This window comes from Streptomyces sp. NPDC046261 (assembly GCF_040646235.1).
Lineage (GTDB): Bacteria > Actinomycetota > Actinomycetes > Streptomycetales > Streptomycetaceae > Streptomyces.
Genome location: NZ_JBEYZU010000021.1, coordinates 57,672 through 100,523 on the forward strand (window position 1 = coordinate 57,672; position 42,852 = coordinate 100,523).

Sequence of the window (42,852 nt, forward strand, 5' to 3'; positions counted from 1 at the left end):
GCCCGCCCACACGGTGGGCACCGGCTGGGGCTGCCAGACGAGGCCGTGGTTCTGGAAGTAGGCGTCATCGGGCAGGATCGGCAGGGCGGGACGCGAGAGTTCGGCGATGTCGGCCTGGGACAGGCGTACTTCGCGGATGCTGGCGGCGGTGGTGGCGACCTTGTCGTGGTTGCGCATGCAGCCGAGGATCAGCACATGGGCGCGGCCCGGGTGGAAGGCGTCCTCGGTGTGCGGGCTGAGCAGCACGGTGCTGCTGGCCCCGGTCTGCGCCTGCTCGTGGCCGGGCGAGGGGACGATGTTGTGGACGAACCGCCCGTCCTGTTGTCCTTCCCAGCCGATGGGGTTGCCCATGAGGGTGGCCAGCAGCAGGAGGGCGATGTCGTGGACCGCGGCACTGTCGCCCGCCGTGGCCCAAGTGGCCGGCGTGGGGCCGATCCCGGCGTCGTCGACTTCGAGTCCGCTCAGGACGAACAGCCCCTCGGCGGTGTCGACGGGGCGGCAGTGGTGGCGGACGCCCTCGCTGAGGCCCGCGGCGGCCCGGGCCACGTGGCGGAGGACTTCGGGCGAGGCGGTGGAGGTTCCCGCGGCGGTGAGGATCTCTTCGGCGGTCCGGCGCAGTTCACCGGATGCGGTGGGGTCGAGCTGGCGGAGGGGGGCGGCTCCCGTGGACATGGCGAAGTCATCCGTTTCGTTGAGGGGCGTAACGGGTGTCTTGCGGGCGGTACGGGTTCCGGGGCGGCGTGCGCTTGCTGACTGAGCGCCAGGTGGGCTCAGGTGAGCGTCGAAGCGTGCACGGCCCGAAGCGCGAGAGGTGGAGAAGGCCGGAGGGGCAAAGGGGCTCGTGGGGCTGCATGGTTGAGCCCTGAGCCGACAGTGCAAGGGGGCACTCGGCCGACATGGGCCGCTGGCCAATAAGCTACCACCGGAATTAGGTAAGGCAAACCTTACCGACTGGTCATCCGTTACTTCCGATTCGCCAACTCCGCCCGGCTGATGCTGTTTTGTATTGCGCGTATATGCGTACATCCTGTCCGAATGCTTGCGGAGGTGAGCGTAACCAGGGTAGGCAAACCTAAGTGACCTCACTTCGGCGTGGAACGAGGAATGACGTGAAACTGACCAGGCGGCAGACAATGCGGGCCGGTGCCGGGATCGGCGCGGCAGCGCTGCTCGCCGCCTGCGGAACCGGAAACGACAAGGCAACCTCCCCGGCGGCCCCGGACGGCAAGCCGGAAAAGGGCGGCACCCTGCGCATCGGCGCTCTTGGCCGGACTTCGGCCATCACCCGTGACCCGCACGGGGTCCAGGGCAACGAGAGCGACTACCTGATCATCGCGCTCGTCTACGACACCCTCACCGCACCGGGCCTCAAGGACAACACCGTCGGCCGCCTCGCGTCCGGCTGGAAGTCCTCCGCCGACCTCACCACCTGGCGCTTCACGATCGCCAAGGGCGCCACCTTCCACGACGGTTCGCCGGTCACCGCCGACGACGTGGCGTGGTCGCTGCGCAGACTGCGCAACACCCCCGCCGGCGCGGGCCGGTTGCCGGGAATCAAGGCGGACAGCATCACCGCCGACGGCAGGGACACCGTCGTCCTGGTCTCCGACGCCCCCAACGCCGCCCTGCCCCTGCTCACCCGCCTGGCGACGTTCGTCCTCAAGAAGGACACCCCCGAGAAGGAGGTGGCCAAGGCCCCGGGCACGGGCCCGTTCAAGCTCGACTGGTACCGGGGAGGCAACGCGCGCCTGGTGCGCAACGACAAGTGGCACGGCGGACCGGTCCACCTCGACGCCATCGAAGTGACCATGTTCGAAAGCCCCCAGGCCATGGCCAACGCCCTGCTGGGCGGTCAGATCGACCTCGCCTCCAACGTGGGCGCCGTCGCGGCCCGTACCGCCGCCTCGCGCAAGGACATCCAGCTCGTCCGCCGCCCCAACGACATGGCGATGCCCATCGTCATGCGCACCGCCGACGGCCCGTTCGCCGACGCCAGGGTCCGCGAGGCCATGAAGCTCCTCGTCGACCGGCAGGCCATGGTCAAACAGGTGCTCTCCGGCTACGGCACCGTCGCCAACGACATCCTCGGCACCGGCGACCCCGGCTACGCCAAGGACATCCCCCAGCGCGCCCGCGACCTCGCCAAGGCCAAGAAGCTCCTCACCGAGGCCAACTTCGACCTCTCCAAGACCTACGAGCTCATCACCACCGAGGACGTCCCGGGGCTGGCCGAGTCCGCGACGCTGTTCGCCACCCAGGCCCGCGAGGCCGGCGTCAAGATCAAGGTCGTCAAGCAGGAGTCCGGCGCCTTCTACGACAAGACCTGGCTCAAGGGCACGTTCTACACCAACTACTGGGGCACCAACGACTCCGTGGTGTTCTTCGCCTCCAAGACCATGACCACCGGCGCCGGACAGAACGAAGCCGGCTGGTCGGAGCCGCGGTTCGACGCCGCGTACCGCAAGGTCGTCGGCACCGCCGACGGCAAGGCCCGCACCACCGCCCTGCGTGAACTCCAGCAGATCCAGCACGAGAAATCCGGCTATCTGCTGTGGGGCATGGCCGACGGCATCGACCTCGCCGCGCCCAAGGTGCGCAACCTGCCCAAGCTACCCGGCTACGGACGCGTCCAGCTCGAGAACGTCTGGCTGTCGCGTTGAGCGGGCCCGCGCCGGAACGGGCCGAGGCCGTCACCCCCGCGGTGGCGGCCTCGGCCCCCCGCCGCGCCGCGCGGGCCGCCACCCGCGTCGGCGTGGTGCTCGCCAAGCGGGCCCTGATGCTGAGCGTGCTGCTCACCGTCGTGTTCGGCGCGATCGAAGTCCTGCCCGGCGACGCGGCGAGTGCCACCGCCGAGCGCGGCGAGAGCGCCGCGGACGTCGCGGCCCGCCGTCACCTGCTCGGCCTGGACCGGCCGCTGTGGGAGCGGTTCGGGGACTGGATGACCGCCCTGCCCTCCGGCGACCTGGGCACCTCCGCACGCGGCGAGCGCGTCACCGACCTGCTCGCGGCCCCCTTCCCCAACACCCTTCTCCTCGGCGGCACCGCCTTCGCCGTCACCCTCGCCGTGGCACTCGCCCTGGGCTGCTGGGCAGCGGCACGCCCGGGCGGCGCCGTGGACCGCGTCGTCGGATTCACCTCCGGCATCGCGCTCGCCCTGCCCGAATTCGTCGTCGCCGTCGGACTGTTGCTCATCCTGTCCCTGTGGGCCGGCTGGCTGCCCGCCGTCACGCTCACCACCCCCGACGGCGCACCCGCCTCCTGGACCATGCTGGTCATGCCCGTCCTGGCCCTCGTCATCCCCCAGGCCGGCTGGAACGCCCGCATCGTCCGCGGTGCCCTGGCCGACCAGGCCGCTGCCCCGCACGTGACGGCCGCCCGGCTCGACGGCCTGTCCCCCCGGCGCGTACTGCTGCGCCACGCACTGCCCGGCGCCTGGCCCGCCATCGCCACCGGAGCCGCCACCTCCACCGGCATGCTGCTGGGCGGCGCGGTCGTCGTGGAGACCCTCTTCAACTTCCCCGGCCTGGGCACCGTGCTGGCCGGTGCCGTCGCCGACCGCGACACCCCCCTCATCGCCGGGGTCGTGGCCTGCACCGGAGCCGTCATCAGCCTCGTCCTGCTCTGCGCCGACCTCATCCGCGCCCGGACCCTGGGAGCACGCCCGTGAGCTCCGTCGCCCTGAACCCGCCCCGTCCCCGGCGGCCCCCGACCCGCGTGCTCCTCGCGGTGGCACCCGGGCTCCTGCTGACGCTGCTCGCCCTGCTCGGCCCGCTGCTCGCCCCGCACCCCTTCGACCGGCCCGTCACCGCCCCCTACGCCCCACCCGGCGCGGACACCCCGCTGGGCGGCGACCAGCTCGGCCGTGACGTCCTGAGCCGGATGCTGCACGGCGGCGGCCCACTGATCGGCGGCGCCCTGGCCGTCGCCGTCGCCGTCACCGCCCTCGCCACCGTGCTGGGCTGCTTCGCCGTCCTCACCCCCACCCTGGGCCGGCTCGTCGAGCGCGGCGCGGACGTCGCCATCCTCCTGCCGCCGGTGCTGGGCATGATGCTGCTCGCCCTGGCCTGGCCCGGCGGCGGACGCCTCGCGGTCATGGCCGCCGCCACCGGGCTGGGCGTGCCGTACGCGGTGCGCGTCGTGGCGAGCGCGGCCGCCCCCGTCGCCGCCTGCGGGTTCATCGAGGCGGCCACCGCGAGCGGCGAACGCCTGTGGCACCTGGCGCTGCGCGAGATCCTGCCCAACCTGCGCGCCACGGTCCTGGCCCTGTTCGGCCTGCGCTTCGTCGCCGCCGTCTACGTCATCTCCATGGCCGGGTTCCTCCAGCTCGGACCCCAGCCGCCCGCCGCCGACTGGGCGCTGATGATCCGTGAGAACGCCCCCGGCGCCCTCCTCAACCCCTGGGCCGTCGTCGCGCCCAGCATCGCCATCGGCCTGCTGGCCGTAGGCGTCGGCCTCGCGGCCGACGCCCTCGCACCCACCGCACGCCGGGCGACGGCGGGCACCCGATGAACCCCGCCGACCCCGACCGACCGGCAGAGGAACCCCTCGCGGCCATGACCGACACCCCGACCGCGGTCAGCGTCACCGACCTCGGGATACGCATCCCCGACGGGCCCGTCCTGCTGGCCAGGACGAGCCTGACCCTCCGGCGCGGCCGTATCACCGCCCTCACCGGCCCCTCCGGCTCGGGCAAGTCCACGCTGCTGCGCGCCGTCATCGGCGACCTGCCCGCCGGCGCCCGCGTCACCTCGGGCACCGTCCACGTCCTCGGCCACGACGTCCTCGCCCTCCCCGCGGAGCGACTGCGCCTGCTGCGCCGCCACCACGTCGCCTACGTCGGCCAGGACCCCGCCTCCGCCCTCAACCCCCGCATGCGCGTACGCCGCCTCGTCGCCGAGACCGCCGCCGACCCCGCTCCCGGGGCCGTCCTGGACCTGCTCGCCGAGTGCCGGCTGCCGGTCGACGACGGGCTGCCCGACCGCCGCCCGGGCACCCTCTCCGGCGGGCAGCAGCGCAGAGTGGCACTGGCCAGGGCCCTCGCCCGCCACCCCGACGTCCTCCTGCTGGACGAACCCACCGCGGGGCTCGACACCGCCCTGCGCGACGAGATCGGCGACCTGCTGCGCCAGCTCACCACCACCCGCCGGATCGCGGTCGTCCTCGCCTGCCACGACCCGCACCTCGTCGCCCGCTGCGCCGACGACGTCGTCGACCTCGGCACGACGGCCCGCCGGCGGCCACGGCCGGCCGTCACAGCCGGGGCGAGCGCCGACCGGCCCCCCGGCGACGCGGCGGGCTCCGGCCTGGCCGCCCACCACCTCGATGTGACGTTCACCCAGCGGGGGCGCTCGTACCGGGCCCTGGCCGGCGTCGGCTTCTCGGCCGCTCCTGGCAGCGCCACCGGAATCGTCGGCCCCTCGGGTTCCGGCAAGACCACCTTGCTGCGCGTCCTCGCGGGCCTGCAGCGCCCCGACGCCGGCACCCTCACGCTGGACGGCCGGTCCCTGCCGGCCGTGGCCCGCCGCCGCAGCCGCACCCAGCAGCGCCGCATCCAACTGGTCCCCCAGAACCCGCTGGGTGCCCTCAACCCCGCCCGTACCGTCGGGGCCACCCTCGCGCGTCCGCTCCGCCTCCACCGGGCGGCGCCGAAGGGGGACGTCGCCGATCGGGTCGCCGAGCTCCTGGACGACGTCGGCCTGCCCGCCGGCTTCGCCCGTCGCTACCCCCACGAACTCTCCGGCGGGCAACGCCAACGGGTCTCCATCGCCCGGGCCCTGGCCCCCGGCCCCGACGTCCTGCTCTGCGACGAGGTCACCTCCGCGCTCGACGCCGACACGGCCGCGACCGTGATGGAACTCCTCACCCGGCTGAAGGCCGAACGCCGGCTGACACTCGTCCTCGTCAGCCACGAACTCCCCCTCGTCGGGGCGTACACCGACACGGTCCACATCCTCGAAGCCGGCCGGGTCACCGCGAGCGGACCCACCCGCCTCCTGATACCGGTGACGCGCTGATCCCGCGAGGGCCTCGAACTACCGTAAATCAGCCAATGGGCCTATGGATATGGGCGATTCGGCCAATCGCGAGGATTCGGTAGAAGTGGGTCATTGTCCCGGCCTAGTTTCGGGTGCCGAGTCGCGAAGTAGAGGGTATCGGTAGCTTCGCCCCGCACGATGCGACTCGCCGGAAGAGGTAGCTTTTCACACAATATGCTCGATTGGGGGAGACGTGTGAACATCGCCAGGGCGTGGAAGGACGCCGCCTACCGGGAATCCCTGACCGCCGAAGAACGTGCCGCACTCCCTGCCAACCCGGCCGGAGTCGTCGAGCTGGACGACCAGGACCTGATGGAACTCAGTGGAGGCACGACCGGAACGTTGTGTGTGACCGTGACCCTGGTCACCGTTTCGCAGTGCGCCACCAGCCACTTCGGCTGCGCGACCGTCAACAAGACGGTCTGCAACGGTACATGTGCCGTCGGCGGCACAAAGGGCTGTTGCCCTCAGTAGCGGGCGCAGAAAGGACAGTCGAAAGGACAGGGGCCATGGACGTCGTCCGCTTCTGGAAGGACCCCGAGTACCGGTCCTCACTCTCAGCCGATCAGACGAGCGCCCTGCCGGAGCACCCGTGCGGGCCCGTGGAGCTCACCGACGAAGCACTGGTCGGTGTGCTCGGTGCCAATACCGAACAGCTCAACAGCGCGGGGTGTTGTCCCGGAACGAGCAGCAACACCAACTGCGCCGGTCACAGCACCTGCTGCCAGATGACGCAGCCCTGTTACACCTGCAGCGGTGCAGCCTGCAAGTAAGTGAGCACGTCAGCAGGGTGGTGTTCGCGCCCCGAAAGGCTCGGACACCACCTCCGCGCGAACCGCTCGCGCACGCGGGCACACCGGTTCCTTGGGGGAGGACTCACTTTGACCAGCGACAGCGCGGTACGCCGCCACACTCCCGTCGACGTCGACGCACCGGCCTGGCACCTCGCCGCCTCGCTCAAGGAGCGGACCGGCCGCGACGGACACGAACCCGTCACCGACCGGGTACGGGGACGACGACGGCTGGACCAGTGGAAGGCGGAGAAGTACTTCACCTTCACGCCCGGCCAACTGGCCGGCTGGCTGGCCGCCTTCGGCCTGGACGAATCCGGCCTCGTGGAGATCCTCGGTGAGCGCCCCGCCTCGGTCGCCGCCCGGTCCGGCCGGGCCCCGGACTACGTCCACGCCATCGAGCGCGCCTGGACGGCGGCCGACGCAGGCGAGGAGCCACCGCAAGACGACGGCTTCGCCGCGCTGGCCGCCCCTCTCGTCGAGGACGGACGCAGGAGAATCCGCGCCGGACTGGCGGACCTCCTCCAGCGGTTCCCGACCGGCCACGTGGCCTACGCGTCCATCGCGGAGCAGCTCTGCCGGCCGCCCGGCAACACGCTCCTGGGCATGCTGAGCCGCACCATGGTGCTCGAACTCAACGTGCTCCGGGTCCAGGGAGCGCTCCGGGGCGACTCACCGTGCGCGCGCTACCACGACTTCCTCAGGAAACTGAGGGACCCCGACTACGCGCTGGGCCTGCTGCGGGAATACCCGGTGCTGGCCCGCGACCTCGTGCGCGTCGTCGACAACTGGGTCACCGTGCGCCTGGAGTTCGCCCGGCGGCTGCTCGCCGACCTGCCCGACCTGCTCGCCCACTTCGACGACGCGCCCGCACTGGGCACGGTGAGCCGCGTCGCCTTCGACGCCGGCGACTCCCACCGCGGCGGCCGGTCCGTGGGCATCGTGGAGTTCTCCGACGGCCGCAAGGTCGTCTACAAGCCCCGCTCCCTCTCGGCCGACGTCCACTTCCAGGCGCTGCTGCGCTGGCTGAACGACCACGGCGTCGAACCCCGGCTGCGCCCCTTGTGGATCGTCGACCGCGCCGAGTACGGCTGGACGGAGTTCGTGACGGCGTCCGGCTGCGGCGACCGCGCGGAGGTCGCCCGCTTCTACCGGCGGCAGGGCGCCTACCTGGCGCTGCTGTACTGCCTCGCCGCGACGGACTTCCACTACGAGAACCTGATCGCGTCCGGCGAGCACCCCTTCCTGGTGGACCTGGAGGCGCTGTTCCACCCGCGCACCCCCGACCAGCAGATCCCCCCGCACGTGCCCGCGCACGCCGTCCGCGTCCTGAGCGAGTCCGTGCTGAGCGTGGGCCTGCTGCCCACACCGATCATCTCCTTCGAGGACGAACGGGCCGACGGCCTCGACATGAGCGGCCTGTCCAGCCCGTCCGGACAGCTCACCCCGACGCCGGTGCCCACCTGGAGCGACCACGGCACCGACCGCATGCACCTCGTCCGCCGCCGCCTGGAACTGAAGGGCGGGCAGAACGTGCCCACCCTCCCCGACGACGCGGTCACGGCCCTGGACTACCAGGACGAGATCATCACCGGGTTCCGGCAGACCTACCGGCTGCTGCTGACGCACCGCGAAGCCCTGCTGGCGCCCGGAGGCCCCGTCGACGCGTTCGCGACCGACCAGGTACGGGTCGTGCTCCGCGCCACCCGCATCTACGGACGCATCATGCAGGAGGGCCACCACCCCGATCTGCTGCGCGACGGGCTCGACCGGGACCGCTTCTACAGCCTGCTGTGGGGCGAGGAACACTCACCCGTACGCAACGCCGCCGTCTCGGCCGCGGAGCTGGCGCAGCTCAGCGCGGGCGACATCCCCATCTTCTCCGTGTCCGCCTCCTCCCGGGACCTCCTGGCGGGCAACGGAACGGTCATCCCCGACGTGCTGGAACAGAGCGGCATGGACCGCGCCCGGGCCCGGATCGAGGCCCTCTCCGAGGAACACCTGGCACGGCAGACCTGGTTCCTGCGGGCCTCGCTCACGGGGCTCGCTATGGGCACCACCGGTGCGCACTGGCCGGGCCACGCGGTGGCCGCCGCGACCGGGCCCGCGAGCGAGGACGCCTTCGTCGAGGCCGCGCGTCGCATCGGCGACCGCCTCCTGGAACTGGCAGTGGTGGACGAGGACAAGATCTGCTGGCTGGGCCTGACCCTGGTGCAGGAGACGGCCTGGCAGGTCGGCCCGGCGTCCATCGACCTGTACAACGGGATCTCCGGGATCTCCCTGTTCCTGGCCTACTTGACCGAGCACACCGGCGCGGCCACGTACCGCGCGGCCGCCGAGGCCGGCGCCCGGGTGCTGGCCGAGCAGTTCGCCCGGCTCCACGAGATGAACGAGAACACGCTCCGTCTGCTCGGCATGGGGGCGTACGCGGAACTCGGCGGGCCCGTGTACGCGCTGAGCCATCTCGGCGCGCTCTGGAACCGGCCCGACCTGCTGGACGCCGCCGCCCTGGCCCTTCCCCACCTGCGGTCCCTCGCCCCGGCCGACCGGGCGCTGGACATCGTCGCCGGCTCGGCCGGCGCCCTGCTGTCCGTCCTGACCCTGCACTCCGTGCGGCCCGGCCAGGAGACGCTCGAGGTGGCCGGCTGCCTCGCCGCACATCTGGTGCGGGCCGGCGAGAGGGTGGGCGACGGCATCGCGTGGCCCTGCTCGATCAATCCGGAGGGGCCGCTGACCGGCTTCTCCCACGGGGCGTCGGGAATCGCCGTCGCCCTGGCCCGGCTCGACCACGTGACCGGCCGGAACGACCACGTGGACGCGATCCGGGGCGCCCTCCGCTTCGAGCGGAGCACCTTCGATTCCGCCCGCGGGAGCTGGCCCGACCTGCGGAGCATCTCAGCGCCCGGCGAGCCGATGATCGCCTGGTGCCACGGCGCCGCCGGCATCGGCATGGCACGTGCCGCGCTGCTCCGGCACTTTCCCGGGGACGCGCGGCTCCGCGAGGACCTGGAGCATGCGGTGCGGGCGACGCTTCTCGCCGGATTCACCGGCGAGACGCTCACCGGCCGGGGAAATCACAGCATCTGCCACGGAGACCTCGGCAACCTCGAAACTCTGCTGGTGGCGGCACAGGAGACCGGTGACGCGTCACTCGCCCGGAAGGTGGACCTGCTTGCCGCCGGACTGCTGGCCGGCATCGCCCAGGACGGCCCGCTGTGCGGTGTTCCCCTGGGCGTGGAAACACCCGGCCTGATGGCCGGGCTGGCCGGTATCGGCTACAACCTGCTGCGGTTCGCCAGGCCCGCCGCGGTGCCCTCGGTGCTGTTGCTCGAAGGTCCGAAGCGGCCGTGAAGGAGAGCACGTCACGCGTGCGCTTCCGGGCGGAGGCCCTCTCGGCCCATGCCGGCGTCCGGCGGCGTCCGGTCGCGAGCGGGCCGCCCCGCGTCCCCCGCCTGCCCGTGCTCGCGCTGGCTGTTCTCACGCTGGCCGCGACGCTCGCCGCGGCCACGGTCCGGGTTCCCCACTACGTGAACGCGACCGTCGTGGCAGCGGACGCGCACACCCTCCGCGCTCTCGTGCCGGCCTCGGTACCGGCCCGGGACTTGCCCGGGCGCCCGGCCCGGTTCCTGCGGGGACACCGCACTGCCGGGAAGTCGTCGGTGACCAAGGCCGAGCGCGTCGACACCGTCGGGGCACTGATCGAGCGGGGCGTTCCGGCGGACACCCCGATCCCCGTACTGGTGATCGAGCTGGACCGCGGGACGGCACCCACGTCCGGCCCGGACCGTGGACGTTCCCCGGCCGGACGCGTGGCGATCGAGACGGCCCGCCCGCCCTTGCTGGCCGTACTGCTGAGTCGTGGGGAGTGATGTCGGTGCGGCTGTCCGGCCTGTGCCCGTCGAACAGAACGAAGGCCCGTGTCCGGGTGCCGGTCCTGCTCCAGATGAGTACGGCGGAATGCGGCGCCGCGTGCCTGGCGATGATCCTGAGCGCCCATGGCCGCCACACCAAGGTCGCCGAATGCCGGGACTCCCTGCACATCGGCCGGGACGGCGCGAACGCGCTGCAGCTCGTACGGCTCGCCCGTCGGCGGGGGATGCGGGTGCGCGCGCTCAGCGTCGACCTCGCGTCCCTGCGGGAGGTGCCCGGGCCGGCGATCATCCACTGGAACTTCAACCACTACCTCGTGCTCGAGCGCTGGGACGGCAAGAGGGCCGTGGTCGTCGACCCCGCCTCCGGGCGCCGGGTGATCGCGCGGGAGGAGTTCTCGGAGGGCTTCACCGGCGTCGTCCTCGCGTTCACCCCGGCCGAGGACTTCCGGCCGCGCCCGTCCCGCCGGCGCGTCGAGTCCTTCCGCTTCGCCCGCGGCCTGCTGTCGGTCTCCCGCGGCATGCTGGCCGCCATCCTGCTCGCGTCGCTCCTCCTGCAACTGCTGTTGCTCATCCCGTCGGCCGTCACCAAATTCCTGGTCGACGAGGTGCTCGGCTACGGTCAGGACGACCTGCTCGGCGCGGTCGTCGTGGGCGGCCTGCTGTTCCTGATGACGCACGCCATCGCCACCTACACGCGCGGGATTCTGCTCAACCACTTCGAGACCCGCATGGACGGCACGCTCATGCGGCGGTTCTTCGGCCACCTGCTGGACCTGCCCTACCGGTACTTCGTGCTGCGCGGCAGCGGTGACCTGCTGATGAGACTGTCCAGCAACGCCCTCATCCGCGAGGTCCTCACCGGGCAGACCGTCTCGTTCGTCCTGGACGGCGCGTTCGTGCTCGCGTACGTCATCCTGTTCCTGGTCGTCGCCCCGCTGTACGGCTGGGTGGTGCTCGGCCTCGGCTGCGCCCAGCTCCTGATCATGCTGGCGAACTTCCGCAGGCTGCGGAGCCTCGCGCAACGCGACATCGGCGCGCAGGCGGAGGCGCAGAGCTGCGCGGTCGAGGTCCTGGCCGGGGTGGAGACGGTCAAGGCCATGGGCGGGGAGCGGCAGGCGTACGCACGGTGGTCCGCCCTGTTCGAACGGCAGCTCCAGGCGTCCTTCCGGCGCCGGCGGCTGGACTGCGTCCTGGAAGCGACCATGGGAACCTTCCGGATCGGCGCGCCGATCCTCCTGCTGCTGATCGGGGTCCGGGAGGTCATGGCGGGGCGGCTGTCCGTCGGTTCGATGCTCGCCCTCAACGCGCTGACGAACTCCCTGCTCGGCCCGATGGCCACCCTGATCGGCGCCGCCCGCCAGCTGCAGTCCGTGGCCGTCACCGTCGACCGCCTCCGGGACGTCCTCGACGAGGAAACCGAACAGGACAGGACCGCGGTGCGCGCACCGGGACGGATCACGGGAAGCGTGGAGCTGTCGGGTGCCGGTCTCCGCTACGGGGGAGACGGCCCCTGGGCCGTCCGCGACGTGAACCTCAGCCTGCCGGCCGGGGCCAAGGTGGCACTCGTGGGACGCACGGGCTCGGGGAAGACCACCTTGGCCCGCCTGATCCTGGGGCTGCACGTGGCCACGGAGGGAGAGGTGCGCTTCGACGGCAAGCCGCTCGTCGGGCTCGACTACCGGGAACTGCGCCACCAGTGCGGCGTGGTCACCCAGGAACCCGCGCTGTTCGCCTGCTCCGTACGGGAGAACATCGCCTTCGGCCATGAGGACGCCTCGCTCGAAGACATCGTCCGGGCCGCCCGGCACGCCCAGATCCACGACGAGATCACGGCCATGCCCATGGGGTACGAAACGGTCCTGACGGAGGGCGGCGGCGGACTGTCGGGCGGCCAGCGGCAGCGCCTGGCCCTGGCCAGGGCGCTGGTACGGGAGCCCGCGCTGCTGGTCCTGGACGAGGCCACCAGCCATCTCGACGTCGTCACGGAACAGCGGGTCGACGACGTGCTGGCGCGGCTGGAGTGCACCCGGGTGGTCATCGCCCACCGCCTGAGCACCGTCATCGACGCGGACCTCATCGTGGTGCTCAAGGACGGGCGTGTCGTCGAGACGGGCACCCACGCTGAACTGCTGGACCGGCGCAGCGAGTACGCCGCGCTGGTCGCGGGACAGCTCAGCCCTCGTGGTTCGTCAGGACGCGGCCTTCTGTCAACTGGACGGGGCGTCCCGGCAGTTGAACACCGCCGCGATGATCGTCCGCCAGAATGAACGGGTAACCCCACTTCCAGGCACCCGCGTTCGCCACCGTTGACTGGCCCGTCAGTACTGTGCGATATTACGGACGATCGGCCAGTATAAGTGACGGCCCATGGGGGATTGATGCAGGCAGATCTCAAGGCCCGGTGTCCCGACCCGTTACGGGAGACCGAGGATCTGGAGGAGCTCTACCAGCTGGCGATACGGTTCCAGGTGCTGTGCGTGTCCCAGGCGGCCGAGAAGCTCCACTGGGACGACGCCCGGATGGCCCGGGCGGTCCGGCTGCTGGTGGAAGGGGAGCTGCTGCGGCCCCTGGCCGGCGACCCCAACGCGCTCGTGCCCGTCGCACCGCGCACGGCGGCCTCCCGCAGGCTGGCGCCGCTGCACTCGCAGATCGCCCGCATGGAGCGGCAATCGGAGGAGATCCGCGCGGAGTTGGCCGTCTTTCAGGAGCTGCACGAGCAGGCGCTGCGCGAGGCGCGCCTGGCGGAGCCGTTCCAGACGATCGCCGGCGCCGACGCCATCGCCGCCGTCATCGCGGCGGCCGCCGAGGAGTGCCGCTCCGAGGCGCTGATCGCGCGCCCCGGAGGTGGCCGCGGCGCCGCCGACGTCCTGCAGATAGCGTGGGAGCCGCCCGAGTCGGTGCTCGCCCGCCGGGCCCGGACGCGGACCCTGTATCAGCACGCCACCCGCTTCGACGGGCCCACGAGAAAGCACGTGGAGCGGATCGTGGCGGCCGGGGGAGAGGTGCGCACGCTCGGCGACCCCTTCGAGCAGATGATCATTTTCGACCGTGAGGTGGCCGTCATCCCGGCGGACGCCGACCGGGACGTGGCGGTGGTCATCCGTCAGCCCGGCGTCGTCGGCTTCCTGCTGGGAGTCTTCGAGCGGGCCTGGGTGAACGCCAGGCCGTTCGAAAGCCAGAACAGGGCCGCCGACGTCAGTGAGTTGATCTCCAGTGTCCGGATGTCGATCATCCAGCTCCTCGCCGAGGGGGAGACCGACGAGGCGATCGCCCGCCGCATCGGGGTGAGCGTGCGCACCTGCCGCAGCCATGTCGCCAAGATCTATCAGGAGCTCGGGGCGCGCAGCCGGTGCCAGCTGGGCGTCCTCATCGCGCAGTCCGGCCTCCTCGGGCCGGGGTAGTGGGCCCGCGTTGGTGGGGCGGGCACCAGCATCTAGGATGCCGTCATGGCTGACCCGGACCCCTCCACCGTTACCACTGTCTCGCGGGATCCGGAACTCGGTTTCCCGCCACCGGGCGAAGTGCTGCACCGGCTGCGGACGCACAAGGGCATGTCGCTGCGTCAGGTGGCGGCGGAGTGCGGGCTGTCCGTGTCCTTCCTGGCCGCCCTGGAGCGGGGTGAGACCGACATCGCCCTGGAGCGGCTCGGCCGCCTCGCCAAGGTGTTCGACCATGATGTCGGCTCGTTCCTGGGCTTCTCCCGGGGGCGGGCCACCCCCTCGCTCTTCCCCCGGGAAAAGCAGGAGATCCTCAACCGGGCCCCGGGCGTCGTCTACCGCGTGCTGCGCTCGCCGCAGCTCGGATATCAGGTGGTCACCGGGGACTTCGAGCCGCACTGCGGCCTCTCCGAGGACCTGCAGCACGAGGGCTCCGACCTCATCATGGTGACCCGGGGCACGCTGGTGGCCCGCTACAACGGGCTGGACCACGTGCTGCGCACCGGGGACTGCATCCAGTGGTCGGCCGGCCATCCGCACAGCTTCCGCAACGACACCGACGAGCCGGCCCAGCTGGTCGCCATCCTGTTCTCCTCCCTCTACTGACGGCCGCATCGGCTCCCGCCTCAACTGCCCCACGGACAACGGTCCGTGGGGCTTTTCGTTGTCCCCTCTCCTGAGGCCGGAACGCTCGCCGTGAGCGATATTTTGCTCTACAGTGCTTTTTATTGAACACGAAGGGGAGTGTCACCGGTGACGAGTCCGAACCCGCCCGTCAAGAGTTCCCAGCGGCCCGCGGCCCCCGGCGGCATGCCTGCCGCCGCCGCGCGGCCCGCGGGGCGCACGGCCGATCTGCCCGCCCGTGTGGCGCTCGTGGTGGTCTGGAGCTCGGGCTTCATCTCCGGCAAGCTCGGCCTGCGGCACGCGGCGCCGTACACCTTCGCGGCGTTACGCTTCGCCATCGCGGGACTGGTACTCCTGGCCATCGCGGCCCTGCGCCGCGAGCGGCTGCCCAGGGGGCGCCGGCTCGCGCATCTGGCCGTCGCCGGCGCTCTCGTCCAGGCGGTGCAGTTCTCCAGCATCTACGTGGGCATGGACCTCGGCGTGCCCTCCGGGCTCGCGGCCCTGATCATCGCCCTCTATCCGCTCACCGCGTCGCTGCTGGCCGTCCCGTTCCTGGGCGAACGGGTCACCGCGGGCCAGTACCTGGGCCTCGTCCTCGGCCTCGGCGGCGTGGCCCTGGCGGTCGCCGAGGGGATCCACCTGTCCGGCGGCTACCTGCTGGGCCTGGGCTTCCTCGCCCTGGGGCTGCTGGGCATCTCCGTCGGCACCGTCTACCAGAAACGGTTCTGCGGGCAGATGGAACCGGTGAGCGGCAATGCCGTCCAGCTCCTGGCCGCCTCGGGGGTGGTGCTCGTACCCGCCTTCCTCGCCGAGGGCTGGGACGTGGAGCTCACCGCCTCGTACTGGCCGGTGCTGCTGTGGAGCGCACTGATCAACTCCATCGTCGGGGTGGGCCTGCTCTACCACCTGTTGCAGCGTCACGGCACGAGCCAGGTCAGCAGCCTGTTTTATCTGGTGCCGATGAGCACGGCGGCGCTGGGCGCCCTGGTGCTGGGGCAGCACCTCGGCCCGCTCACCCTCGGCGGGCTCGTCCTGGCCACGGCCGGCACCCTCCTGGCCAACCGTGTCCGCCGCTGAACGGCGGGAGAGCCGGGCCTTCGGCCCGGCTCTCCCCTACCGTCGTCCCGACCGCGCTCAGCGTGGCGCGCCGCGCGGGGCGGTCCGCTCCTGGTGGTCGGCTATCAGGTCCTCGATGTCGTCGGCGCAGTCGCCGCAGCCGGTGTTCGCCTCGGTGGCCTCGCGAACGGACGGCAGGTCGAGCGCGCCGCGCTCGACGGCCGCGACCACCTCGCCCTCAGTGACCCGCGCGCACAGGCACAGCAGCGGGCCCGACTCCTCCGCGTGCTTCTCCATCACTGTCCCCTTCCCAGGTGTTCGGCAGCCTGTGGACCATGCCCGGCGTCTCCGGGCGGTCCCGGAGCTCGGCCCGGCGGATCTTGCCGGAGGGCGTCAGCGGCAGTTCGCCGACGAACTCCAGGACACGCACCCACTTCTCGCGCGGCAGCTCCTCGACCGCGCAGCGGAAGACGCCCTCGGCGCTCCGGGCGTCCGGCGCGTGGCCGTGGGCCGGCACGACGAACGCCTTCGGCTCCCACAGGCCCACCGGGTGCGGGACCGCCACGACCGCGGCGTCGGCCACCAACGGGCTGCGCAGCAGGGCGCGTTCGAGCTCGAGCGGCGAGATCCGGTGGTCGAACGACTTGAACATGTCGTCGGTGCGGCTGACGTAGCTGAAGCTGCCGTCGTCGTTGCGCACCACCAGGTCACCCGTGTGGTACACGCCGTTCTCGAAGGCCCGGGCGGTGCGCTCGGCGTCGCCCGAGTAGCCCGTCATCATGCCGGCGGGGCGCGGCGACAGCCGCACGCACAGCTCGCCGGGGGTGCCGTCGGGCACCTCCCGCCCGGTCTCCCGGTCGATCAGCACCAGGTCGTAGCCCGGCAGGGCCCACCCCATCCGCCCCGGCCCGCTCTCCCGGCCCGGGGGGTTGCCGATCTGGGCGGTCGTCTCGGTCTGCCCGAAGCCGTCCCGGACCGGCATGCCCCACGCCTCGCGCACGGCGTGGAACAGCGCCGGCTCCAGCGACTCGCCGACGGCGGCGGCCTCCCTCAGCCGCTCCGGCTTCTCGCCCAGTCCCTGTTGCACCATGCCGCGCCACACGGTCGGCGGCGCGCAGAGGGTGCTGATGCCCCTGGTCCGCAGGGCGTCCAGGACCGTGGCCGGGCCGGGGCGCGGGTCGGCCAGGGCCACCACCGTGGCCTCGGCGTTCCACGGCACGAAGAACGAGCTCCAGGCGTGCTTGGCCCAGCCCGGCGCGGAGACGTTCAGGTGGAGGTCGCCGGGGCGCACCCCGTTCCAGTACATCCCCGACAGGTGGCCGACCGGGTAGCTGAGGTGGGTGTGCGCCACCATCTTCGGCCGGGAGGTCGTGCCCGAGGTGAAGTAGCAGAACAGCGGGTCGTCGGCCAGGGACCACCCCTGCGGGGTGAACCGCACCGAGGCGGCGAGGGAGTCGGTGTACGGCACCCAGCCGGGCCGCTCCACGCCGACCGCGATGCGTGTGAAGTCACCGGCGATGCCCGCGAAGCGGTCCACCAGGTCGGCGGCGGCCACGACGTGCCGGATGCCCGCCCGCTCCACGCGGTCGGCCAGGTCGGCGGGAGTGGTCGTGGTGTAGGTCGGGACGATCACCGCTCCCAGCTTGATGGCGGCGAGCATCACCTCCCACAGCTCGACCCGGTTGTCCAGGAGCAGCAGCAGGGGGTCCTTGCGGCGTACCCCCAGCCCCTGGAGCCAGGAGGCCACCTGGTCGCTGCGGCGGGCCATGGCGTCGTAGGAGAAGTCCGTGTCGCCCTGGGGGCTCACGACCCGCAGCGCGGGCCGGGGGTTGCCGCGGGCCACCACGTCGAACCAGTCGAGCGCCCAGTTGAAGCGCTTCAGGCGCGGCCACCGGAAGGCGCGGCGCGCCGCGTCCAGGTCGTCGCGGTGGTGCAGCAGAACGTCGCGCGCCTGACGGAAAGCACGCGTGGCATCGGTGTCATGGACGGTCATCGCAGGTGGTGCCTTTCGTGGGGGAAACGGTGCGGTCTAGCCGTGCGAACGGGCGTCGTGGCCCACGAGGACGGCCTCCGCGGCGAGCGTGCGGCGCTCCCGGGGGTCCGGGCCCGCGGCGAGCGGGGCGACGAGTTCCCGGGCGACGGTGTCCGCCACCTTCATGAAGTCGGTGGCCACGCCCGGGCGGCCGTTGCCGATCTGGGTGAACCAGCGCACGTGCTCGGTGGGAATGCCCAGCGCGTACAGGCCCGGGTGCGCCCGGCCCGCGCCGTCACGGACCCGGAAGGAGCCCTGGACGATGTCGAGCCCGCCGGTGGCGTACGCGGTGCCGGACGCGGCGTCGGAGTTGACGAACTCGCGGATCACCTGGTCGGCCAGGAGCTGACGGGTCAGGGGAGAGCTGTCGCGCGGCAGCGCCGGAGTGGGGATGCGGGCGTCGATCAGCACCTCGGCGGTCCGCTCGGAGCCCGCCACCTGGGGGGAGTGGACCACGAAGCGGCCCCGCGCCGCGTCGGCGGCGAACCGGGTGTCCGGGCCCGCGATCTCCACCAGCCCCTGCTCCATGAGCGCGATCAGCTGCTCGGTGCGGACCATGGGCGGGCCTGCGGAGAGCAGGGCGTTGACGGGCGCGTAGTCGCGCAGGAACGCGTCGCGGTGGGACTCGGGCAGCAGGCCGCCGTAGTCGATGGCCGACCGCACCACGCCGCGCAGGTCCCGCAGCGCGTCCAGCGCGGCCTTCAGCGGACCGTCGAGCGTGCCCAGCACGGCCTCCTCGAGGTCGCGCCGCATGACGGCGAAGAGCCGCTCGTGCCAGGCCGCGTGGCTCGCGAACACCTCGCCCGTGAACGGTCGGGCCAGGGCCCACAGGTCCAGCGGGGGCACGTCCTCCAGGCCCGCCTCCTTCAGCAGGACGGAGGTGTCCTCGCCGCACGCCAGCTTCTCGGCGTGCAGGCGGGCGAACTCCTCGGCCGCCGCGGCCCCGGCCAGCGCCCGGACGTGGGTGGTGCGGTAGACGTGCTCGACCTCCTTGAGCAGCAGCGGAAGGATGTCCTCGGCGAAGTCGAGCAGCGCGCTGCCGGTGGCCGACAGGCGGCGGGCGCGGGCCGCCGCGACGGCCTCCTGGGTCAGGAACAGCGCGGGATGGACGTAGCCGGGGTCCTTCTGGTTGCGCCCGCGCGCCGGGATCGGCAGACCGCTGCGGGAACCGGCGACGATGCGGGGCTCGCGGCCGCCCGGGACGTAGCGCAGGCGGCCGTCGTCGCCGCGTACGAACGCGCCGCCGCGGCCGACGGTCAGCGACAGCAGCACGTCGTAGAACGACAGGCCCAGCCCGCGGATCGCGACGGTGGCCCCGGGGCGCACGGCACCCTCGAGGTCCATGTCGGCGGCGGAGTCGCCGCCCAGATAGCGCACCGCGGGCCGGCCTTCGGCGAAGCGCAGCATGGCCCGGTCGAAGTCGCCGGGCTCGTTGCGGGGGTGCCCGGTGGCCAGTACGACCTTGTGCGCCGCGAGGGTGCGGGAGTCGTCCAGGGTCACCTCGTAGTCGCCCAGCGGCCCCGGCCGGACCGCGGTGACCTGGGCCCGGACGGGGATCAGGCGGACGTGGGAGGGCAGTTCGTCGGTGATGGTGCGGTAGACGAACCGCAGATAGCGCCCGTAGTCGCGGCGCGAGGCGAAGTCGTCGGGGCCCAGCTCCGGCCGGCTCCCGTCGGCCGGAGCGTAGTGCTCCAGCCACTGGCCGAGCGAGGGGCCGGCGCCGGGCCGGGGGCGGCCGCCGTCGGGCTCGCCGGAGAACATGGTGACCTGGCCGATGACGGTGTTCATCGTGTACCAGTCGTCCTGGTCGGTCCGCCAGACCCGGCCGGCCCCGACCTCCACGGCGTCGATGGCGTAGATGTGCACCGGGTGCGGGTCGCCGCCGCTGTCGCGCAGGAGCACGGCCAGGCGCTCCAGCACGGAGATGCCCCGCGGCCCCGTGCCGACCACGGCGACGGTGTAGGGGATGCGCGGCTGTTCGGGGATGTTCACTGCGATTCTCCTTGTGCCACGTGCGATGAGGGAGACCTGAGAGAAGGCGAAGAGGAGGGAAAGAGGGCAAAGAGAGGGGGAGGGGGTGCGCGCACAGCCGCCTCAGGCGCAGGCGAGCGCGGCGCGGTCGAACGTCGACTGGACGTGCGAGAGCATGCCGAGGAGGTCGTCCGCGCGGAGCCGGGAGCTGCCGGGCGGGGCCGCGGCACGGATCGGCATCGAGCCCACCGAGAACCACCGCAGCCGCCCGTCGCCGTCGATGTAGCTGCGCGAGCGCTGGGCGTTGTCCGCGTGCAGGCAGTACGGCACATCCAGATAGCCGCGGGCGAAGGCCATGGTGAGCGCCCGCCCCACGTCCGGGTGGAGCTCGAGCACCGCCTCCACCAGCGTCCGCGCCTCCTCGTACACCCCGTCGTCGGGCGCGGTGCCCGGCGGTGCGTCGTCCCGCCGCGCGGCCAGGGCGGCCTCGCGCAGCGCCAGGACGTTGTCCTCGACGGTGGGGATGCGGTGGGCCTCCGCGGGGGTCTTGACGATGAGGCGCTCCACTTGGGTGCGGGCGGCCAGCGACGCGCTGTGCCGCAGCAGGGCCAGCGCGCCCTCCTCGGTCCGGGGGAAGACGCCCATGTAGGTGTAGAGGACGATGTGCCAGGAGGAGGTGGTCAGCAGCTCCCCGGCCAGCCGGCGCAGCGCCGCGACCGCCGCCACGTCCTGCTCGAAGTCGGTCTGCTGGGCGTAGCTGAGGGAGAGGTCGCGCAGCCCGTGCTGCTCGAAGAACATGCCTTCCAGCACGGTCATCGCCACCAGCAGGCCGGGTGGGCACAGCTGGCCGAGCAGACAGCCGCCGAAGCTCTCGAGGTGGGCGGACGGCGAGCGGGCGGCCAGCAGTTCGCAGCAGCGCGCCCAGGCGTCCACCGACCGCGCCAGCGGCGTACGGCTGTAGGGCAGGCAGTACGAGACCGGGCCGCCCTCGGTGGCGTCGAGCCCGGAGTCGAGCAGGACGCGGAAGATGTCCAGCGGCAGCGACGAGCCGTGCCGCACCTGGACCGCGAAGTGCCGTCCGCCCAGGTCCGCGGTCAGCTCCCGGTTGGCGTCGGGCCCGTGGGCGACGAGGGGGTAGCCGTTGAGGCTCTCCCCGTTGTCGAGCGCGCGCCGCGCCGAGCCGTGGTCGCCGACCCTGGTGTAGCTGTCCAGCGTGATGGTGCCGACGGTGCGCACGGGCACGTCCCGGACCGCCTCCAGACCGCGTCGCATGGCCGGCCGGGTGGGAAAGCCCATCCGGGGCTGTACGACGAGTTCGCCCGCCGCCCTGGCCGCCGCGACCGCCGCGCCGAAGGGCGGCGCGGCCGGGCGGAAGGCCCGTGCGCCGGGAGGGGTGCTCCTCACGCGGCCGCTCCCGCCAGGGCCGGCGGTGCCCCCGCCGTGAGCGGGCCCGCCGGGCCCACGTACGCCCGGAAGTCCTCGATGGCCGCGTCGCCCTCGAAGACGGCGGTGAAGCCGGCGGCCAGCAGTTCGGGCCCGTACGTCCCGACGGCCGCGCCCTCGGTGCCGAGCTTGCCGCCGATGACGACGGGCAGCTGTGCGAGGTCCGCCTCCCGGCGCAGCCGGGTGACCAGGCGGCGGCCGTCGAGGAAGCCGTGGCCGTTGACGCTGCTGACGACCACCAGGTCGGGGCGGTGGCGGCGGCACTCCCGTATCAGGAGGTCGTCCGGCACGCAGGCGCCGACGTTGTGCACCTGGTGGCCCATCTCCTCCAGCAGCAGCTGGAGATACACCAGATTCCAGGTGTGGGAATCGGAGGAAACGCTGGATACGAGGACGCGGAGCCCCCGGCTGGGCATCGTGAATTCCCGGTCGGATATGACCGCAGAAGAGGACATGCAGGTTCGCTCCCGTGGAATGAAGGGGGTAGGCGGTGCTGCGTGAGGGTGAGTGGCCGAACGGCCCTGTGCGGGCGGCGGGTTCACCTTCTGGGGAAATCCCTTGGTCCGGCACCGTGAGGATATGCCCGAAGCCCCTGCTCTCCGCTCCTTCAGCAAGCTGCAATGCAGCTTCATGACCATGATCCGGTCTGGATACCGAACCGGCGGGCAACCCAGAATCGAGGCGACCCCGACCGAAGAGGGAGCTTTGAACGATGAGTTCGACACAAGCGGCACCCGGTGTGAAGCCGTTCGAGGCGGACGCGAACGGTATGCGTCCGGTGGAGGTGCACTGCCATGGATTCGGGGACGTGGACTTCTCCGACTTCACCCGCGTGGACCTGACCCGCCTCGACCGGTGGTGCGCCGGCGAGGGCGTGCTCGCCCTGCCGACGATGTACCTGCACCGCGACCGCCTCGGCGAGTTCGAGGACTTCATGCGCCGCTACGCGAGCATGCGCGAGGACGGTCTGCTGCCGCACGTACCGGGAGTGGCACTGGAGGGCCCGCTGCTGTCGCACCGCGGCGGCACTCCCACCTCCACCGTGTGGGCGCCGAGCCGGCAGGAGTGGGAGCGGCTGGCCGCGCTGGGCGAGCACGGCCTGGTCTACACGGTCGTCTCGCCCGACGCCTACTCCCCGGAGTCCGTCCTGCAGGACGACCCGAACCTGCGCACCAGCGACTTCTCCTGGATCGTGCCGACGCTCCTGGCCCACGGAGTACGCCCGGCCCTCGGCCACTTCACCCGCGACGACCCGCGGCGCAGTGCGGACACCGTCGATGCCATCGTGGAGACGGCCTACCAGTCGGAATGGAACGGCACCGGAGTGCGGGTGACGACCGATCACCTCTTCAACGACATGCCGCTGAACATCCGGCACGCCTTCCGGACCGAACGCGCCCGCAAGGAGCGCGACCGGATCATCGAGTCGTACGACGTGCCCAACTGGACGCTGGACAACATCAGCGAGATGGCCGGCCCCGTGCCCGGTGCCATCATCCGGCAGGCCGTCAACTGCCGCATCGCGGCCTGCATCAACTTCGACGGCGAGCACGTGGACCTGGCCCTGGCCACCCGCGCCGTCCAGCTGATGGGCCCGCGCAACGCGATGATCATGACCGACCGGTGCGACTCCGCCCGGCTCGGCGGCCGTCCGCTGCACCACACCGGTGACAACGGCCTGTGGTACGAGGAGAACGGGGTGGTCGCGGCCGGCTCGCAGCCGCTGGCCCTGCACATCGCCAACGCCAAGGCCAACGGCCTGTCCGACGAGGACATCCGCTTTCTCACCACGCGCACCGCGCACCGCACCTTCGGCATTTCCGTCGATTCCGCGGCGGTGCCCGCGGCCGCCTGACCGGCGGCCGCCATTCGAGCGACGCGGCCGGCGTTCCCCCGGCGCCGGCCGCGTCACCGCCCCGAGCGGGCGGAATTCGTGATGAATTCCGCCTCCGTGTTTTCCGGGAAACGTCGGTCAGTGTTTTTTCGACAGAACAGGATGGGGACGTGTTTGATCACATCGCGGACGCGATGAAGCAGCCGGATGTGGTCCGGCTGGACCGCAACATGTATGTCCTGCGCTTCGAGATGATGAAGATCTACTCGGCGCTCGAAGCCGTCCGGCACCTCCTGGCGACCGGCGTCGTCAAGCCCGGCGACACCTTGATGGACAGCTCCAGCGGTACCTACGGCTATTCCCTCGCACTGGCCTGCCACAAATACGGCATGAAGTGCCGCATCGTCTGCTCGACCAAGGTCGACGACCATGTGCGCCGCCAGTTCGAGATGCTGGGCGCCCAGGTCGACCGGGTGGAGATCCCCCCGGGGCCGATGGTCGACAAGATGGACCAGGGCGCCCGCCTCAGGCGCGTCGCCCAGATCCTCGACACCGAGCCGGGCGTCCACTGGATGCAGCAGTACCACGACGACGTGCACTACCTCGGCTACCGCGAGTGCGCCCAGATGCTGCAGAAGGAGTTCGGCGGCGAGCCCCTCACCCTGGTCGGCGGCGTCGGCACCGGCGCCTCCACCGGCGGCCTGACCACCTACCTGCGCGAACTCAACGACGACGTCACGCTCGTGGGGGTGCAGCCCTTCGAGAGCGTCACCTTCGGCAGCGACCCGGTCGAGGACCCCGTGGCCAGCATCTCCGGCATCGGCAGCCCCATCGTCATGCGCAACGTGCGCTACGAGCTGTACGACCGGGTGCACTGGATCGGCTACGACAGCGCCGTCACCGCCACGACCGACCTGTTCCGCCGGCACGCCCTCTACGCGGGGATGTCCTCGGGCTGCAACTATCTCGCCGCCCGCTGGGAGGCCGCCCGCGACCCCGGACGACCCTGCGTGTTCATCGCCGCGGACACCGGACACCGCTACACCGAGACCGTCTACGCCCGGCCCCAGGGCGACGGACGCGTCGAGGGCCTGGCGCCCCGGTGCGTCGACTCCCTGGACCAGCTGGCCTTCCCCTGGTCGGTCATGGACTGGGGCCGCCGGCCCTTCCACCCCGTCAGCAAGGAGAACCCCCTGTGAACACGCCCTCGGGCCGGAACGTCATCGCCCTGGAGTGGCTGCAGTTCGGTCTGGGCCGGCTCGTGGCCGCGGCCGCCGAGGAGGGCCTGACCGTCCATCTCCTGACCTGTGACCGGCCGGAGTACACGCACGAGCTGTCCACGCTGGACAGCCCCCACCTGGTCGTCCACGACGTGAACACCCACGACGTGGCGGAGGTCGTCGCCACCGTCCGCTCCATCGGCGACGTGGCGGGCCTGATCAGCACCACCGACACCTGGAGCCTGGTCTCCCTCGCCGTCCGCGAGGAACTGGGCCTCGCCGGGCAGGACCCCGCGTGCGTACGCCTGGTGCGGGACAAGACCCGGCTGCGCCGGCGCCTGTACGAGCACGGGCTCTCCCGTGCCGACGGCTTCGCCCTCGCCGCCGGCGACGACGCCGCCACCGTGGCCGCCCGCGTCGGCCTGCCCCTGATCGTCAAGGACGGCGCCGGCACGGGCAGCAAGCACGTCTGGATGGCCCGTACCCCCGACGAGCTCACCGCCGTGCTGCACGAGGCCCGGCGCTCCACGCTGCGCGGGCGGCTGGCCGTCGAGCCCTACTTCCCCGGACCGCTCTACAGCATCGAGACCCTCACCTGGGAGGGCCGCACCCGCGTCCTCGGCGTCAGCAGCCGTGTCCTGTCCGCGCCCCCCGTCTTCCGCGAGGAGGCGCTCGCCTTCCCCGTCGCGCTGCCGCCGGCCGTGGCGGAGGCGGCCGGGCAGTGGATCGAGCAGGTGCTCAAGGCCGTCGGCTACACCGAGGGCTTCGCCCACACCGAGTTCATCCTGGCCGACGACGGCTTCGAGGTCGTCGAGATCAACCCCCGGCTCGGCGGCGGCCTCATCGGCGAGGAGATATCCCAGGCCCTGGGCGTCAACCTCTACGCGACCTTCCTCGACCTCGTGCTGCGGCGGCGCCCCGCCCTCATGGACGCGCCGCTCATCCCCCGCCACGGCGCCGCCCACGCACGGCTCTACGCCCCGCGGACGGGAGTCTTCCGCGACTGCGAGGGCCAGGAGTCGCTGGCCGGGCACCCGGGCGCCCCCGTCCTCCACGCGGCGATGCCCGCCGGAGCCACCGTGCGCACGGTCACCCACCAGGACGGCTGCGTCGCCGTGGTGTTCGCCACCGGCGCCACCTCCGAACTCGCCCTGCAGAACGTGCTGTCCGCCGCCGGCGGGCTGCGCGTGCGGATGGAGGGTGACCGCCGTGCCTGAGCGCGCCCCCCACCTCCTGGTCCTCAGCGGCTGGGCCGGAGTCGTCGAAACGGCCCTGTCCCTGGGGTTCGACGTCAGCTTCATCGGCAACACCGCCGACTTCTCCCCGCAGGACATGGAGATCCTCCGCCGCTGCCGGTACGTGCGGGCAATCCCCGCCGAGCAGGTCGTCGCCTGCCTGGAGGCGGCCCACCACATCCACGACCGCCATCCGCTCGACGCCAGCATCTCCTTCGGCGAGTTCGGCATGGAGAGCTCCGCCGTCATCGCCGACGCCCTCGGCATCCGGGGCATCCCCCTGGCCTCGGTGGCGGCCACCCGTTACAAGGACCGGATGCGCGACATCCTCGCCGACCACCCGCGCCTCGCGCTCGGCTGGGCCCGCGTCGAGAGCGCCGAGGACCTGGAGAAGTTCCACGCCCGCCACGGGCTCCCCCTGATCGTCAAGCCCGTCGCCGGCTCCGGAAGCGTCGGCGTACGCCAGCTCACCACCCCCGGCGAACTGCGGGCCACGCTCGACGACGCCCGCTTCTGGCTCCAGGGCTCCTACCTGGCCGAGGAACTCATCGAGGGCGACGTCCTCTACAGCGTCGAGACCGTGACCCTCGGCGGCCGGCACGCCATCGCCGGGATCTCGCTGTGCCGCCTGGCCCGGCACCCCAACATCGCGATCACCGAGATCACGGTGCCGCCGCCGGCCCCCCACGACCGGCACATCGAGAACATCAGCCGCACCGTACGGGCCTTCCTCGACGCCATCGGGCACACCTGGGGACTGACCCACACCGAGGTCAAGGTGGCCCCCGACGGACGGCCGGTCGTCATCGAGTCCCAGACCCGCATCGGCGGCTACCGCATCTTCAAGATGGTCGAACACGCCGGCGGCGTCGACGAGATCGCCACCGTCCTGCGCAGCCTGCTGCCCGGCGGCGAGCACGTGACCTCCCCCCACCTGCCGCCGACCACCGCCGTGGGCATGGTGGTCTCCCTCATCCCGCCGTCGAAGCGGGTCCGCCGCACCGCCGACCCCGAACTCCTGCGCGCCGTCGGGGGAGTGGAGGACTTCGAGATCGCCATCCGGCCGGGCGAGGTACCGCTGCCCGTCGCCGCCAACACCAAGCGGCCCGGGCTGATCTGGCTGCGCGTACCGGATCACGCCGCGGCGGAGCGGACGAAGCAGGAGATCGCGCGGACGTACTGGGTCGAGTTCGAGGACGGGGATGTCTGGCATCCGTCGTTCTGAGCTCTGGGCGGGCCTGGCCGGCCTCCCCTTGAGCCTGCGCTTCCTCCTCGCCACCTCCTTCTTCATGCCGCTCGGCAGCTTCATGGTCCTGCCCTTCCTGGCCATCCTGCTGCACGAGCGCCTGGGGATGTCGATGGGCTTCGTGGGGCTGCTGCTGGGGGCCACCTCCATCCTGCAGTTCTCCGGCGCCCTCGGCGGCGGCCTCGTCGCCGAGCGGCTCGGGCTGAAGAAGACCATGCTGACCGGGCTCACCATCCGCACCGCCGGCTTCGCCCTGTTCACGGCGGGCCTGTCCGCGCCGCGGCTGGCCGTCGCCGCGGTGCTGCTCACCGCGTGCGGCGACGCCCTGTACTCGCCGGCCAACAAGGCCTACCTCGTGGGACAGGTCGCCGACGAACACCGGCCGGTGCTGCTGTCGGTGAACAACTCGGCCCTGAGCACCGGCATGGCCCTGGGCACCCTGATCTCCGGACTGCTGATCGTCCGGATGCCGTTCCTGGTGTTCGCGGTGGTGACGGTGATGTTCACGGCGCTGACGCTGGCGCACGCGGTGATGCTGCCGCGCGACGGCGCCGCCGCACCCACCGCGGGGGACCGCAAGGGCGACTGGGTCAAGGCGTTCCTCACCCCGCCCGCCCTGGTCGCCCTGGTGACCGCCTACATCTTCTGGTTCTTCCAGAACTACCTGGGCGTCTTCATCACCTCCGGCCACTCCACGGTCGTCTACAGCCTGGCCCTCGTGCTCAACAGCGCGCTGGTCATCCTCGGCCAGCCGCCGGCCGCGCGGTGGATCGGCCACGTGCGCTACTCCACCGCGGCCCTCATCGCCTTCCCCGCCCTCGTGCTCGGACTGCTGGCCTTCTCGCGGCCCGGGGTGGGCTTCATCCTCCTGGGCACGGTGCTGATCAGCGTCGGCGAGGGCGTCATCTTCCTCAAGAACGAGCTCGAGGCCCTGCGGGCCGTCCCCGGCCGTCCGACGCTCGCCGTCGGAAGCCAGCGCCTGGCGCTGGGCATCGGCTCCTTCACCAGCGGAGTCGTCGGCGGCCAGCTGTACGCCTTCGCCCAGTCCGACGGCGGCGCCGGGGACTTCTGGCTCTACGCCGCCCTGCAGGGCCTCCTCGCCACCGCCCTCGTCGTGCTGGTGACGCGCGCCCGCCCGGCCCGCCGCCGGGCCGCCGTCCCGGCGCTTCCCAACCCCCCGTCCGAGTGGAGTGGACCGTGACCCAGACCGCCGACCTCCCCGCGCCCGCCCGCCACGCGGGGCACCCCGACGCGGCCCCCGCCTACCGGGAACCCTCCGTCACCGGGCCCCTCCCCGGGCCGCGCGGCGCGGAACTCCTCGACCGGCAGAGCCGGCGCGAGTCCAACGCCCGCACCTACCCGCGCCGGCTGCCCCTCGCCATCCGACGGGCCTCCGGCAGCTTCGTCGAGGACCTCGACGGCAACGTCTTCCTCGACTTCCTCACCGGGGCCGGGGTCCTCTCGCTGGGCCACAACCCGCCCGAGCCGCTCGCCGCGGCCCACCGCCAGCTCGACGAACTCGTCCACGGCCTGGACTTCCCCACGCCCGTCAAGGACGAGTTCACCGACCTCACCCTCGGCATGCTCCCCGACGCGATGCGCGACCGCACGAAGATCCACTTCTGTGGGCCGACCGGGGCCAACGCCGTCGAGGCGGCCCTGAAGCTGTGCAAGACCGCCACCGGCCGCGAAGAGGTGATCTCCTTCCAGGGCGGCTTCCACGGCAGCACCCTGGCCACCCTGTCCGTGACCGGACTCGTCGAACAGAAGGCCCCCGTCCGCGGCCGCATGCCCGGCGTGCACTTCTTCCCCTACTCCAGCTGCCACCGCTGCCCCCTGGGCATGGAACGCGGCTCGTGCGCCGTCAACTGCGCCGGCTACCTCGAGCGTTCCCTCACCGACCCCAACGGCGGCATCCCCCTGCCGGCCGCCGTCATCCTCGAACTCGTCCAGGGCGAAGGCGGCGTGATCCCGGCCGACAGGGAGTTCGTCCGGCGCCTGCGCGAGATCACCCGCGCCCTGGACATCCCGCTGATCGTCGACGAGGTCCAGACCGGCTGCGGCCGCACCGGAACGTGGTTCGCCTTCGAGCAGTACGGCATCGAGCCCGACGTCATCGTCGCCTCCAAGGCCCTCAGCGGCCTGGGCCTGCCGGCCGCCGTCATCCTCTACGACGAGCGGCTGGACGTCTGGCTGCCCGGATCGCACAGCGGCACCTTCCGCGGCAACCAGGCCGCGTTCGCCGCCGGCGTCGCGACCATGAAGGTCGTCCGCCGCGACGGCGTCCTGGCCAACGTGACAGCCCGCGCCGCCCAGCTCATGCGCCACCTGGAGAGCCTGCGCGAACTGACCGACCGCGTCCTGGACGTCCGGGGCCTGGGCCTGATGGTGGGCGTGGAGCTCGCCGACCCCGTCACCGGCCGCCCCGCCTCCGCCCTGGCCCTGCGCGTCCAGAAGGAGGCCCTGCGGCGCGGGCTGATCCTCGAGCTCGGCGGCCGCGACGACGGCGTGGTGCGCCTGCTGCCGCCCCTGAACTGCACGGCCGACGAGATCGACATCGCCGGACGGATCCTGCGCCAGGCCCTCGCCGCCGCCCTCACCACCGAAACGCCCCACGGAAACGGCTGAGCCCATGGACCAGCTCACGGACACCGGCCGGACCCCACCGGCCACCACCTCCCCGCCCGTTGCCGGGCTGCGCCTGGCGATCAGCCTCTTCTTCGCCCTCGACGGCTTCCTGTTCGCCGGGTGGGTCGTGCGCATCCCCGCCATCAAGGAGCAGATCGACGCCTCCGCCGGAGCGCTCGGGCTGGCCCTGCTGGGGGTGTCGGTGGGCTCGGTCACCACCATGCTGCTGACCGGGCGGCTGTGCCGGCGCTACGGCAACCACCCGGTGACGGTGGTGACGGCGGCCCTGCTGTCGCTGTCGATCGCCCTGCCCCCGCTGACCCACTCCGCCCTCCAACTCGGCCTCGTCCTCCTCCTCTTCGGCGCCGCGTACGGCGGCCTCAACGTCGCCTTCAACGCAGCCGCCGTGGACCTCGCCGAGGCCATCCGCCGCCCCATCCTCCCCTCCTTCCACGCCGCCTTCAGCGCGGGCGGACTGGCCGGCGCGGGCCTCGGCGGAATCCTCGCCCCGCACCTGGGCCCGCTGCCGCACCTGCTGCTCCTGACGGCCGTCGGACTCCTCGTCACCGCCCTCGCGGGCCGCGTGCTGCTGCGCGCGCCCGCACCGGGCCCGGGCGGCGGCCCACACCCCGGCCGGGCCGACGCGCAGCCAGGCCGGGCCCGGCCGGCGACGGGCCGGGTCCGGCTGTTCATCACCGTCTACGGCCTGATCACGCTGTGCACGGCCTACGGCGAGGGCGCGCTGGCCGACTGGGGCTCGCTGCACCTGAGCGAGGACCTGCACACGGGACCGGGCGTGGCGGCGGCCGGATACGCCATGTTCGCCCTGCTGATGACCCTCACCCGGATGTCGGGCACCTGGCTCCTGGAACACCTCGGCGACACCCCCGTCCTGGTGGCCGGCGGCTGCCTCGCGGCGGTGGGCATGCTGCTGGGCGCCCTCGCCCCGAACCTGTGGCTGGTGTTCGCGGGCTACGCGCTGACCGGTCTGGGCCTGGCCAACGTCTTCCCCATCGCCGTCGGCAGCGCCGGCTCCCTCGGCGGCTCCCACGGCGTCGCGGTGGCCTCGACGCTCGGCTACACCGGCATCCTCCTCGGCCCGCCGTCCATCGGGTTCCTCACCGAGGGCTTCGGGCTGCCGACGGCCCTGACCACCATCGCCGCGCTGGCCGCCCTCGCCGCCCTGCTCGGCCACCTCGTCCACCGCGGCCGGAGCCGGACGCCGGCCTGACCCGACGGCGCCCCCGAAGGCGACCGCGACGCACACCGTGCCACGAACGAAGGAGGCCCGCATGGCCGTCAAAGGATGCATGTTCGACTTCTCCAGCACCCTCTTCCACCTCGAGGACGCCGAGAGCTGGCTGCGCGCCGTCGCCACGGACGCCGGCCTGAGCGTCGGCGAGGACGAGGTGCGGCTGTGGGCCGGACGGCTGCTGGACTTCGGCGCGGTCCCCGGCGGCCCCGCACCCCGGTACGCCGGCCCCGAGCTGACCCGGCTGTGGCAGGAGCGGGACCTGGACGTCGTACGGCACCGGGCGGCCTACACCGGGCTCCTGCGCGCGGCGGGGCTGCCCTGGCCCGAGCTGATCGACGCCCTCTACGAACGCCACATGACCGCCCCCGCCTGGCAGCCCTACCCGGACACCAGGGAGGTCCTCGACGCACTGCGCCGGAACGGCGTGGGCGTGGTCGTCGTGAGCAACATCGGCTACGACCTGCGGCCCATCTTCCGCCACCACGCGATGGACACCTACGTCGACGCCTACGTGCTCTCCTTCGAGCACGAGATCCAAAAGCCCGACCCGCGCCTCTTCGAGATCGCCTACGACCACCTGGGCCTGCGCGGGGCGGACGTGGCGATGATCGGCGACGACCGGGTGGCCGACGCCGGCGCGGCCGCCCTCGGCTCACCCGTCCACTTCGTGGACCCCCTGCCCGTCACCGAACGCCCCGACGCCCTGCGCGCCCTCCTGCCACACCTGCTGTGACCCGGGTGCGCCGCACCCGCACCGGACCTCACCCCGGCCACCACCACAACGGATGGGAAAGAAGGACATGCCCCTCACCCCGAGCGACACCGCTCCCCGCATCGCCCTGGTCGGCGCCACCGGTGCCGTCGGCACCACCTTGATCGAGCTCATCGAGGAGCGCGGCTTCCCCTACCGGGAGATCCACCTCGTCGCCTCCGCACGCTCGGCCGGCCGCGAACTGACCGTCGACGGCCGCTCCTACCGCGTGGCGGCCCTGGACACCTTCGACTTCTCCACCGTCGACCTCGCCTTCTTCTCCGCGGGCGGCTCGGTCAGCAGGAAGTGGGCGCCGGCCGCCGTGGCGCAGGGCGCCCTCGTCATCGACAACACCAACGCCTTCCGCATGGACCCCGCCACCCCCCTGGTCGTCCCGCAGGTCAACGCGCACGAACTCGACCGGCGCCCGGACAGCGGCATCATCGCCAACCCCAACTGCTCCACCATCCCCCTCGTACGGCTCCTGCGGCCCATCGAGGACCGGTGGGGCATCCGGCAGGCCGTGGTGAGCACCTACCAGGCCGCCTCCGGACGCGGCCACGCGGGCATGGCCGAGCTGCGCGAGGCCACCCGCGTCACCCTGGAGAACCCCACGGGCGACGCCCCGGCCGAGGAGTTCACCCCCACCCTCGCCTTCAACGTCATCCCCTTCGTCGACGAGCTGCTCGAGAGCGGATTCACCCTGGAGGAGCAGAAGATGCTCCAGGAGTCCCGCAAGATCCTCGGCGTACCGCACCTCGACGTCACCACCACCTGCGTGCGCGTCCCCGTGGTCAACTGCCACTCCGAGGCCGCCTGGATCGAGTGCGCCGACGTCGTCGACCGCGACGAACTCGTCCGGCTGCTCGCCGCGCAGCCCGAGGTCACCGTCCACGACCGGGACGCCATCGGCGGCTTCCCCACCCCGCGCACCGCCGGCGACCCCGACCACGTCCACGTCGGCCGCATCCGCGTCGCCCCCCACAACCCCCGCGGCTTCTGGCTCTGGCTCGTCTCCGACAACCTGCGCATCGGCGCCGCCCTGAACGCCATCCAGATCGCCGAGGCCCTCACCGAGCGGGGCACGCTGTGACCCCCGCCCTGCCCGCCGTGCTCAAGTTCGGCGGTTCGAGCTTCGCCTCTCCCGACGCGTACGGGGAGCTGGCCCGGGCCCTGTCCGCGCGCGTCGAGGCCGGCGGGCGGCCGCTGGCGGTCGTGGTCAGCGCCATGCCCGGAGAGACCGAGAAGCTGCGGGGCCGGCTGCACGAGGTCGACCCCCACCCCTCGGACGACCGCGTGGCCGGCCTGCTCACCCTCGCCGACACCGTCAGCGCCCACCTGTTGGCCGCGGCCCTGCACCGCCTCGGCCGGTCCGCCACGGTGCTGGCCGGCCACGAGAGCGGGGTCACGACCGACGAGACGTTCATGTGGGCCCGGCTGGAGCACATCGACCCCGAACCCCTGTGGTACGCGCTCGCCCGGCACGACGTGGTCGTCGTCCCCGGCGGGCAGGCCGTCGACGGCCGCGGCCGGCCCACGTGGCTGGGCAAGAACAGCTCCGACCTGTCGGCGGTCGCCGTGGCCGTCGCCCTGGGCGCCGGCCACTGCGAGATCCACTCCGACGTCGAAGGCATCCACAGCGGCGACCCGAACAAGATCACCGGCACCCGGCTGCTGGAACACGTCTCCTACGCCGACGCCGCCACCATGTCCCGGCAGGGCGCCAAAGTGCTGCACCACCGTGCCGTACGCCTCGCCGAGCAGCACGGCGTCACCATCGTCTGCCGGCACAACAAGGCCCCGTTCACCACCGGCACCCTCATCGGCGGCACGGGAGAGCGGGCCGACGCGGTGGTCCTCAACCTCCGCTCCACCGTGCTCGGCTACCCCGACCGCACGGCGGCCGACCGGGCGCACCAGGCATTCCGCGCCGACGGAGTGGACACCGTCCGGCTGGAGGACGGCCCGTACGTGGCGGTCATCGGCGGCTACGTCGACCAGGAGGAGACCCGGCGCCGGCACGGCCTCGCCCCCGCACGGACCGCCGGCATCCCCGTGACCGAGATCAGGGGCGGCCGCACGGCCGTCCACATCGCCGCCGACGAGGACGAGGCGGTACGGCTCGCCCAGAAGCTCCACGACAACCTCGCCGTCCCCGCCTCCGCCACCGGCCTTCCGACCCTCTGACCGCAACAGGAGTACGCACGTGACTGCCCCCGCCTCCGCGGTTGCCGCGGACCCCACCCTCATCGGGATCGACCTGCCGGACGACGTCCGCGACCGCCTCGGCGCCGACCTGGCCGCCACCCCCGACCCGACGCGCGACATCGACTGGTCGATGGCCCGCTACCTGCAGATCTTCGCCCAGCTGCCCACCGAAACCCTCCAGCGCGTCCTGGACTTCGGCCGGCACCCCGACACCCCCGGCGTCGGCCACGTCCGCAACGCGCCCGTCGACGAGCACCTGCCCGCGACCCCGCGCGACGGCAACCCCAGCCCGGACAAGAAGTCCTTCGTGGCCGAGGGAGTGCTGCTCGGGCTGAGCGGCCTCATCGGGGAGCCGGTCGGGTTCACCACCGAGAAGAACGGCCGGCTGGTGCACGACGTCATCCCCGTCGAGGGCGGCGCCATGACCCAGACCAACCAGGGGTCCGCCGTCTTCCTCAACTTCCACAACGACATCGTCCACGACGAGAGGGGCCGCTACGACCTGGCCAGCCCCGACTTCCTCGTCCTCAGCTGCCTGCGCGCCGACCACGAAGGCGTGGCCGGCACGTACTACGCCGACGCCCGCGACATCTGCCGTGCCGTCGACGAGCGGACCCTGCGCACCCTGCGCAGCCCGCTCTTCCGCATGAACGCCCCCGGCAGCTACGTCCGTGACGTCGCCGGCGGGGCCGAGGTCCTCTCCGAACCGGTCCCCATGATCAGTGGCCCCGAGGCATGCCCCGAGGTCTCGGCGGCCGCCAACGGCGTCCACGCCATGAACGACGCGGCACGCTCCGCCCTGGACCGTCTCCAGGCCGCCTGCCGGGAAGTCGCCCACGAGGTGTTCCTGCGCCCCGGAGAGGCCCTGCTCATCAACAACCGCAAGGGCCTGCACGCCCGTTCACCGTTCACCGCGCGCTACGACGGGCAGGACCGCTGGCTGCAGCGGACCTATGTGCGCCGCAATCAGTGGGACATCCGCTACCGGGCCACCCCCGGCACCCGCCGCCTCCACTGACCCCCGCTCCCGCCCTACATCCCGCCCTCACCACCCCATGCGAGGCCGACGCCCATGACCAACATCGCAGTGATCAACTACGGCCCCCGGCTCGACTACCCCGCCATGTTCCCCGACGCGGCCGGCCGACTGCAGGTGTTCAGCCACCACGAGCTGCGCAACACCGAGGGCCTGGGCCGGTACGAATACGTCAAGGACTGCGAGGCCGTCCCCTACCCCGAGCTGATGATCCGCCGGCTGGCGCGCGAGAAGCCGTTCACCCACATCATCACGGACAACGAGTACGACCTCGAACGCTGCGCCCGCATCCGGCAGGACCTCGGCATCCCCGGCCAGTCCCCGGCCAGCGCCCTGTCCTTCCGCGACAAGGTGGTCATGAAACAGGTCGCGAGCCGCACCGTCGCCACCGCCCGCTTCGCCCGCCTCGAGGCGTTCGCCGACCTGACCGACTTCATCGGGGAATGCGACTACCCCGTCGTCGTCAAGCCCGTGAAACAGGGCGGCTCACGCGACATCGTCGTCCTGCGGGGCGAGGACGACCTCGTCGCCTTCAGCCGCCGGCTCTGGCGCGAGGACCTCATGGTCGAGGAGTTCGTCGAGGGCCAGATGTACCACGTCGACGCGGTCCTGGCCGACGGCTACCGGTTCGTGGCCTCCTCCCGCTATCTGCGCAGCTGCCTCGGCGTGTTCTCCGGGCACAACAACGGCTCGCTGCAACTGCGGCCGGAGGAGAAGTTCGCCCGCAGACTGGAGGAGTTCTTCGACCGCGTCCTCGAAGCCTTCGACACCCCCGAGTGCAGCGCCTACCACCTCGAGGTGTTCCACACCCCGGACGGCGAGCTGGTGCTGTGCGAAATCGCCTCGCGCGTCGGTGGCGACCGCATCCCCGCGCTCACCCGCGCCACCTACGGCGTGGACCTGCACACCGCCGTGCTGCGCCAGTCGTGCGGCCTGCCCGTCGAAGCGCCGCCGTCCGCGCCCCCGGCCCAGGTGCACGGCTCGGTGTCGATCCTGCCCCAGGGCCGCCCGGTGCGGGCACCCGGCAGGCCGCCGTTCGACTGGGTGCACCACTACGAGGTGAACGAGCAGCTCGCGCCCGACGCGGTGACGCTCTACAGCGCCTCGCACCTGTGCTTCGTCATCGTGCGCGGCGCCGACAGCGCCCAGGTGGAGGAGCGCCTCTACGAGGCCGAGGCCTGGCTCATGGAGAACCTCGAGGAACTGCCGTCCTCCTGACCACCTGACGCCCTTTTCCGAGAAAGGTTGAGTTCGTTGCCCTACAAAATCCTGGTCCTGGTGTCGGAAGCGTACAAATTCAAGCTCGACAATCACTCGATCATCCCCAGTGCCCTGTACCGCGAAGGCCATGAGGTGCACATCGGCGACATCGACACGCTCTGCGTGCACGATTCCGTCGTCGTGTGCGACCGGATGAGGCTGTCGGAGGAGTTCACTGCCGGTGGTGACTTCCCGACGCTGAGCGAGTCCTATGCCTCCGCCGAGGACTTCGACCTGGTGTGGGCGCTGGCCGGCACCCACCCCGAGGCCAAGACCGATTACTTCCAGCTGCTGTGGCTGCTCAACCAGCGGGTGCCGTTCGTCAACGACGCCTCCGCGCTGTTCTACCTCAACTCGAAGATCAACCTCGGTGCCCTCGTGCCGCCCGAGCACCTGCCCGTGTCGTACGTCTCCAACGACTACGACGTCCTGAACCGGCTCGTCGAGTCCGACACCGACCGCTCCTGGGTCGTCAAGCCGACCAACGAGGGCTGCGGCGCGGACGTCTACGTCGTCAACGGAAAGGACCGCAACAGCTCGGCGCTGCTGAGCTCCGCCACCGGAAACGCGACGTCCCGCTACGTCAGTTACGGCCGCGACATCATCGGCATGGCCAAGCGGTACGCCGCGGTCCAGGAGTACATCCCCAACATCCGCACCAACGAGAAGCGCGTGATCCTCGCGGGTGACACTCCCGTGTCCGGATTCCTCCGCTTCCCCCGCGAGAACGACAACCGGGCCAACGCCACCGTGGGCGCACGCTACGAGCCGCTCGAACTCACCCCGGAAGAGGACGAATTCGTCCGCCGGCTCGGAAAGCAGATGATGGGCTTCGGCATTTTCTACGTGGGAATCGACCTCGCCTTCCCGTACGTGATCGAGGTCAACATGGAGAATCCCGGCGGGCTGAACTACCACCAGCGCGCCACCGGCGAGGACAGGTCCTCCGAGGCCGTCACCACCGTACTGGCCGCCCTGCGCACCGCCGGAAAGCTGCCGTAAGGCCCGGGCCTGCCGATACCCCGGAGGACAATCCGCGGAAAACCGCGGAAAACCGGGGAAATGGGCCTCCGGGCCCTTACGGTGGGCGCATGCTCTTCGGCGTGGTGCTGGCGTTCTGCGCGGCCCTGTGCATGGGCGCGGCGACGGTGCTGCAGGCGATCGGGGCCCGCAGGACCGCCGCCGGGTCGCTGGTGCCGGCCCTGCGCCAGTGGCCGTTCCTGGCCGGCGTCTGCGTGGACACCCTGGGCTTCGGGGCCGAGCTGGCCGCCCTGCGCTCGCTACCGCTGTTCGTGGTGGAAGCGGCGCTGGCCTCGTCACTCGCGGTCACCGCGGTGATCGGGGCGGCCGTCCTGGGCATCAGGCTGCGGCCCGCGGAATGGTGCGCCGTCGCCGCGGTCTGCGCCGGCCTCGCCCTGCTGGCGATCGCCGCGGGCCACGAGGGCACGGGCACCGGCGACGAACGCCTGCGCCTGGTCGTCCTCGCCGCCTCCGTGGGCCTGGTCCTGCTGGGCTGGGCAGCGGCACACCGCGTCCACCGCCACCGCGCGGCCCTCCTGGGCGGCCTGGCGGGCCTGAGCTTCGGCCTGGTGGCCGTCGCCGTCCGTCTCCTGCCGGACCTCGCCGTCCCCCGGATCCTCACCGCCCCGACGACGTACGCCGTGGTCATCTCCGGAATCGGCGGCTACCTCCTGCTGATCGAGGCCCTGCGCTCCGGATCGGTCACCGCGGCCACGGCGGCCATGGTGATCGGCGAATCCGTCTGGCCGGCCCTCTTCGGTGTCGTCTGGCTGGGCGACACCACCCGCCACGGCTTCACCCCCCTGGCCGTCGCGGGCTTCGCGGCCTCCATCGCGGGCGCCCTGGCCCTGGCCCGGTTCGGGGAGGCGGAGACGTAGGGGGCCGCGGCGGCCTCGGGCCGTCCGCTCAGGTGCCCGCCCACGACCAGTCCGCGACCTCCGGCAGATCCGTGCCGTGTTCCCGGATCCAGGCGTGGTGGCGGGTACGGGCGTCCTCCATCGCCTGGCGCACGGGCGCGGCGCGGACGGCGAGGGAGGGGACGCGGTCGATGACGTCCATGACGAGGCGGTAGCGGTCGAGGTCGTTGCGGACGACCATGTCGAAGGGCGTGGTCGTGGTGCCGATCTCCTTGTAGCCGCGGACGTGCAGATGGGCGTGGCCGGTGCGGCGGTAGGCGAGGCGGTGGATGAGCCAGGGGTAGCCGTGATAGGCGAAGATCACCGGCTTGTCGGGCGTGAACAGGGCGTCGTACTCCGCGTCGGCCATCCCGTGCGGATGCTCCCCGGCGGGCAGCAGCCGGGCCAGGTCGACGACGTTGACGACGCGCAGCGCCAGCTCCGGCAGGTGCCGCCGCACGAGCTGGGCGGCGGCCAGGACCTCCTGGGTGGGGACGTCACCGGCGCAGGCGAGGACGACGTCCGGCTCACGGCCGCCGTTCTCGGTACCGGCCCACGTCCACACGCCGGCGCCGCGGGCGCAGTGGGCGCGGGCCTGCTCCAGGTCGAGCCAGTCGAAGCAGGGCTGCTTCCCGGCCACGACGACGTTGACGTAGTCGCGGGTGCGCAGCACATGGTCGGCCACGGACAACAGGGTGTTGGCGTCCGGCGGCAGATAGACCCGTACGGCCTCGGGGCTCTTGTTGAGGATGTGGTCGATGAAACCGGGGTCCTGGTGGGAGAAGCCGTTGTGGTCCTGACGCCACACGTGGGAGGTGAGCAGGTAGTTGAGGGAGGCGACGGGACGGCGCCAGGGCAGGCGGCGGGAGACCCGCAGCCACTTGACGTGCTGGTTGACCATGGAGTCGACGATGTGCACGAACGCCTCGTAGCAGGAGAACAGGCCGTGCCGGCCCGTCAGCAGATAACCCTCCAGCCAGCCCTGGCAGGTGTGCTCCGAGAGGATCTCCATCACGCGTCCGTGCCGGTCCAGGTCCTCGTCCGTGGCGACGGTCGTCGCCTGCCATGCCTTGCCGCTGGCCCGGTAGACGGCCTGGAGCCGGTTGGAGGCGGTCTCGTCCGGGCCGACGAGCCGGAAGTCCCGGCGCCCGGCCGTCGCCTCCATCACGCTCGCGAGCAGCTTGCCCAGGACGCCGGTGGGCTCGTGCAGGCTCGCGCCGGGCTTGTCGACCGGCACCGCGAAGCGCTCCAGCGGCGGGAGCGGCAGGTCGCGCAGCAGCAGGCCACCGTTGGCGTGCGGCGTCGCCCCCAGCCTGCGGGCGCCGTCCGGAACGCACGACAGCACCTCGGGCCGCGGCCGGCCCCGCTCGTCGAAGAGCTCCTGCGGGCGGTACGAGCGCAGCCACGCCTCCAGCTGCCGCAGGTGTTCGGGGTTGTCGCGGACCGCCGACAGCGGCACCTGGTGGGAGCGCCACGTGCCCTCGACCGGCAGGCCGTCGACCTCACCGGGGCCGGTCCATCCCTTGGGCGTGCGCAGCACGATCACGGGCCAGCGCGGCCGCTCGGTGACGCCCTCGCGCCGGGCGGCGCGCTGAATGCCGGCGATGCGGTCCAGGGCCGCGTCCAGGGCGGCGGCCATCGCCCGGTGTACGGCCGCGGGGTCCTCGCCCGCGACATACAGGGGCTCGTGGCCGTAGCCGCGCAGCAGCCCGTCCAGCTCGGCCTCGGGCAGGCGGGCGAGGACGGCCGGGTTCGCGATCTTGTAGCCGTTGAGGTGCAGGACGGGCAGCACCGCGCCGTCGTGGACCGGGTCGAGGAACTTGTTGGAGTGCCAGGACGTGGCCAGCGGCCCGGTCTCCGCCTCTCCGTCGCCGACGACGCACGCGACGAGGAGGTCCGGGTTGTCGAACGCGGCTCCGTAGGCGTGGGAGAGGGAATAGCCCAGCTCACCGCCCTCGTGGATCGAGCCGGGCGTCTCGGGGGCGACATGGCTGGGCACGCCGCCGGGGAAGGAGAACTGCCGGAACAGCCGCTCCATGCCCGCCGCGTCCCGGGTGACGTCGGGGTACGTCTCGGTATACGAGCCCTCCAGCCAGGAGTTCGCCAGCACGGCGGGCCCGCCGTGCCCCGGCCCCCACACGCACAGCGCGTCCAGCCCGCGTGCCTTGATGACGCGGTTGAGGTGGGTGTGGACGAGGTTGAGGCCGGGCGAGGTGCCCCAGTGGCCGAGCAGGCGGGGCTTGACGTGCTCGGGGCGCAGCGGCTCCGTCAGCAGGGGGTTGGCCAGCAGGTAGATCTGCCCGACGGCCAGGTAGTTCGCGGCCCGCCAGTGCGCGTCCAGGTCCCGCAGCTCCTGGTCGGCCGGACCGGTGGCCGGTGCCCGGTCCGGCGTCGTGACGTCCCGCATGACTGCCTCCGCAACGCTTCGTCCGAGGATCCAGTGGCGGCTCGCTCCGCGACGTGACGCGGCTTCGCCATCTCCGCGTCTTCCCCCCGGCCGTCGCTTCACCCAGCCTGACCCGGCCGTGGTCCCGCCGCCAGAGGACCCGCCGGGGCGTCCCGGCCGCCGTGCGCGGGCGGTGCCGGGGCGGGAGACTCGTCGGTGCCGGGCGGTACGACAGGTGAGGGGACGTGGGGGACGTGAGGGGACGTGAAGGAAGGGGCCATGGACCTGGAGAGCGTGAGCGACGAACTCTTCCGGCTGCGCCCGGAGGAGTTCACCGCCGTCCGCGACCGGCGGGCGGCCGAGGCCGTACGGGCCGGCGACCGGGAACTGGCCCGCCGCGTCAAGGCGCTGCGCCGGCCCACGCTCGCGGCCTGGGTGAGCAATCTCCTGGTACGGGAGAGGCCGGACGAGGCCGATGCGCTGATCGGTCTCGGCGAGGGGCTGCGGGACGCCCACCGGAACCTGGACGGTGGCCGGCTGCGGGAGCTCGGCCGCGCCCAGAGGACCCTGGTGGCAGCCCTGTCCCGGCGGGCCGGCCTCCTCGCGGACGAGGCCGGGCACCCCGTCGGTGAGGACGTGCGGCGCGAGGTCGAGGAGACGCTGCACGCCGTCCTGGCGGATCCCGCGGCGGCGCGGGAGTGGGCGACCGGCCGGCTCTCCAGACCCCTGTCGGCGGTGACCGGCTTTCCGGGGCTGGCCCCCGACGCCGCGGACCGCCTCGCCGCGCCGCCCGCGCCCTCGGCACCCGGTCCCGCGCGGGAGCGGGGCGGCGGGGCGCGCGTCACGGACCTGGCCGAGGCACGCGAACGCCGCCGGCGCGAACAGCGGCGGCACGACATCGACCGCGTGCGGCGGGAGGCGGAGCGGGCCGCGCACGAGATGCGCGCCCGGGAGGAGGAGCTGGGCCGCGCCAGGGCGGAGGCGGAACGGGCGGAGGAGGCCGAGGCCGCGGCGCGCCGGCGGCTGGAGGAACTGGCCGCCGAAGTCGACGCGGCCGAACACCGCCGGCGCGCCGCCACCGAGGCGGTGCGCGAGGCACGCGGCCGCCAACGGGAGGCGGACCGCGCCTGGCGGACGGCCCGCCGGGCGGCGGAGACGGCGGAAGCGGAGGCCAGAGCGGCGGAGGAGGCGGACGACGACGGGGGCTGACCCGGTGGCCGGGGGCCCGGCCGTGTCCGGCGGATCAGTGACCGCTGTGGCCGCCTCGCGGGGAGAAGTGAGCCCCGGTCCCGCCCTTTCGCCGTTTCCCGGGGCTCCGCCCCGGACCGCGGTCCGCAAACGCCGGACGGGCTCCCCTGTGGCCCCTCACAACCGGCGCCAGGAGTCGTTCTCCATGTGGGAGCCGGCATGCGGTCCCATCCGCAGCATGCCGCCGTCGACGCTCCACGAGGCCCCCGTGACGTAGCCGGCGTCCGGTCCGCTGAGGAAGGCGATCACCGCCGCCACCTCGCGGGCGTCACCCGGGCGGCCCAGGGGGACGCCGGGCCGGTGGGTGGCGTGGACGTCGGTGTCCACCTGACTGGTCATCGGCGTGGCGATCTCGCCGGGCGCGACGGCGTTGACGGTGATGCCGTGCTCGGCGAGCTCCAGTGCCATCACCTGGGTGAGCAGGCCGAGGCCGCCCTTCGAGGCGCAGTAGGGCGCCGCGCCCACCCGGGGCTGGTGCTCGTGGACGCTGGTGACGTTGACGATCCGTCCGCCGCCGCCCTGCCGGATCATGCGCCGGGCCGCGCGCTGCCCGCACAGCAGCGGGCCGACGAGGTTGACGTCGAGCACCTCGCGGACCGTGTCGAGCTCCAGTTCGAGGAATGGCGTGGCCGTGCCGACGCCCGCGTTGTTGACCAGGACGTCGATGCGGCCGAGTTCGTCGGCGAGCCGGTCGACGCATGCGGCGGCGTCCGGCAACTGGGTGAGGTCCATCTGCCCGAGCACGGCCCGCCGGCCGGCCGCTCGCACCTCGGCGGCCGTCCCTTCGGCCCCTTCGAGGTCGGTGTGCCAGGTGATGCCGATGTCCATGCCCTGCTGGGCCAGTCGTACGGCGGTGGCACGGCCGATGCCCGAGTCCGCGCCGGTGATCACGGCGACGCGCGGGGCGGTTTCCTGCTCGTCCATGGAAGTCCTCGTCTCCTGGGGTGCGCCGGGGGTCCGGTCACTGCTGACCGGTACCCGCTCCGGCGCACACGTCACCCGGCCGGTGCCGGCTCAGGCCGCATCGGCGTCACGGCCCGTGCCGCCGGGCGGGGGACGCAGGTGCGGTCCCGGGGAGGCGGGCGGGGGCGGCTCGCGCGACGGCGGGCCGGGCACGACACGCAAGTGCCGGCCGGGCAGCGCGTGACGCGGCTTGCTGGAACCTTTCGTCAGGAGGCGCTCCTCGTACTGGTCCAGCGCGAGCACCAGGCACAGCAGCGCGGGAGGCAGGAGGAGGGCGACAGCGAGCACGGGAATCTCCTTTCGGGAACGGGCGGGGTACCGGAGCGGGTTGCCCCACCCGCCCGGCCCAAACGCGCACCCATGATCGGTCGTATCCCCGTCCTGGACCTCGGCCCGCTCGTCGAC

At 72.4% G+C, this 42,852-nt stretch carries 35 protein-coding genes and 1 pseudogene (1 of these 36 cut by a window edge); 27 read left to right on the forward strand and 9 right to left on the reverse strand.

Features of this window, described 5'->3' with window-relative positions; genetic code table 11:
* Window positions 1-672, reverse strand: partial view of a TauD/TfdA family dioxygenase gene (locus ABZ956_RS26545; RefSeq protein ID WP_361898601.1) — the 5' portion only. 453 nt of this gene lie to the left of the window's left edge; the window shows 672 of its 1,125 coding nt (coding positions 1-672); the start codon lies at window positions 670-672; its stop codon lies off the left edge, out of view.
* A 437-nt stretch (window positions 673-1,109) separates the two neighbouring features.
* Here ABZ956_RS26545 and ABZ956_RS26550 point away from each other — a divergent pair, with 437 nt between their 5' ends.
* From ABZ956_RS26550 to ABZ956_RS26605, 12 genes are all read left to right on the forward strand, one after another.
* Window positions 1,110-2,660 carry an ABC transporter substrate-binding protein gene (locus ABZ956_RS26550; RefSeq protein WP_361898604.1) on the forward strand — a complete coding sequence of 517 codons (1,551 nt, stop codon included), beginning with the start codon at window positions 1,110-1,112 and terminating at the stop codon, window positions 2,658-2,660.
* Entirely contained in the window at window positions 2,657-3,667 is a 1,011-nt protein-coding gene (locus ABZ956_RS26555; protein WP_361898607.1) for an ABC transporter permease, read from the forward strand. Before ABZ956_RS26550 ends, ABZ956_RS26555 begins: the two co-directional genes overlap by 4 nt.
* Window positions 3,664-4,509, forward strand: coding sequence for an ABC transporter permease subunit (locus tag ABZ956_RS26560; RefSeq protein WP_361898610.1), 846 nt, complete (start codon window positions 3,664-3,666; stop codon window positions 4,507-4,509). The genes ABZ956_RS26555 and ABZ956_RS26560 overlap by 4 nt, the downstream gene beginning before the upstream one ends.
* A gap of 44 nt (window positions 4,510-4,553) precedes the next feature.
* Complete coding sequence (locus ABZ956_RS26565; RefSeq protein ID WP_361898613.1) at window positions 4,554-6,014, forward strand: ATP-binding cassette domain-containing protein; 1,461 nt, start codon at window positions 4,554-4,556, stop codon at window positions 6,012-6,014.
* A gap of 216 nt (window positions 6,015-6,230) precedes the next feature.
* Window positions 6,231-6,509 (forward strand): mersacidin/lichenicidin family type 2 lantibiotic, encoded by a 279-nt coding sequence (locus tag ABZ956_RS26570; protein WP_361898616.1) that lies wholly within the window; start codon window positions 6,231-6,233, stop codon window positions 6,507-6,509.
* A gap of 35 nt (window positions 6,510-6,544) precedes the next feature.
* A complete protein-coding gene (locus ABZ956_RS26575) occupies window positions 6,545-6,808 on the forward strand; it encodes a mersacidin/lichenicidin family type 2 lantibiotic (protein ID WP_361898619.1) in 264 nt (87 codons plus the stop codon).
* A gap of 108 nt (window positions 6,809-6,916) precedes the next feature.
* A complete protein-coding gene (locus ABZ956_RS26580) occupies window positions 6,917-10,177 on the forward strand; it encodes a type 2 lanthipeptide synthetase LanM family protein (RefSeq protein ID WP_361898622.1) in 3,261 nt (1,086 codons plus the stop codon).
* Window positions 10,174-10,695 carry a hypothetical protein gene (locus tag ABZ956_RS26585; protein WP_361898625.1) on the forward strand — a complete coding sequence of 174 codons (522 nt, stop codon included), beginning with the start codon at window positions 10,174-10,176 and terminating at the stop codon, window positions 10,693-10,695. The genes ABZ956_RS26580 and ABZ956_RS26585 overlap by 4 nt, the downstream gene beginning before the upstream one ends.
* Window positions 10,695-12,965: a peptidase domain-containing ABC transporter gene (locus ABZ956_RS26590; protein ID WP_361898628.1), complete on the forward strand. Its 2,271-nt coding sequence runs from the start codon at window positions 10,695-10,697 to the stop codon at window positions 12,963-12,965. The genes ABZ956_RS26585 and ABZ956_RS26590 overlap by 1 nt, the downstream gene beginning before the upstream one ends.
* A gap of 111 nt (window positions 12,966-13,076) precedes the next feature.
* Window positions 13,077-14,099: a LuxR C-terminal-related transcriptional regulator gene (locus tag ABZ956_RS26595; protein WP_361898631.1), complete on the forward strand. Its 1,023-nt coding sequence runs from the start codon at window positions 13,077-13,079 to the stop codon at window positions 14,097-14,099.
* Window positions 14,100-14,144: 45 nt separating this feature from the next.
* Window positions 14,145-14,741 carry a cupin domain-containing protein gene (locus ABZ956_RS26600; protein WP_361898634.1) on the forward strand — a complete coding sequence of 199 codons (597 nt, stop codon included), beginning with the start codon at window positions 14,145-14,147 and terminating at the stop codon, window positions 14,739-14,741.
* Between the two features lie 147 nt (window positions 14,742-14,888).
* The gene (locus tag ABZ956_RS26605; RefSeq protein WP_361898637.1) at window positions 14,889-15,836 is read left to right on the forward strand and encodes a DMT family transporter; all 948 of its coding nucleotides are present in this window, start codon (window positions 14,889-14,891) and stop codon (window positions 15,834-15,836) included.
* 57 nt (window positions 15,837-15,893) lie between these two features.
* Here the strand turns inward: ABZ956_RS26605 and ABZ956_RS26610 are convergent, their stop codons facing one another.
* From ABZ956_RS26610 to ABZ956_RS26630, 5 genes are all read right to left on the reverse strand, one after another.
* Entirely contained in the window at window positions 15,894-16,112 is a 219-nt protein-coding gene (locus ABZ956_RS26610; RefSeq protein WP_361898640.1) for a (2Fe-2S)-binding protein, read from the reverse strand.
* Entirely contained in the window at window positions 16,054-17,808 is a 1,755-nt protein-coding gene (locus tag ABZ956_RS26615) for an AMP-binding protein (protein ID WP_361898643.1), read from the reverse strand. Before ABZ956_RS26615 ends, ABZ956_RS26610 begins: the two co-directional genes overlap by 59 nt.
* A 36-nt stretch (window positions 17,809-17,844) precedes the next feature.
* The gene (locus ABZ956_RS26620; RefSeq protein WP_361898645.1) at window positions 17,845-19,839 is read right to left on the reverse strand and encodes an FAD/NAD(P)-binding protein; all 1,995 of its coding nucleotides are present in this window, start codon (window positions 19,837-19,839) and stop codon (window positions 17,845-17,847) included.
* A 102-nt stretch (window positions 19,840-19,941) separates the two neighbouring features.
* Window positions 19,942-21,222: a methylaspartate mutase gene (locus tag ABZ956_RS26625; protein ID WP_361898648.1), complete on the reverse strand. Its 1,281-nt coding sequence runs from the start codon at window positions 21,220-21,222 to the stop codon at window positions 19,942-19,944.
* Window positions 21,219-21,716, reverse strand: coding sequence for a cobalamin-dependent protein (locus tag ABZ956_RS26630; protein WP_361898651.1), 498 nt, complete (start codon window positions 21,714-21,716; stop codon window positions 21,219-21,221). The genes ABZ956_RS26625 and ABZ956_RS26630 overlap by 4 nt, the downstream gene beginning before the upstream one ends.
* A gap of 257 nt (window positions 21,717-21,973) precedes the next feature.
* Between ABZ956_RS26630 and ABZ956_RS26635 the strand changes: the two genes are divergently transcribed.
* The 14 genes and pseudogenes from ABZ956_RS26635 to ABZ956_RS26700 all read left to right on the forward strand — a co-directional run bounded on the left by ABZ956_RS26635 (window position 21,974) and on the right by ABZ956_RS26700 (window position 37,832).
* Window positions 21,974-23,116: a hypothetical protein gene (locus ABZ956_RS26635; protein WP_361898654.1), complete on the forward strand. Its 1,143-nt coding sequence runs from the start codon at window positions 21,974-21,976 to the stop codon at window positions 23,114-23,116.
* Window positions 23,117-23,265: 149 nt separating this feature from the next.
* On the forward strand, window positions 23,266-24,294 hold the full coding sequence (locus ABZ956_RS26640; protein ID WP_361898657.1) for a pyridoxal-phosphate dependent enzyme: 1,029 nt from the start codon (window positions 23,266-23,268) through the stop codon (window positions 24,292-24,294).
* A complete protein-coding gene (locus ABZ956_RS26645) occupies window positions 24,291-25,532 on the forward strand; it encodes an ATP-grasp domain-containing protein (RefSeq protein WP_361898660.1) in 1,242 nt (413 codons plus the stop codon). The genes ABZ956_RS26640 and ABZ956_RS26645 overlap by 4 nt, the downstream gene beginning before the upstream one ends.
* Window positions 25,525-26,775, forward strand: a complete 1,251-nt coding sequence (locus ABZ956_RS26650; protein ID WP_361898663.1) for an ATP-grasp domain-containing protein — start codon at window positions 25,525-25,527, stop codon at window positions 26,773-26,775. Before ABZ956_RS26645 ends, ABZ956_RS26650 begins: the two co-directional genes overlap by 8 nt.
* Window positions 26,753-27,997, forward strand: a complete 1,245-nt coding sequence (locus tag ABZ956_RS26655) for an MFS transporter (RefSeq protein WP_361898666.1) — start codon at window positions 26,753-26,755, stop codon at window positions 27,995-27,997. The genes ABZ956_RS26650 and ABZ956_RS26655 overlap by 23 nt, the downstream gene beginning before the upstream one ends.
* Window positions 27,994-29,421 (forward strand): annotated as a pseudogene (locus tag ABZ956_RS26660) (diaminobutyrate--2-oxoglutarate transaminase family protein); the annotation flags it as partial. The gene ABZ956_RS26655 and the pseudogene ABZ956_RS26660, both read left to right, overlap by 4 nt.
* 7 nt (window positions 29,422-29,428) lie before the next feature.
* On the forward strand, window positions 29,429-30,655 hold the full coding sequence (locus tag ABZ956_RS26665) for an MFS transporter (RefSeq protein ID WP_361898669.1): 1,227 nt from the start codon (window positions 29,429-29,431) through the stop codon (window positions 30,653-30,655).
* A gap of 61 nt (window positions 30,656-30,716) precedes the next feature.
* Window positions 30,717-31,412: an HAD-IA family hydrolase gene (locus tag ABZ956_RS26670; RefSeq protein ID WP_361898672.1), complete on the forward strand. Its 696-nt coding sequence runs from the start codon at window positions 30,717-30,719 to the stop codon at window positions 31,410-31,412.
* Between the two features lie 67 nt (window positions 31,413-31,479).
* Entirely contained in the window at window positions 31,480-32,523 is a 1,044-nt protein-coding gene (locus tag ABZ956_RS26675; RefSeq protein WP_361898675.1) for an aspartate-semialdehyde dehydrogenase, read from the forward strand.
* Complete coding sequence (locus ABZ956_RS26680) at window positions 32,520-33,617, forward strand: aspartate kinase (protein WP_361898678.1); 1,098 nt, start codon at window positions 32,520-32,522, stop codon at window positions 33,615-33,617. The genes ABZ956_RS26675 and ABZ956_RS26680 overlap by 4 nt, the downstream gene beginning before the upstream one ends.
* Window positions 33,618-33,636: 19 nt before the next feature.
* Entirely contained in the window at window positions 33,637-34,656 is a 1,020-nt protein-coding gene (locus ABZ956_RS26685; RefSeq protein WP_361898682.1) for a TauD/TfdA family dioxygenase, read from the forward strand.
* 54 nt (window positions 34,657-34,710) lie between these two features.
* Entirely contained in the window at window positions 34,711-35,892 is a 1,182-nt protein-coding gene (locus ABZ956_RS26690) for a hypothetical protein (protein ID WP_361898685.1), read from the forward strand.
* Between the two features lie 36 nt (window positions 35,893-35,928).
* Window positions 35,929-36,936 carry a glutathione synthase gene (locus tag ABZ956_RS26695; protein ID WP_361898688.1) on the forward strand — a complete coding sequence of 336 codons (1,008 nt, stop codon included), beginning with the start codon at window positions 35,929-35,931 and terminating at the stop codon, window positions 36,934-36,936.
* Window positions 36,937-37,025: 89 nt separating this feature from the next.
* Window positions 37,026-37,832, forward strand: a complete 807-nt coding sequence (locus ABZ956_RS26700; RefSeq protein WP_361898691.1) for a hypothetical protein — start codon at window positions 37,026-37,028, stop codon at window positions 37,830-37,832.
* Between the two features lie 28 nt (window positions 37,833-37,860).
* On the opposite strand, the gene ABZ956_RS26705 is transcribed toward ABZ956_RS26700, so the two are convergent.
* Window positions 37,861-40,257 carry a phosphoketolase family protein gene (locus tag ABZ956_RS26705; protein WP_361898694.1) on the reverse strand — a complete coding sequence of 799 codons (2,397 nt, stop codon included), beginning with the start codon at window positions 40,255-40,257 and terminating at the stop codon, window positions 37,861-37,863.
* 258 nt (window positions 40,258-40,515) lie between these two features.
* Between ABZ956_RS26705 and ABZ956_RS26710 the strand changes: the two genes are divergently transcribed.
* Window positions 40,516-41,445: a hypothetical protein gene (locus ABZ956_RS26710; RefSeq protein WP_361898697.1), complete on the forward strand. Its 930-nt coding sequence runs from the start codon at window positions 40,516-40,518 to the stop codon at window positions 41,443-41,445.
* A gap of 156 nt (window positions 41,446-41,601) precedes the next feature.
* Here ABZ956_RS26710 and ABZ956_RS26715 read toward each other — a convergent pair whose 3' ends face one another.
* Both ABZ956_RS26715 and ABZ956_RS26720 read right to left on the reverse strand, forming a co-directional pair.
* Window positions 41,602-42,408 (reverse strand): SDR family oxidoreductase, encoded by an 807-nt coding sequence (locus tag ABZ956_RS26715; protein ID WP_361898700.1) that lies wholly within the window; start codon window positions 42,406-42,408, stop codon window positions 41,602-41,604.
* Window positions 42,409-42,498: 90 nt separating this feature from the next.
* The gene (locus tag ABZ956_RS26720; RefSeq protein WP_361898703.1) at window positions 42,499-42,735 is read right to left on the reverse strand and encodes a hypothetical protein; all 237 of its coding nucleotides are present in this window, start codon (window positions 42,733-42,735) and stop codon (window positions 42,499-42,501) included.
* Window positions 42,736-42,852 lie beyond the last annotated feature (117 nt).

Excerpts from the sequence above, each read along its gene's own strand:
- ABZ956_RS26565 (WP_361898613.1), top strand. The coding sequence starts at position 4,554 with ATGACCGACACCCCGACCGCGGTCAGCGTCACCGACCTCGGGATACGC.
- ABZ956_RS26575 (WP_361898619.1), top strand. The coding sequence starts at position 6,545 with ATGGACGTCGTCCGCTTCTGGAAGGACCCCGAGTACCGGTCCTCACTC.
- ABZ956_RS26590 (WP_361898628.1), top strand. The coding sequence starts at position 10,695 with ATGTCGGTGCGGCTGTCCGGCCTGTGCCCGTCGAACAGAACGAAGGCC.
- ABZ956_RS26595 (WP_361898631.1), top strand. The coding sequence starts at position 13,077 with ATGCAGGCAGATCTCAAGGCCCGGTGTCCCGACCCGTTACGGGAGACC.
- ABZ956_RS26600 (WP_361898634.1), top strand. The coding sequence starts at position 14,145 with ATGGCTGACCCGGACCCCTCCACCGTTACCACTGTCTCGCGGGATCCG.
- ABZ956_RS26610 (WP_361898640.1), bottom strand. The coding sequence starts at position 16,112 with ATGGAGAAGCACGCGGAGGAGTCGGGCCCGCTGCTGTGCCTGTGCGCG.
- ABZ956_RS26615 (WP_361898643.1), bottom strand. The coding sequence starts at position 17,808 with ATGACCGTCCATGACACCGATGCCACGCGTGCTTTCCGTCAGGCGCGC.
- ABZ956_RS26630 (WP_361898651.1), bottom strand. The coding sequence starts at position 21,716 with ATGTCCTCTTCTGCGGTCATATCCGACCGGGAATTCACGATGCCCAGC.
- ABZ956_RS26635 (WP_361898654.1), top strand. The coding sequence starts at position 21,974 with ATGAGTTCGACACAAGCGGCACCCGGTGTGAAGCCGTTCGAGGCGGAC.
- ABZ956_RS26655 (WP_361898666.1), top strand. The coding sequence starts at position 26,753 with ATGTCTGGCATCCGTCGTTCTGAGCTCTGGGCGGGCCTGGCCGGCCTC.
- ABZ956_RS26665 (WP_361898669.1), top strand. The coding sequence starts at position 29,429 with ATGGACCAGCTCACGGACACCGGCCGGACCCCACCGGCCACCACCTCC.
- ABZ956_RS26670 (WP_361898672.1), top strand. The coding sequence starts at position 30,717 with ATGGCCGTCAAAGGATGCATGTTCGACTTCTCCAGCACCCTCTTCCAC.
- ABZ956_RS26675 (WP_361898675.1), top strand. The coding sequence starts at position 31,480 with ATGCCCCTCACCCCGAGCGACACCGCTCCCCGCATCGCCCTGGTCGGC.
- ABZ956_RS26690 (WP_361898685.1), top strand. The coding sequence starts at position 34,711 with ATGACCAACATCGCAGTGATCAACTACGGCCCCCGGCTCGACTACCCC.
- ABZ956_RS26700 (WP_361898691.1), top strand. The coding sequence starts at position 37,026 with ATGCTCTTCGGCGTGGTGCTGGCGTTCTGCGCGGCCCTGTGCATGGGC.
- ABZ956_RS26705 (WP_361898694.1), bottom strand. The coding sequence starts at position 40,257 with ATGCGGGACGTCACGACGCCGGACCGGGCACCGGCCACCGGTCCGGCC.
- ABZ956_RS26710 (WP_361898697.1), top strand. The coding sequence starts at position 40,516 with ATGGACCTGGAGAGCGTGAGCGACGAACTCTTCCGGCTGCGCCCGGAG.
- ABZ956_RS26715 (WP_361898700.1), bottom strand. The coding sequence starts at position 42,408 with ATGGACGAGCAGGAAACCGCCCCGCGCGTCGCCGTGATCACCGGCGCG.